Consider the following 57,671-nt stretch of genomic DNA (forward strand, 5'->3'; position numbering starts at 1 on the left):
ATTTCTAGGGGGATTATCATGAAAATAGAGATAAAAACAAGGCCGGCATCAGTAAGTGACTTAGAATCGATATTAAGTATTTATAATCAAGGAATTGAGGACAGGATAGCAACATTAGAGGAAGACCAGAAAGATAGTGAATATATGAGAGAATGGTTTAAAAATCATACTGGACGTTTTGCGGTAATCGTAGTGGAACAAGACGAGGAGGTTATTGGCTGGGCATCGTTAAATCCATATTCAAACCGGTGCGCTTATGCCGGTGTCGCTGATTTATCCATCTATATTAGAAGGGATTACAGGGGAAAAGGGGTTGGTTCCGTATTGCTAAATGAAATTGAACGTGCTGCGATTAACAATGACTTTAACAAAATTGTTTTATTTACATTTCCATTTAATAATCTGGGGCAAGGGCTTTATAGAAAGAATGGTTATAGAGAAGTTGGAGTATTTAAGAATCAGGGAAAATTAGATGGTCGCTTTGTGGATGTAATGATAATGGAAAAGGTTTTTGAGTAAAACTGTAAGTTTATTAAATACCGGAGTATCAGATTAACTGGAAATTCAGCTAGAAGAAGCTCTTACTAAATAATTGATAACTTATAAAAAAAGAATTTAACAGTCAATAGTTTGTTTAATGAGCAACTTGGTATATAGGTTGAGTTTCTGCAAAAAAGTTGAATCGTCTTTTCACTAACCGCATCGTTTAAGTAATTATTTTAGTAAAAGAAAGCTAAATTTTTAATATAATACGGAAAAATAAAGGAATGCCCTCCCGAACATGGCATGAATTCTTATTATCCACTTGATCCACCAAACCACTGAATACATCTAAGTAATTCAACTAAAATGGGCAAGAGTTCAAGATTTAAGCTGTCTGTATGGTAGCTTTTCTTATAGAACAAACGGAGTGCTTTGCTTCAATATTGGAGCAAGGCACTTTTCTTATTGAAGTAACCGTCAGTTTAGTGCAAAAAGGATTTTCAGAAACAAACATTCATTGTTGCCCGTCTGAATATTTTCATCTACTCATTCATTTTCTGTTCCTATATGATAAATATTCTAAAAACTTCTTGGACGCAAGGGAAAGTGATTTTTGTTCTCTCATAGCAACACCAATATTTCTAAAAGCAGGAACTTCAAGCTCTTTCGCTATAATTTTGTGTGGAATACGCTGTAATATCAATTCTGGTAATATACTGATTCCTAGCCCATTTTCCACCATAGACATAATGGCATAGTCATCCCATGTTGTAAAATTTACATGCGGAGAAATTTGGTGCCTCTCAAAAATTTCGGAGATTTCTGCTTTTGCCCCCTTTTCCAACAGCATAAACGGGCTGTTCAGTAAGCCGTTTATGGGAAACTTCTCGCAATTAGCAAGAGGATGATTTTGTGGAATCACTACCAGCAAACGGTCTTGTTCCAAAAAGACTGTTTCAAGTTCTGCTTTTGTCGGTAGCCGCAAAAATCCAAAGTCAACACGCCCATTTAGGATCCAACTCTCAATTTCTGTATAATCACCAAGCAGAAATTCAAAATCTATCATTGGGTAATCCTTCTTAAAAATTTTAATGATGTTAGGGAGCCAATGAGATGCTACGCTGGAAAATGTCCCAATTCGAATCATCCCAGATTCCATATTATTTAGTTCTTCAATCTGCTTCATTAAGATTTCATACTCATTGCAAATTCGCTTTAATTGGGGCAGTACCTTTAAACCATCCGAGGTTAAATTGATACCGGCACGTCCCCTTTCAAAAAGAGAAATCCCCCATTCCTTTTCTAAATCGTTAATCATACGGCTTATCCCAGACTGTGAATAGTCCAATATTTCGGCAGCTTTTGTAAAACTACCAAATTCTACTGCTTTGACAAATGCCATATATTTTTGAATATTCATATCTCTTTCCTCTTTCCATCTGGATTTGTCATGTATATCATGATAAACATTCGTTTTTGTAATGTATGTGATTATGATATATTTTTACTATTAATTATTCAAGTTAGGAAAGGAAAAGGTGTTTAACGATGTTTTTTGTGAGTGATGTTATGGAAAAAGCACCAGCCAGCTACAAGTCTCAGAATCTGCGAATTATGTTTCGTAGGAGTAGATGATGAAATCTAAAATTCAGTTTATATTATCAATGATTATTTTCGGTACAATTGGTTTAGTTGTTCGAAACATTGATCTATCTTCGAGCGAAAGAGCTTTATTAAGCAGTTTCATAGGATGCTTATTTTTACTGTTAATATTCTTCGTGATAAAGAAAAAATTATCATGGAATTTAGTTAAATCTAATGCTTTATTTTTGATTCTTTCAGGTATTTCATTGGGAGGAAATTGGATTTTTCTTTATCAATCGTATGACCATACCACAATTGCCAATGCAACGCTAGGTTATTACTTTGCACCTGTATTTGTGATGCTTCTTTCTCCATTTGTACTTCGGGAACAATTATCCATCAAGAAAAATGTGTGTATTGGTGTAGCGATTATAGGGATGTTAATGATTGTCGGAGAAGGCCTGAGAGCATCCAGCTCAGATGATCTTCTTGGACTTTCCTTTGGATTAATCGCAGCTGCATTTTATGCTGCGTTATTGCTTCTAAATAAATTTATTAAAGATATGGGAAAGTTAGAGCTAACCATCATTCAGCTAGGAACAACCACTTTACTTCTAATGCCATATGTTTTCTGGACTTCCGGATTTGGTATCTTTGAAGTATCAAGCTCTTCCATTCCTTTTATTTTAATTTTAGGGATTATCAATACAGGGATTGGGTTTTGGTTATTTTTCTCTGGTATGGAAGGATTGAAAGGTCAGAGTATAGCTATGCTAAGTTATGTGGATCCATTTGTAGCTATATTGATTTCCGCCATTATTCTGCAAGAACAAATGACAATTATTCAAGTGCTTGGTGGTGTACTCCTATTAGGCTCTACATTTGTTAGTGAAATTAGATCAGTCAACTGTTCAAATCAATTAATGAAAACACCAGCTGAATAAAGTTAAACATTGTGTAGAAGTGCATTTTAAGTAACGTCAACTTTAGTTGTAAAATAAAGAAAATGGCTCGGTTCAACTGGGCCATTTTCTTTTTATTAAAAAATAAGATTCAAACCATAGTGCAAATTCGCATAATTGTGCTTAGCCAAAAACTGCTTCGTCATTGCATTTTGTTTTTTTTGTATGCTAATGGAGTCATGTTCATGGAATCTCTGAATTTATTAATAAAATAACTCGTACTATTAAAACCGACTTGATAAGCAACTTCGGTAATATTCGAATCATCTTGCTGCAGTAGATATAGGCTCTTTTGAATACGATAATCGATAACATAATTTAATGGTGTACATTTTAAAAATCGCTTGAAATATCGACAGCATTCAGAACGGCTCAGCTGACCTGCCCTTGCAATATCCTCTAACATAATTTTTTCTGTATAATGCTGTTGGATCCAGCTTAGCATCTGCTTCATTCTTTGACTCTTTACTATTTCTGTCTGAACAAATTCTAGTTTAAAACCATTATCGATTAAGTTTTTCCAAATGAATGGTAGTCGCATCGATATATCTATTTCATAGTATTGGGACTTTTGCTCAATACATTGATAGATTTCTAAAATTGCATCTAAAATGTTTTTTCCCCAAATCTCATTTGCATCTATATATAAGTAGGGTAAATTAGTCGCTTGAACATAAGGTTTTACATAAGTAGGATAGAGTTCTTGTGATAATACAAAATAGGGTGAAAGATTTAAGCAAATATAGACACAACCCGAGCGATCCTTTTCCTGTGCCATGTGCAGGCATCCACTATTGATAAACAGTCCATCAGCTTCTCGAACCACGATCCAATCTTCATTAACTTGAAAAATTGCTTCCCCTTTTACGATTAACACAAATTGAATTTCGTCATGCCAATGAAGAGGAATATAGCCATGGATATTTTGATTAATGGTGGTTTTATAACATGCAATTGGCATAACAACTGTATGGTGTTTGGTTAGTTCTTTTAGGCTTTCGTCAATCATGAAGTTTTTCATTTGCATAGCTATCACCTCAATATATTTATATTTTTCTATTCGATTTTAGTATTATTTCGTACAAATACTCAATTATTATAACATTATAGTTACATTTTAATAATGTGATTCACCAAAGATCAGCTGATTGCCATTATGTCTTAAGTTGTTTCTGAACTACTTTACATGTTGAAAAGGGGAAATGAACATGATTTCAAAGTTAAATCTATCAATCAATAGTGAACGTTTACTTAACCGCTTACAAGAACTTGGTCGAACTGGTCTGGATGATGATAACAAACGAACAAGATTAGCTGCTTCAGATGCAGATAAGGCTGGACGTGACCAATTAGTCACTTGGATGAAGGATGCTGGATTGGAAGTTGAAATCGACAGAATCGGTAATACCTTTGGGATTTGGTATAGTACTGAAAATAGAAATGAAGCACCAATTATGCTGGGTTCTCACATCGACACAGTCATTAACGCAGGGATGTACGACGGATGTTACGGAGTTCTTTCTGGACTTGAAGTAATAAACACTTTACTGGAGACAGGTTTTGTTCCATCTCGTCCAATTGCAGTCGCGGCATTTACCAATGAAGAGGGAGTGCGCTATCAGCCTGACATGATGGGATCTCTTGTGTATGCTGGCGGGCTCTCTGCCGATGAGGCGCTTGCACAGGTAGGTACGGATGGTACCATTTTGGGCGAGGAACTCAAACGTATTGGATATGCTGGTACGAAGGAGCCTGGCTTTTTAAAGCCACACGCTTACATTGAGCTTCATATTGAACAAGGTCCAATTTTGGATAAAAAGGGTATTTCAATTGGTGCGGTCGAGAACCTTCAAGGCATTTCTTGGCAGCGGATTACGATTGAAGGTGTTGCCAATCACGCTGGTACTACTCCAACTGATATGCGGCGTGATGCAGGACTTGCGGCGGCACGGGTAATCACCTATTTACGTGATTGTGCAAACGCTTCTAATGGGCAAACTGTTGCAACAGTTGGAACCATTGAATTTAAGCCAAATGCTGTTAATGTCATTCCTTCTTTGGCCACATTTACTGTTGATTTGCGTGATCCTAACGAGCAGCGATTGAAAGAGGAAGAGCAATCACTTGCCAGCTATCTCAAAGAACTGGCGGCATCGGAAGAAGTATCCATTACATCTGAACAACTGGTACGTTTTCAACCAGTAACTTTTGATGAAACAATCGTTAAATTGATAGAGCAATCTGCAGGCGGACACGGACTCGGGTCAAGACGAATGACATCCGGCGCGGGACATGATGCTCAAATGATGGCACGTATTTGTCCTACAGCCATGATTTTCGTTCCTAGCATCGACGGTATTAGTCATAATCCTAAGGAGTATACAAAAGATGCCGACTTGGCAGCTGGAACCAATGTATTACTTGACGTAGTTAGCAATCTTGCGGGTAATCAGTAAATTATTTATTGGGACAAATAAAAAAGCATGGCTTACATTTTAAAAGGAGATAAAAAAAGGAGATTTTAACTGAAATGAATACAGATATTAAATATATTGTAAATGAAAATGCGAGAAAAGCAGATGCTGAGAACGCATCTGCGGCATTTATGAACCGTGAAGTAGTGGAAAAGGTAAGAAATTTTCATAAGAGTTTCCCAGAGTATGAAGTAACTCCACTTCACAGCTTAGATAAGTTGTCCAAACAATTAGGTGTAAGCCATATATGGGTGAAGGATGAATCGTATCGATTTGGACTTAATGCTTTTAAAGTATTAGGTGGTTCCTATGCTATCGGCAAATACTTGGCAGAGAAATTAAACGTCGATATTTCAGAGCTCTCTTTTGAAAAACTAAGAAGTAAAGAAGTGAAAGAGAAACTTGGGAGTATTACGTTTATAACAGCAACGGATGGAAATCATGGAAGAGGCATCGCTTGGGCGGCAAACCAGCTAGGACAAAAATCAGTCGTATTAATGCCAAAAGGGTCTTCGGAAATAAGATTAAACAATATACGAAAAGAAGGAGCAGAAGCTTCTATAACAGATCTTAACTATGATGATACAGTTAGGCTGGCGAGTCAGAAGGCTGAAGAAAATGGCTGGGTCTTGGTACAGGATACGGCCTGGGATGGATATGAAAAGATTCCAACCTGGATTATGCAGGGGTATGGAACGATCCTGGATGAAGCAGTGGAGCAGATTACTGAAGCTGGTCAGGACCGCCCGACGCATGTGTTTTTACAAGCTGGAGTGGGTTCTTTTGCAGGCAGTATGCTCGGATATCTAGAAGAGAGATTTGGAGAGGAACGTCCTATTACAGTTATAGTCGAACCAGATAAAGCTGATTGTCTATACCAATCTATTAATGTGGGTGATGGGAAGCCTCATTCCGTGACTGGCGCTTTGGATACGATTATGGCAGGTTTAGCGTGCGGGGAGCCTAGTACCACTTCTTGGGGTGTTTTAAAAGATTATGCAGAAATCTTTGTCTCATGTCCGGATCATGTGGCCGCACGAGGTATGCGAATTCTTGCAAACCCATTGGGCAGGGACCCTCAAATTGTTTCGGGTGAATCTGGTGCAGTTGGTTTGGGATTAGTTTGTCTAGTGGCTGATAATTTGGCGCTCAATGATATGAAAGAAACATTGAACCTGAATCAAGATTCGAAAATTCTTATTATCAGCACAGAAGGTGACACTGATCCGGATCATTACAGAAAAGTAGTATGGGACGGGGCCTATCCATCAGTTTAATAATTGTTAATAGATTATGAGAGGGTGAATGAATTTGAACAGTGATAATTTTGAAAGACAGCTTACTGAGTGGAGGCACTATCTTCATGCGCATCCTGAGAGCGCTTTTGAAGAAAAACATACATCTGAATTTCTAGCTGTAGTCTTAACAGATATGGGATTAGAGGTTCACAGAAATATTGGTGGTACTGGAATCGTTGCTAATCTTACAGTGGGCGATGGGAAAGGCATTATAGGTATTCGATCTGACATAGATGCTATTAATCTTACAGAGGTGGGGAAACATCCATACACCTCCCAAAATCCAGGTAAAATGCATGCGTGTGGTCATGATGGACATATGGCCACTGTATTGGGTGCAGCCAAGTTATTAACAGAGCGGAAAAATTTTAACGGGACAGTTCGATTTATTTTTCAACCTGCAGAGGAAACAGGTAAAGGCGCTTTTGCCATGATGCAGGATGGACTTTTTGAACGATTTCCAGTAGATGAGATTTATGGAATGCACAATATGCCAGGCATGCCTGCTGGTTCCATTTCAACACGGGCGGGCGGAATTATGGCGAGTGAAGATAACTTTGTGATCCGTATTAAGGGACAAGGCTCACATGCTTCAAGTCCTCATATGGGTAAAGATCCAATCGTTATTGCGTCTGAAATTGTTCTTGCTTTGCAAACCATTATTTCCCGTAATATGAACCCAAATGTTCCTGCTGTCATTTCGTGTACTGAGTTTATTACAGACGGGATTCGCAATGCGATTCCTACGAATGTAGAAATTAAAGGGGATACTAGAAGTTATACAACAGAGGTACAAAAGCTGCTGGAAGAACGGATGCGGACTATTAGTGAGGGTATTTGCCAAATAAATGGAGCGGAATGTCAATTTGAATATACCCATGAATTTGCACCAACGGTTAACTGGGCAGATTGTGTTGAAATTGCCGTAAAAGCAGCCCAAAATGTGGTCGGCAAAAATAATGTGGATGGAAATTGTCAACCGTGGATGGCTTCAGAAGACTTTGGTGCGTTTTTACAGAAAACCCCTGGCTGTTTTGTATTTATAGGCAATGGTGACGATTCTGAAGGAATAGGCAATGTTCCACTTCATAACTCAAGCTATGACTTCAATGATAAGATCCTTACAATTGGAGCGGAGTATTTTGCAGAGTTAATTAAAGTCCGTTTGCCAAAATAAATGATTTTATGTTTGGCACTGTATTTAGTTAGGTCTTGGAATTTTGTTTCTGAGACCTAGTTTATAATTGAATGTTGATTTCACTGTGTTTGAAAAATAAACGGCAAAATTCCGCTTAAATTGGGAAATACCCGTATTTCCTTAAAAATAAAGGAAGATTTTCCGTTTATATGATCCAAATCTTTAAATTTTGTCTTATTTAGAGCAGTTAATCGGAATTTCTCCGCTTATATCTGCTTCTTAAGCTTCCTCTATATACATTAGCCGGAATTTCTCCGCCTATGAATTCTCATACCTACACGAAAATCAACAATGAATCATAACAGAGCCAAAAATTATAAGAAAACGATTCCAAAATAGAATAAAAAATGCCGCAATCTTCTGATAAAAACTTTTATATTGAATTGGCCTTGTTTTAAATTAATGTTGAAATTTGATATAATTTCGAGAATATATGAATGGCCAATGTTTGTAAAGGAGACCTGAGGTATGACTGAATTTTGGGAATCAAGTTTTATAGAAAATCAAATGATGTGGGGATTTGAACCTGCAGACTCCGCCATCTTAACAAAGGACTTTTTCCTTGAAAAGAAAGTGAAGGAAATATTGATTCCTGGTATTGGCTATGGCAGAAATGCAAAGGTTTTTATAGATAACGGAATAAATGTAACAGGTATTGAGATTTCAAAAACAGCAATTGATTTGGCAAGGCAAAACGGGCTTAATTTTACTATTTTTCATGGTTCAGTAACCGATATGCCTTTTGAAAACAAACTTTATGATGGTATATTTTGTTATGCGCTTATTCATTTATTGAATCATCGTGAGAGAGAGAAGTTTATTAATGATTGCTATAATCAGTTAAAGCCAAACGGATATATGATTTTTACTACTATTTCTAAAGAAGCCCCAATGTTTGGAAAGGGCAAACAACTGGGTAAAGACTATTTCGAGACAACGAATGGAGTAAATATGTTTTTTTATGATGCTGACTCGATCAAACAAGAATTTGGAAAATATGGACTGATAGAAATTTCGGAAATTGTTGAGCCACATAAGGATAAGGAAAATAAACCTCCATTTAAATTTTTAATGGTCAAATGTCAAAAAGGACTTTAATTAGACAAGATGTTTTATTTTTAAAGGACAAAATGAAAAAAATTACCCTTAGGAAAAATATAAAAGAAGGAAGTCTTGGGCAGAGACTTCCTTCTTAATGGGTAGGTAATTCATATGCTTGTAATGCAATGGCTTACATTAAGATATGCTTGACTGTTTTTTCTGACAAGGCTAAATCCTATTTAAAAAGAAAAAACTAAAGAATAATTGACCGTGTCTGAATTTATCAGCGCGGTCTTTTTTGTTAGGGTATTGGGGGATGGTCACTGAATTAGTCTATGATGAATTGCACTTCATGCTTCCTCAAGATGATGAAACATCTTCTGTTTTCTATGTAAAAGGTGCAAATGTCTATTTGACAAAAATAAAATAGCAAACAAAAGGTCAACTTCTTCGATTCGTCCGAAGAGTTGACCTTTTGTTTTTTTAGAAAACCCTAAATTTATTGGGGTTCTAATCTAATCAATAAAAGCAAGATGCACCAACAATGATTAAAAGAATGAACAATACAACGATTAAAACAAAAGTGCCGCCGCCATAGCCAAAACCGCCATAGCCATAGCCGCCAAATCCGCCACATCCGAACATTATAAAATCCTCCCTTTCATTGAATTTAATAAACGGACTTAGTAATAAAAGCCGCCATAGCCACCGTATCCGCCGACAAAAGAAGCACCGACGATAATTAAAAGGATAAACAATACAACAATCAGCGCAAACCCAGCGCCGTATCCTGCACCATCTGTCATCCAAATCCCTCCCTTACTTTTCGGTAGTAATAAAGTATGTTGAAAGTAAAAAAGCGGGAAAGGCTTTCATCCATTTTTTTGAGATTGTTATTAAGAAAAGGGAAGAATGTTTTAGCTGATCTAAAATATCCAAAAGTTGATTGCTTGGTTATCCGTGTTTTGGCAGTATGTTTTAAATGAATCAAAAGAGGAATTTAGGGATAGAACACTAATTTTTATCATTAAAACAAAGTTAAATATGGGAGTGTTTTCATTGATAAAATTTTTTGAGTATAACTGGAAAGTAAGGGATGAATGGTTTGACTGGTGCAATCAATTAGCTACTGAAGAGTTATTAATAGAACGCAGAGGTGGTGTAGGAAGTATTTTAAAAACCCTTTTTTATATTGCTGATGTGGAATATAGTTGGATTCGTGGTATTCAGGGAAAGGAAGATGTAGTTTTTCAGTTTGAAGATTATCATTCACTTGCAAAGGTTAAATCACTTTCAGATCAATTACGAAATGAAATTGCTGAATTTTTAGAACTACAACCTATATCTGCTAATTTTATTGGAAAAGAGTTAAAATCTGCTCATTCTTATTGAAGTACCGAGGGCAAAGTTATCAAGGACCAAATCCGAGGTCCTTGATTCATTTCCACCTGCTTTATTGGTGCGAAAGTTGAGTTAATATCCTTAACTAATGTGTTTTTTTAAGTCACGAAGCATGTAAGATTTATTTTTTGCTTTTTGTTTTGTGACTTTGTTTTTCGATAATTTCCCATTTGACATTGTTGGTAAACTTATACCAATAAGGATGACTACGATCCCCGCTATCTGTATCGTAGTGACAGTTTCACTTAGTAATATCACGGACACCATCACCGCGATTGGCAATTCAATAGCACTCAAAATGGATGTCATGCCTAATCCAACTTTAGGAACGGCAATAGTAAATAAAAACACCGGAATAATCATGCCAAATAACCCTAATGCCGAACCATAAATCCAAAGTCCTTCGTTAAACAAAGTACCATTCCAAATAATCTCTGGAGATTGAAATGCAGCAGACATCATAAAAGCAAAGAAAGAAACAAACACTAAACGGCCTGAAGTATTCATACTTGCGGTTGCCCGACCGTTTACAAATAAAAATAGTGAATAACAAAAGGCTGCCGCTAACCCCCAAATCCACCCTTGCAAAGGTATTTTTGTTAAATCAACATCAATCAAACCGGCAGCCGGAATGGTTCCCAAAACCAATAATAGTAAAGAAATAAATTCAATTCGAGTGGGCAGCTGACGCTTTGTTATACAGGAAATCAGCATACCGATCCATGTAAATTGAAATAGGAGAACAACTGCCAAAGAAGCTGGTAAATAGTTCAGTGAATGTCCATATACAATATTTGTCAATCCAGTTAAAATGCCTGCAAAGATAAGCATTTTAACTCCTTTAAAGCTTATTTTTGTTCTGCTTGTCATGAAATAAATACTCATAGCAATGCAAAAACCAATAAAGAATTGACTTGTAACAGCTTCCGATGCTGAAAAACCGCTATTCATTGCCAGTTTTATAATCGTTGAAACTACACCATAACTACTCGCGGCCATAATAACCAAGAGAGGATACAGATACTTCTTCATATTCTACCTCCTCCAATATTTTTTTATCTTTTTAAGAAAAAGTCAAAACTACTATTATAAAGCAAAGAGCGACTATTTTTTACAAATCTATAAGATTACTTTTTAAAAGTATAGTATATAATTAAGTAGTTTACAAACGTTTGTTTAATCTGGAAACTATTGTTTAAAAAGGATGAGGTTAACACTTTTTTATAATTCCAAATGGGCTTGTGCAAACATTGCTTGGAAGGCTGGTTGTATTGCTTATATCTTCCATATACCTTACAATTTCGTCATATACCTATTTTTTTCTTTATATTTAAAGGAGGAGTTTGATATGCCAAGAAAGGCTTTTAGTGCATCTGGAGCTGTTGCTGTTGGTCCTTACTCACATGCAATTGAAGCGGGAGATTTAATCTTTCTATCTGGGCAAACCCCAGTAGACTCAAAGACTGGAAAGCTTGTAGAAGGTGATATTGCTGAACAGACAAAGCAATGTTTTAAGAATCTATTCAATGTATTGGAAGCAGCAGGTTTAACTCCTGATCATGTTAAAAAAGTGAATGTATTCTTAACTGATATGAATAATTTCTCAGCAATGAATGAGGTTTATTCTAAACAATTTTCTGAGCCATATCCTGCTCGTACCACTATAGGTGTGGCATCCTTACCTCTTGGTGCACAGGTTGAAATCGAGATGATAGCTAGAAGATAAAATTCAGGTAAAAAGGGCTCTATCAAAATAGCTAGAGCCCCATAAATCTTTCCTTTTTCTTATTGAACACACGAGGCAGGATTGTTTAAGAACATAAAAGAATATGTAATATAGCGTAAAATTAACATATAAGAGGTGTATCAGATGTTTATAAGACAGCCATTTGATGAATTTTTAGGTTTGAAATACAAAAAGATTGATGATGATAATTTGCAAATCATATTGCCAGTTCAGGATCTATTCATTAATAGTGCAGGTGTTATACATGGTGGTATTATTTCTTCATTGGCTGATGTAGCCGTATCAAACTTGTTACCAGCAACTGAAGACGGTATACAACAAGCTGTAACCGTTGATTTAAATGTTTCTTTTTTGAAACCCGCCACTGGTACATACTTGATGGCAAATGCCAAAATTGAAAAACAAGGCAAAACTTTAATACATACGGAGTGTTCGATTTATAACGATAAACAAGATATTGTAGCAAAATCTAAAGCAATCCTATTTCGCACAAACCTAAAATAAGCCCACAAGAAGCCCAAGAGGGCTTTTATTTATGAATCCAATTTGGTTGTTTTAATCGGGTGCTTTCTTTAAAGAAGGCACCCTTTTTATTCATTTTGAACTTAGGATTTTAATTGCAATAAAAGCACCTTTGAAAAGTTAGTACAACAACATTATGAAAGAATCTACCGTACGGCCTATCTTTACGTACATAACGAAGAAGATGTTTGGATGTTGTCCAAGAAGCAACCTATCAGGCCCTGTTTGATTTAGGCCTGCAGGTAAATGATGTTACTCAAAAAGGTGGGAAATTGGTAATAGATTATCAACTTACAGGGCTTCCGAAGAATTTGAGTCAGGGTAAACTTGAAACGATTAACCATAATTTAGAATACCTTTTCTGGTTGGTTGATAAGGAATATTTAACCAAATGGATAGCCAATTAAAATTAACAGTAAGATTTCTCTAATAAGTTTTCATCTCCACAAATTTTTCGATGATGATTAAAAAAATAATAAAAAAATGGTAACATATCATTATCTGAAAATTTAAACAGGTGTTGGATGGGGATGGAGGAAAAAGGAATGGATTTTGACGTAATTGTGGTAGGTGCCGGACTTGCCGGGCTAGTAGCAACGGCGGAAATCGCTGATGCCGGGAAAAAAGTGCTGCTCTTGGATCAAGAGCCCGAAGTTTCTATGGGTGGACAGGCCTGGTGGTCGTTCGGTGGTCTGTTTTTAATAGATTCCCCGGAGCAGCGGCGGATGGGGATTAAGGATTCCAAAGAGCTAGCCTGGCAGGATTGGCTGGGAGCGGCTGGATTTGACCGGGAGGAAGACGAAGATTATTGGGGACGAAAATGGGCGGAAGCCTACATTGATTTTGCGGCGAGGGAAAAGCGCGCGTGGCTGCATGAGCTGGGTGTACGCTTCTTTCCGGTTGTAGGCTGGGCCGAACGCGGCGGCTATCTTGCTGATGGGCATGGAAACTCGGTCCCACGCTTCCATATTGTCTGGGGAACAGGCCCCGGTATTGTGGAGCCATTTGAACGTCGTGTCCGTGAGCACATGAAAAATGGGCTGGTTCAGTTTCTTCCGCGTCATCGGGTGGACAATCTCATAACAAGTAACGGTGCTGTTACAGGCGTAAGTGGTTCTGTTCTTGTCCCTAGTTCCGCCGCCCGCGGGGAGGACAGCAGCAGGGAAGTTGCAGGCAGCTTTGAATACAGTGCCCATGCCGTATTAATTTCAAGCGGAGGAATTGGTGGTAACCACGAATTGATTCGAAAAAATTGGCCATGCAGTCTTGGCGAGCCTCCTAAACAAATGCTTTCAGGCGTACCGGCGCATGTTGACGGCCGGATGCTTGCCATTACCGAGGAAGCTGGCGGCAGAATTGTCAACCGCGACCGCATGTGGCATTACACGGAGGGCATCAAGAATTGGAATCCGATTTGGAGCAAGCATGGTATTCGGATTCTGCCGGGGCCTTCCTCCATTTGGCTGGACGCTCGTGGTCAGCGTTTTCAGGCGCCAAACTTTCCGGGCTTCGACACATTGGGCACCCTTGAAGCCATCAAAAAGACAGGCTATGATTACTCCTGGTTTATTTTAACGAAAAAAATCATTAAAAAGGAATTTGCCCTATCCGGCTCAGAACAAAACCCTGATTTAACGGGAAAAAGCATTCGTAAGGTGTTAGGCAGAGCAATTGGCGATGCACCCGCTCCAGTAAAAGCTTTTATGGACAAAGGGGAGGACTTTGTCATCGCCGATAACTTGGCTGACCTCGTCAAAGGAATGAATAACCTGACAGGGGAAAATTTATTGAATCTCGCGGATATCGAACGCCAGATTCAGGCACGGGATCGGGAAATCGATAATAAATTTACGAAAGACCTGCAGATTACAGCGATGCGCGGGGCGCGTCATTATATCGGAGATAAGCTAATCCGGGTTGCTCCGCCGCATAAAATCCTCGACCCGAAAAACGGCCCGCTGATTGCCGTCAGGCTGAATATCGTCAGCCGGAAAACACTGGGCGGGTTGCAAACGGATTTATCAGGAAGGATTTTGAATGAATCGGGCAATCCGGTTCCAGGTCTTTATGCTGCCGGTGAGGTATCAGGATTTGGCGGCGGTGGTATCCACGGCTATCGTGCTCTCGAAGGGACCTTTTTGGGCGGATGTCTGTTCACTGGCCGTGTTGCGGGAAGGGCCATTGCTGCAGAATTAACATAGATTAATAGATGGATAGGGACGTCTTTACGAAAAGGTAGAGACGTTTTTTTGTATGTACAACGAAATTTTCAATTATTTTTCATAGAAAATAATACTAAAGTAATAGCTGCATAAAAAAATATGTATAAATGACTTATAGTTTCTTCAGTAAAAAAATTATATAACTAATTTAATAAATATTATTGAGGTGAGTCTATTGGAGCAAAATACGCATGTTAGATACAAGGGAAAAGATTATGAAATTATCTACAGGTATACTTCCGGTTATTGCGAAATTAAAGAAATAGACTCTTTATATATTGTCGAATTAGTCCATATTACGGAACTAACGATTGCTAGTTAAATAAAGGTAAGCGTTGACAAATTTTAAGTCCACCTATATATTCTTATTAAGTTAATGAAAGTGACGGAGAATTGGAGACTCACACAATTGCTATAGCTGTAATTGCGTGAGTCTTTTTTTATAAAAATTGTAAGAATGGGAGTGATTGCGGTGGCAATGCAGACAGATTTTGCTTTTCAAACAACTGATGGCGTGGAAATCTATGCTAGCAAGTGGGTGAAGGGGAGCGAGGAAAAGCCTCGTGCCATTGTACAGCTTTCACATGGTATGGCCGAGCATATAATGCGTTACGATAGGTTTGCAAGGGAATTGGTTTTCCACAATATATTTGTCTACGGAAACGATCACCGCGGTCACGGTAGAACCGGTAATCAGACAAACAGTATCGGATATTTTGCCGAAGAGCAAGGATTTGAAAAAGTAGTCCAAGATATGCAAACACTGACAACCATCATCGAAAAAGAAAATCCAGATGTGCCGGTTTTTTTATTCGGGCATAGTATGGGTTCTTTTCTATCAAGACGCTATATTCAATTATTTGGAGACAGGCTAGCTGGGGTGATTCTTTCCGGCACAGGCGGCGACCCAGGTCTTCTTGGGAAAATCGGCAAAATGGTTGCTTCTAGGGAGAAAAAAACGAAAGGAAGCAGGACACCGAGTCCTTTGATGAATAATTTAACCTTCGGAAGCTATAATAAAGCGTTTCGTCCAGCCAGGACAGAGTTTGATTGGTTAAGCAGGGATGAACAAGAGGTTGATTTATATTTGGCCGACCCGTATTGCGGCGGTGTTTTTTCAAGTGGCTTTTTCCATGATCTGCTTCTCGGACTGGAAACCATCAATAAACCTGAAAACATAAGGTCAGTTCCAGCCATGCTGCCCATTTTCATTATTTCCGGAAGTAAGGACCCGGTTGGCGCGAATTCAAAAGGTGTCATCAAAACTTATAATGCCTATAAACAGGCCGGGCTGGCTGATGTAAGCTATAAATTATATGAAGATGCCCGCCATGAACTATTGAATGAGACCAATAGGGACGAAGTTCACGCGGATGTTGTGAACTGGATTCATAAACTTATTTAATAAGTCCATAATTTAGTAACTGGTCCCGTTCCCTATCGCAAAACCCGAAAAAACAGCCGAATATGCAAACCAATTTGTACCGTGTTTTGTACTAAAAGAAATGGCTCAGTTCAACTATACTGAGCCATTTCCCATCCACTAAAACTCAAATTTTACAGGTCTTAAAAATAAATCTTTTAATGTTTCTTCTGCATTTTTATTCTCAAATATGATCTCAAATAACGCATTACAAATTGGGAGTTGAACGTCATACTGATTGGATAATTCCATCAATGCCCTTACAGTTGCAACACCTTCTGCTAATCTTCCAAACTCTTTTCCTTCTACTAATAACTGACCGAATTTTCTATTGTGACTATGTTCAGAGAATAACGTTGCTTCAAAATCTCCCAGATGACTTAATCCATATACAGTTACATCATTTCCTCCCATTGCTCTAACTAGCCGAGAGATTTCCCTTGTTCCCCTTGCCATAAGTGAACCTTTTAAACTGCTATAATTTAACCCATCCAACATTCCTGCTGCTATACCCATTACATTTTTTGCTGCAGCACCAATCTCATTCCCAATAAGGTCTTGCCCATAGTAGAACCTAATTAAATCACTATTTAACTCTTGGACAATTTTTTTGGTTACTTCAATATTGTCAGAACCGATAACCATACAGTTTGGTATATTACTCACGAAATCTTGTACGTGCCCAGGTCCAACCCATACTGCAGTATTTACATTTTTTCCAACCTCTTCTCCAAATACTTGGGAAAGTCTTTTTCCACTACTAGCTTCTAACCCCTTCATACACAAAATAAAGGTTTTACCTTGTATTGTATTTAATGTACTTAATTGATTTGCAAATGAACGTAATTCTTGCGCACTAATGGAAATAATTATTATTTCTGCAGATGATATAGCTTTTTCTAATGAATTAGTTAGTGCTACATCCTCTGGTAAAGATAGATAGTCATTTTTTTGAGTCTCTTTTAATCCAATAAAATTCCTGGAGCTTTCTCTCCCCCATAACATAACATTGTGCCCAACTTTATTAGCATACCAAGCTAAAAAGGTTCCCCAACGCCCACAACCTAAAACTGAAATATTCAATATTTCACCCTCATTTTTTTAAAATTCATCATTTACTCTTTTAAAATTGCCCTTCCATCTCTTGAATCTTTACTCTCCATCATCTCAAAGCCCATGCGAAGGCAAGATTTGAATCGCTTATCTCTGGCTTTGCAGAGTCTCTTTTCATCATCTTTGAAAAAAATTCGACAAAATTCGTGTTTTTCTCTTGACGATAGTTTGTGAAATATGTAATATTATAAAGGTCGGATTTGTTCAAAAATATTTCACACTTTTTAATATGCGGGTGTAGTTTAGTGGTAAAACCACAGCCTTCCAAGCTGTTGTTGTGAGTTCGATTCTCATCACCCGCTCCATTACATAGTAACCAACGCAGTGTACCGTTTCGCAAAGAACGTTGCGCTGCGTTTTATTATTTTTCCTTAGGAATTCCCGAGAATCCGATAGGAAGCTTCCCCGCCATGTATTTGAACAAACATGTTCATTAATGATTCTGTTAGCTTTTTGGCGTTTTCCAAATCAGTTGATGGTCTTAGGTAAATGATTTGCAAAGCATTTTTAGTTGCGGTGGTGACGGCAGATCTTTCAGAATCGACAAATGGACTTCCAAACGGTCCGTTTGCATCAGATGTTAAAATAAGTCGCTCGAGAGAATTGCTTCTGCCGTTTAATCCTATATAATCCTCGCCCGCTCTTCCAATACGGATTTCCACTGGTTCCTCCAATAAATCCCTATCATAAAGGCCAATCGGCACCTGATATTGCAACGAGAAAAAATTATATAAGTCAACCGCACTCTGCCCGGACGCAAAGTAATTTTGCTTTTTTACTCTTCTGAACAAAGCTTCGGCCGAATGGCGATACCGGTTCGGATCCTTCCCAGTCTTCTTAAAAACATTCCGCCATTCCTGGATTCCGGGAAGGTCGGTGACACTTTTTTCTTCCAGGTCAAAGAAAATTGATTCTTGAAAAAGCTGAAGCCGCCCTTTTAGCATCTGCGGCGACTCGCCCACTGTTATATTGCTATATTCGATTACCCCGACTTTAAAATTGGGTATCAGTTCTGTTAACTCTGTTGAAACCTGAATTTCCAACGTTTCCACCTCCAAAATTTCCTTAAAATAGTTTATCATAGATAGATGGCTGATAATAATTTTATTACTTCAAATAGATAAATACAGGGACGAAGGGAGGTACAAATAAATGGACATTCAGACATTAAAACAAGAAATCATAGCTTACAGCAAAGAAATCGGTATCGATAAAATTGGTTTCACGACTGCTGACCCATTTACGGAATTGAAAAACCGTTTAATCCGCCAGCAGGAACTGGGATATCAATCAGGATTTGAAGAGCCGGATATTGAAAAACGGACCACTCCTGCATTAATAATGAATGGTGCTCAGTCGATTATTTCGATCGCGTTAGCATACCCTTCAAAAATGACATACCGTGTGGAGAGCAAAAAGGGGGAAAGGCGGGGGATTTATGCCCGCGCTTCGTGGGGCCAAGATTATCATCATATTATTAAAGACCGTCTGCAGAAGCTTGAGGAGTTTATTTTAATGAAGGTTCCAGAAGCGCAGCTGAAATCGATGGTCGATACAGGCGAGCTCTCGGACCGGGCTGTCGCCGAGCGGGCGGGAATTGGCTGGAGCGGAAAAAATTGTGCCATTATTACCCCGGAGTTCGGTTCGTATGTTTATTTAGGAGAAATGATTACGAGTATTCCATTTGAACCGGATTCTTTAGTCGAAGACCAATGCGGCTCCTGCACGAAATGCCTTGAGGCTTGTCCGACGGGAGCATTGATTCAAGGCGGACAGATTAACGCGCAGCGTTGTGTTTCTTTTTTAACCCAGACGAAGGGATTTATTCCTGACGAGTTCCGCGAGAAAATCGGCAATCGTATCTATGGCTGCGATTCCTGCCAGACCGCGTGCCCGCATAACAAGGGAAAGAACTTTCATTTTCATGCTGAAATGGAGCCGGACCCAGAGGCTGTAAAACCGCTGTTGAAGCCTATTTTAAAATTAAGTAATCGCGAATTTAAAAATCGCTTTGGCTATTTGGCAGGATCCTGGAGAGGGAAGAAGCCGATTCAGCGGAACGCCATGATTGCGCTGGCCCATTTTAAGGATGAGACGGCAGTTGATGATTTAATTGAAGTTCTGGAAAACGAGGCAAGTCCCGTTGCGAGAGGGACAGCGGCCTGGGCGCTTGGCAAAATTGGCGGGGACTCTGCAGAGGCAGCATTAGTAAAAGCGTTGGACCATGAAGCAGATATCGAAGTGCGGAATGAGATTGAAAAAGGGTTGAATTTTATTAAATGAAGGAAGAGCAGATAAATGGTTCTGCTCTTTTTACCATTTCCTCGTAAAGTAGACTGAACTGGTTAAAATAGCGCCTTTATTTTAACCGTCCTCATGAAATTTGAGGTGTCCTGGTCAAAATAGGGCCTGTTATTTTTCCCGTTTCATCAAAATAAGAGGTGGACCCGTCAAAATCGTTCCCGCAATTAGGGAAATTTACCCCATTAATTAAATACCCCTAACGAAAATTGTCAAACTCTTGATTTTATCCCGCTTCCTTTCATATGTATGAAAGTGAAAGGAGTGAAAAGCCAAATGCGTGATGCCCTTCAGAAGCTTTTTGATTTCAGGGTCCAGCAATTCGTTGCTAATCCAAACCAGCGAAATGCCAAAGACTTTTTTTCAAAAGCCGTGCAGAAACGGGATACTCTCTCGAAAAGGTCAGCAGAAATCGTCAAGGTGAAAGCGTCCGGGAAAATTCTTACCACCACCGATGAAGACGATTTCCAGCAGGTGAAATACCTTGCCCATTATCAATATTTAATCAAACAAAAAGGAAGTTTATATCTTGAGGAAGAGACCGAAGAAAGAATGGCAAAGTTTTATCACGGGGCTTTAATTATGGATGAAGAAATCCACCCGCCATTATATCAGGAGTATCAATCCGAAAACCAGCCCCCATCCGAAGCAGTGCCCCCAGAACCCAATGAAGAACGAATCAGCTACCAATACAACCGACTCCAAGCTGTCCAATACGCGGAGCGCTGGTGGAACAGCTACAATCCCGCCTATAAAAAATTTGAAAACGACTGTACCAACTTTATCTCGCAATGCCTTCATGCCGGGGAAGCTCCAATGCGGGGCTATCCAAACCGCGGCACAGGCTGGTGGCTGCGAAGCCATAATTGGAGCTACAGCTGGGCAGTGGCCCACTCGCTCAAAATGTATTTCGCGCAATCCAAGCTTGGGTTAAGAGCACAAGTGGTATCAAGCCCCGACCAGCTAACATTGGGAGATATCATTTGTTATGATTTTGAAGGGGACGGCAGGTTTAATCATAATACGATCGTAACGGGCAGGGATGCATACGGGATGCCGCTCGTCAATGCCCATACGTACAACAGCCGGCAGCGGTACTGGGCATATGAAGATTCCTCCGCCTATACGCCAAATATTAAGTATAGGTTTTATTCCATAATAGACGGCTAAGGCCCCATTCTTGAAAAAGTGGTATAATAGCTTTTAGAGTTTTTTAAGAGGTGAAATTCATGTCAGTGCACGTTGTCCTATACCAGCCAGAAAACCCATCCAACACCGGGAATATTGCGCGCAGCTGTGCTGCCACCAATACTAACTTACACTTAATCGGGCCATTAGGTTTTTCTTTAGAAGACAAAATGCTGAAAAGAGCGGGGCTAGACTATTGGGAATTCGTTAACTTGGTTTACTACGATTCTTTAGATGTATTTTACGAAAAAAATGCAGGCGGCGAATTTTATTATGTAACGAAATTCGGAACGAAGCCGCATACAACCTTTGACTACAGCGACACCACTAAAGATTATTATTTTATTTTCGGTCGCGAAACAACCGGTCTCCCAAAAGCGGTCATTGAAAAAAATAAGGACGCAGCTTTAAGGATTCCGATGAATGACAAGGTTCGTTCATTAAACCTGTCCAATACCGCAGCGATCCTCATTTATGAAGCACTGCGCCAGCAAAACTATCCAAACCTTAAATAAAAAAAGACTGCCGGAGCAGTCTTTTTTTATTTATTCGAACCTGGTTTGTCGTTGAATCCTGCAGTGAAAATAGCTGATAAAAATGCGATCATAACTAAAATGATTAGAAAAGTACCCATTATGTATATCCCCCTTCTTTAATCAAGTTTTCATTTTATACACATATAATTATTATAGCCTAACTTCCAAAAATGAAAAGGGCAAGTTGGTGAAAAAAGAAAAAGAAAAAGAGTAATACGTCTTGGTTACGCATGTTCGATTGTTAAGGTGCATAGAGTATATTAATCGTCTCTGATTAAACTACAGGGGGAGGGCCTTATGGACATTTTAAAAAAAATCGAGAGATTTCGTGAAGAAGAAGAGAAACTTCGCTGGGAAGGAACGTTTGCCGATTATTTGGAGCTGTTAAAGGAAAAGCCATGGGTTGCACAGTCCGCACATTCTCGAGTTTATAATATGATAAAGGATGCCGGAATCGAAGAAGTTAACGGGACGAAGAAATATAATTTCTTTAGTAATCAGTTATACGGTCTGGAGGAAGCATTAGAACGATTAGTAGAGGAGTATTTCCACCCTGCAGCCAAACGTCTTGATGTTAGAAAACGGATCTTGCTGTTAATGGGACCGGTCAGCGGAGGAAAATCCACACTTGTAACCATGCTGAAAAGAGGTTTAGAAAAATACTCACATACGGATCGCGGCTCTGTATTTGCCATTAAAGGGTGCCCAATGCATGAGGATCCGCTCCATTTGATTCCCCATCATCTAAGGCAGGATTTCTTTGACGAATACGGAATCAGGATTGAAGGCAATCTTTCCCCATTGAATATGATGCGTTTAGAGCAGGATTACGGCGGCAGAATTGAAGATGTTCTGGTAGAAAGAATCTTTTTCTCTGAAGATAAGCGAACCGGGATTGGAACCTTCAGTCCATCTGATCCAAAGTCTCAGGATATTGCCGACTTAACAGGAAGCATTGATTTTTCAACAATCGCTGAATTTGGTTCAGAGTCTGACCCGCGTGCTTACCGTTTTGACGGGGAATTAAATAAGGCTAACCGCGGGATGATGGAATTCCAGGAAATGCTGAAATGTGATGAGAAATTCCTCTGGCATTTATTATCGTTAACCCAAGAGGGGAATTTCAAAGCGGGAAGATTTGCGCTCATCAGTGCCGATGAGCTTATTGTCGCCCATACCAACGAAACCGAATACCGCTCCTTCATCTCCAACAAGAAAAACGAGGCCTTGCATTCACGGATTATTGTAATGCCAATTCCGTATAACTTAAAGGCTTCCCAAGAAGAGCGGATTTATGAAAAAATGATCCGTGAAAGTGATGTTTCCGATGTTCATATTGCACCGCATACGTTAAAGGTAGCATCCATGTTTACGATTCTTACCCGATTAAAGGAACCGAAAAAAGGCGATATCGATCTCATTAAGAAAATGCGCCTTTACGATGGCCAAAGTGTCGAAGGCTTTAATTCCGCCGATGTGGATGAACTTAAGAAGGAATATCCGGATGAAGGAATGAGCGGAATTGACCCTCGTTACGTCATCAACCGAATTTCCTCAACCATTATAAGAAAAGAAGTGCCGTCTATTAATGCATTGGATGTATTGAGGTCATTGAAGGATGGTCTTGACCAGCATCCGTCAATTACCGCTGAACTGCGCGAGCGCTATATGAATTATATCTCTTTAGCACGTAAAGAGTATGATAATATTGCGAAGAAGGAAGTTCAAAAAGCATTCGTATATTCTTATGAAGAGTCTGCGAAAACGCTGATGGATAATTATCTCGATAACGTCGAGGCTTATTGCAACAAAGCCAAGCTGCGCGATCCGTTAACCGGGGAAGAAATCAATCCGGATGAAAAGCTGATGCGTTCGATTGAAGAACAAATTGGCATTTCGGAGAATGCAAAGAAGGCCTTCCGTGAGGAAATCTTAATTCGAATTTCTGCTTTTGCAAGGAAGGGTAAACGGTTCGATTATAATTCCCATGACCGTCTTCGTGAAGCGATCCAGAAGAAGCTGTTTGCCGACTTGAAAGATGTAGTGAAGATTACCACTTCAACCAAAACGCCGGATGAGCAGCAGCTGAAGAAAATTAACGAGGTTGTCGCCCGCTTAATTGATGAGCATGGATACAATTCAACATCCGCAAATGAACTATTACGGTATGTCGGCAGTTTATTAAATAGGTAGGGTTAAAAGACTGGTGGATGTTATTCTGCCAGTCTGTTTTTTTCACTTAACTTTGAAAATTGTCCAGTTACAGCGCCTAGGGCTCGAAGGTCTACAGCCAATCCGTCAAGAAGGCTAAAAAACAGCCTTCTCGCCGGCTCGTCTGTAGCCTTGCGCCCCTGGTCAAGGCGCATCCGTTTTTCTTTTCGGCTCGTCCATTTTCATAGGCGAACGAACCAATTGTCAAAATAATTTGTAAATTATTCTCCCTTTCTGCATAGGATAAAGTAATCCATATTTCTCTTCATTTTTCCATTCTCGTTATTGTATGTTTTTTGATAAAAATGTGTGATTAATTGAAAGATTTCATTTTAAGGAGGGGTTTTCAATGTCTGTAAATAACCATCAATTTGTGATTTCGAAAGAAGATTGGTCCCTCCACCGTAAAGGCCACGATGACCAGCAGCGCCATCAGGAAAAAGTCCAAGAGGCTATTCGCAATAATTTACCAGATCTAATTACAGAAGAGAGTATTATCATGTCTAACGGTCGAGATGTGGTAAAAATTCCGATACGTTCTTTGGACGAATATAAAATTCGATATAATTATGATAAAAACAAACACGTGGGCCAAGGTGACGGTGAGAGTCAAGTAGGGGACGTTGTGGCGCGTGATGGATCAAACAGCGGCCAAAAAGGTCCAGGCAAAGGGCAGGGTGCCGGCGACCAGGCGGGAGAGGACTATTTTGAGGCGGAGGTTTCTCTAATGGAGCTTGAAGAAGCCCTTTTCAAGCAATTGGAGCTGCCAAATTTAAAGAAAAAAGAAGACCAGGAACATCTCGTTGAAAACATTGAATTCAACGATATCCGAAAAACAGGGCTGATGGGAAATATCGATAAAAAGCGGACGATGATGACTGCTTTTAAGCGGAATGCGATGAGCGGGAAACCGGCTTTCCATCCTATTTACAAGGAAGATTTGAAATTTAAAACCTGGAATGAAGTGGTGAAGCCGGATTCTAAGGCTGTGGTGCTAGCGATGATGGATACAAGCGGTTCGATGGGAATATGGGAAAAGTATATGGCACGCAGTTTCTTCTTCTGGATGACCCGTTTCTTACGGACAAAATATGAAACGGTCGAAATTGAATTTATTGCCCACCATACCGAGGCGAAGGTCGTATCTGAGGAGGACTTTTTCTCGAAAGGGGAAAGCGGCGGAACGATCTGCTCCTCTGCTTATAGAAAAGCTCTTGAGATTATCGAAACGAAATACAATCCACGCAAGTATAATATTTATCCATTCCACTTTTCAGACGGAGATAATCTCACATCAGATAATGCGCGCTGCGTAAAGCTGGTGGAGGAATTAATGAAAGTATCCAATATGTTTGGCTATGGAGAAGTTAATCAATACAACCGTCATTCTACTCTAATGTCCGCCTACAAAAACATCAAAGATGAGCATTTCCGCCACTATATCCTCAAGCAGAAAGCAGACGTATTCCACGCTATGAAAAGCTTCTTCCAAAAAGAGGAGAACGAAGTATTTGCATAAAAAAAGGCAGGTGCCGACACCTGCCTTTTTTCGTGCAACGAGATGTAGTGGGTTTTTGAATTATCCAAACAATTAAAATTCTCCTTTAAATTTTGACGAATTTGTGATAGTGTAATCTTAAATAAAGGATTTCCTGCAACAAATAATATAAATGAAGGATTACCTTCGTTTTTCTAGTGAGGTGATGGAATGAACTCACAATCATTTAAACAAAGGATTAAAGAAAAATTCCCTGATTTATCAACAGGTCAAAAAAAAGTGGCTAATTACCTGATTGAACATCTTAACCAAGCTGCCTTTAAAACGGCTTTTCAAATTGGCCGTCAAGCAGCAGTGAGTGAAACCACAGTGATCCGCCTTTCGTATGCATTGGGCTTTGAAAGCTTTAGTGAGATGCAGGCTGTCATTCAAGAAGAGCTGCTCCGCGAAAATCAAGCTGCCATTAGCGAACATACCATTATGCAAATTGGTTCTAGCGATCCTTTTAAAAGAGTCATCTTAAACGAGATTCAAATTTTAAAACAATTGATTAATAGAAGAAATGTACAGGAGATTTGGAAAGCGGTTGATGCACTTATAAAGGCAGATCAAGTGTTAATCGCCGGGCATATGCTATCCCACGCTGCTGCCTATTGGTTTTCCTATATGCTTGGATCGATCAGAGACCATGTAGACTTATGCTCTCCAACAGGGGACTTTATAGAGAAATTATCTAATCTGACTAAAGATTCTGTTGCTGTAGTATTTTCCTTTTCAAGGTATTCCACTCAAACTATGAAGATGGCTGAGTATGTTTCGGAAAATGGAATTTGTTTAATTACGGTGACAGACCGGATGCTTTCCCCAGTTGGGAGAATTTCCGATATTGTCCTGACAACAGAAGAAAATGTCCAAACCGGCAGCAATTCTATTGCGTCGGTCATTAGTTTGGTTGATTTAATTATTGAAGGTATTCACGAAAAAGACACGGAGCGGATTCGGGCCCATCAGCAAAAATTAGAAGAAATGTATTCAAGCTTTAATGTTTTTAGTGAATGATTGCGAGCAGAAATTAGAAATGAGATGTCGATCATGAATCCAATTGATTATATTGAGCAAAACAAAGAATTACTATTTCAAACCTATCACGATTTGCATAGAGTGGCGGAGCCCAGCTGGGAAGAGCAAAAAACATCACAATATTTAGTGAACCGCTTGAAAAATGCAGGTCTTCTCATCAAGACGTTTCCCACCCATTACGGAATTGTCGCCGAGATTCCCGGACAATCCGACCAGGTTATCGCTTTAAGAGCAGATCTGGACGCTCTTGTTCAGGAAGTGGATGGTGTGGTAAAGGCCAATCATTCATGCGGACATGATGCCCACAGTACCATGGTTCTTTATTCTGCCTTGGCTTTAGCTGCGAGTGGCATGAACCCGAAGCATACCCTAAGATTTATTTTTCAGCCTGCAGAAGAAAAAGGCGAAGGTGCCCTACAGATGATGGAGGACGGTGCACTAGAACAGGTTAAACTGTTGTTTGGCGTTCATATGCGCCCGCAATTTGAGGTTCCTTATTCGCATGCCTCACCTGTGATTATCCACGGTTCTGCAGGGACAGTGAAAGGGACGATTAAAGGTAGACAAGCCCATGCGGCACGTCCTCAAGACGGGATCAATGCGATAGAAGCTGCGGCGCTGATTGTCCAGAAACTTAAAGGGATTAAGCTTGAAACCAAGCTGCCTTATTCCATCAAAATGACCCAGCTGCACACTGAGAACGAATCATCTAATGTGATTCCGGAAACGGCGGGCTTTACCATCGATGCCAGAGCCCAATCCAATGAAGTAATGGATATACTAACACAACGGACTCATGAAATCATGGAGCAAGTAATGGAGGAATCGGGTGCTTTTGTTCAGTGGAAGATGGAAGAGTACGTTCCTGCAGCAATTAAGAATGAAAAAGCTATAAAGTTTGCTGAAAACGCTATCAAGGATATTCTCGGGGAACATCAGGTTGTTCCAGTCTGTGTTTCTCAAGGGGGTGAGGACTTCCATTTTTACACAGTGAAAAACCCAGGGCTTCCTGCCACAATGATTGGATTGGGCTGTGGCCTTGCTCCCGGCCTGCATCATCCAAAGATGACATTTCAATTAGAAGCACTGCATTATGGCGCTAAAATCTTAACAAAAACCATAATGCTAGCTTTAGAAGAATACTAAAAAAAAAGAGGTGTTTTATGCAAAATACTGCTCGTAAAGCGGATGCTGTCGTTCAAACTTCACCCCAGGGAAAAGAACATTTAGAACGTAAGCTCAAAACTAGACATTTAACGATGATTGCCATCGGCGGGACGATTGGTACCGGTCTGTTCCTTGCAAGTGGTGCTACCATACATGATGCTGGTCCTGGCGGTGCGCTTGCAGCCTATATGATTGCTGGAATTATGGTTTATTTCCTAATGACCAGCTTGGCTGAAATGGCAGCCCTTATTCCGATTTCAGGGTCGTTTTCGACCTATTCGGCAAGGTTTGTGGACCCCGCTCTTGGCTTTGCAGTGGGCTGGAACTATTGGTACAATAACTCAATCATTCTGGCCTTGGAGTTATCTGCGTCTTCATTAATCATGAAATACTGGTTTCCCAATACACCGGGAATCGTATGGAGTGCAAGTTTTCTAGCTATTATTTTTGCATTAAATATTTTATCTGTTAAAGGATATGGAGAAGCAGAATTCTGGTTTTCACTGATCAAGGTTGTCACGATTATTGTTTTCATCGCCATTGGTTTATTAATGATTTTTGGAATCATGAGCGGTCATACTGACGGATTTGAAAACTTCACAAAGGGGGAAGCACCATTTAAAGGCGGCCTGTTTGCCATCTTCAGTGTTTTCATGGTAGTCGGATTTGCCTTCCAAGGAACGGAAATGGTCGGTGTTGCAGCGGGTGAAAGTGAAAATCCAGAAAGGGATATGCCGCGTTCCATCAAACAAATCTTTTGGCGGATTCTTTTGTTCTATGTTCTTGCGATTTTTGTTATTGGTGCTTTAATCAGTTACAAAGATCCAAATTTATTAGGCGGCGATTTGGAAAATATTGCTGTCAGTCCGTTTACACTTGTGTTTAAACACGCAGGATTTGCGTTTGCTGCTGCGGCCATGAATGCTGTTATTCTAACTTCGGTTTTATCGGCAGGAAATTCCTCTTTATATGTAGGCTCTCGTGTCCTTTGGACGCTTGCTGAGGAAGGTAAAGCACCTAGATTTTTGAAAAAAGTGAGTAAAGGCGGCGTACCGGTTAACGCCATTTATTTGACTACGTTAGTCGGAATGTTATGCTTTCTTACGTCCCTGTTTGGCGACGGAACGGTTTATAATTGGTTATTAAACGCTGCCGGGTTGGCAGGATATCTTTCTTGGTTGAGTATTTCCGTCACCCACTACCGGTTTAGAAAAGCTTATAAAGCCCAAGGCAGAGATATGAAAGACCTGCCTTATGTCGCCAAATGGTTCCCATTAGGCCCTATTTTGGCTACAGCATTATGTTTAGTCGCGATGCTCGGCACCAACTATGGAGCCTTTATCGGCGACAAGATAGACTGGTATGGAATTGCTGTTTCCTACATTGGACTGCCATTATTTATTTTGGGTTATTTAAGTTATAAAATCATGAAGAAATCCAAAATGGTTCCACTTCAAGAGTGTGATTTCAGCCGCGAATAAATTTGCTCCCCAAACCGCCAAATACGGCGGTTTGGCTTTTTGAAAAATTATGAAATAATGAATGATATACATATCAATTGAGGAGGGGACACAAGGTGAAAATAAAACAAGTTAACCTGCGTCATTTAAAGATGGATTTGCTTTATCCATTTGTAACTAGTTTCGGTGCAGAGTATGATAAGGATTTTATCCTTGTTGAAATCATGAATGAGGACGGGCTTGTTGGCTGGGCTGAGAATGTGGCTATGCCGACTCCTTATTATAATGAAGAAACGGTCAAAACCAATTGGCACATGCTGGAGGATTTTCTGATTCCGATTTTATTAAATAGTGAAATTCACCATCCGGATGAACTTGCTGAGAAATTTGCTCATATTCGCGGCAACTATATGGCGAAGGCATGCTTGAATATGGCTGTTTGGGATTTATATGCCAGAGAGCAAAATGCATCTCTAGCAAGTGTGCTGGGAGGAACGAAAAAAATAATCGATGTAGGCGTGAGTATCGGCATCAAGGATTCCATTGAGGCAACATTGGATGTAATTGAACAGCGCCGTGCGGAAGGCTACAAACGCTTTAAGTTAAAAATTAAGCCGGGCTGGGATGTTGAATTAATTGATAAGGTTCGTAAAGTTTTCCCAGATATTCCGCTCATGGCGGACGCTAATTCCGCTTACACCTTAGCGGATATGAATTTATTAAAAGCGCTGGATGACTATAATCTAATGATGATTGAACAGCCCTTGGCGTACAATGATATTATTGACCATGCAGAATTGCAGGCTAATTTAAAAACGTCAATTTGCCTTGATGAAAGTATCCATTCACTTGAGGATACAAAGAAGGCTTTGAAATTGGGAAGCTGTAAAATTATTAACGTAAAGGTCGGCCGTGTTGGCGGTTTAACGGAGGCTAAGAAAATCCATGATTACTGCCTAGAGCGGAATGTCCCGCTTTGGTGCGGCGGCATGCTAGAAGCAGGTGTCGGCAGGGCCCACAATATCGCCATGACCGCCATGCCTGGATTTACTCTTCCTGGTGATACAGCCGGTTCATCACTTTACTGGGCAGAAGACATTATCGAGCCGGAGGTCACGGTCGAAAATGGTACCATCACAGTGCCAACCACACCTGGAATGGGATATGAAGTAAGCATGGATAAAGTTAAAAAATATACTTTATATAGCAAGACATATCGCTGATAGAAATCGACAGGTTTGGGCCTGGCGATTCAGATTGTCGAGATTTTTCTCGGCAATTTTTTATTTTGTCTAAACCTAAAGGAGTTAGGGTTTGGCGAGTAAAATCTTGATTTGGGCGAGTAAATTTTGAAATTAGGCGAGTAAAAGTCAAAAGTTGGCGAGTAAATCCTCAAATCAAGCGAGTAAATTTTAAAAAGGTATTTTTTAGATCTCATATGTTACCTGAGCCAGGCTCGCCGCCTGGCTTTTTGGGGTGAATTCCCCCTGAAAAATAAGTTTGGAAAGTAAATCAGGTATTCCGGTAAGTATATGGCAAAAAAGTGTAAATAAAATCATGAATATGGCAAGTATTTCTCCCCATTTGGAAAGTAACCACACCAAATCGGAAAGTATATCCAAATAAATGGTAATGCGAGGACATTTTCCTCTAAGATTGCTTCGATTATGTCCTTCATGTCCTCATGAGGGGCTGGGGCTTAAAAGAATGAGGGGATAAGATGGGCCTCCATCATCCGAACTTTTTAAAAAGAATCGAGAAATCAATATATTGGAAAGCCAAAAATAAAAGGCCATCGAAAGTTTTTCGACAGCCTTTTATTTCTATTCAATTGATAAAATTCCGCTCTTACCTTGTTCCGCTTTTCCAAGCTTCTTCACATTTAATTTTGTTAAATTTGTGAAGATAACTGGTGTTACAACAGATGGTACGGATTTCTTAACAAAATTCAAATCAAACTTCAAAATCTCTTGACCATTAACTACTTGCTGGCCCTCGTGAACAAGTACGTTAAATCCTTCACCTTTTAAATTAACGGTATCCAAACCGATATGGATTAAAATTTCATAACCTTGCTTCGATTTGATGCCAATCGCATGTTTGGTTGGAAAAACATTCATTATTTCCCCGTCTACTGGTGATACAACAACCCCGTTGGCAGGGATAATTCCAAAGCCGTCACCCATCATTTTTTGTGAGAATACCTGATCAGGAACCTCTGAAAGCGGGATGATTTCCCCTTCAATTGGCATCACAAAGTCTTTATCAGTCAACGGCTGGAGACCGTTTGAAACTACTGGTTTATTTTCTTCAACACTTTTATCGAAATTTACCGCCTTCGTATCCATGTTCTTCATGGCATCGGCGACAAATTCAACCTCAGTACCGACAACAACCTGCAGGTTCTTTTTATTCAATTTCATGATCCCTTTAGCACCATGCGTTTTCAAGGCAGAATCGTTAACTTTATCCATATCCACCACATTTAAACGGAGGCGGGTTGTACAGTTATCAATCGTTGTAATGTTATCCCGACCGCCGATATCATTGATAAAATGATAAGCCATCATTTCATATTTGTTGCCTCCAGCAGTTGCAGCAGCTGGGGATTCAGAAATTTCCTCAGCAGATTCGTCCTCACGTCCAGGAGTTTTAATATCAAGTGCCTTTATTAAGAAATAGAAAATAGCGAAATAAACAACAGCATAAACAAGACCTACAACTAATAACAAGATCGGTTTTTCAGCGATATTGAAATTTAACAAATAGTCGATTGCACCCGCTGAAAAAGTAAATCCATCCCTAATTCCCAAAAGGGAGGTAATCCACATGGACAATCCTGTTAAGACAGCGTGAATTCCGTAAAGAATTGGCGCGATAAACATGAAAGAAAATTCAATTGGTTCAGTAATACCTGTTAAGAATGACGTTAACGCCAGACCGATAAACATCCCGGAAGTTGCTTTTCGCTTTTCCGGCTTAGCGGCAGCGATAATGGCAAATGCTGCTGCAGGAAGTCCAAACATCATAATCGGGAAGAATCCGGTCATGTATCCCCCGGCTGTTGGATCGCCTGCGAAGAAGCGGGCAATGTCTCCAGCTTTGCCTTCAAATTCGCCAAACTGGAACCAGAATAAGCTATTTAATACATGGTGCAAACCTAAAGGAATAAGCAGGCGGTTTAAGAATCCGAAAATACCGGAGCCAACTGCGCCTAATCCAATAATCCAGTTGCCAACTCCATTAATCGCATCCTGGATTGGCGGCCAAACAAAGCCGGCAATTCCCGCTAAAACGACCATCGCTAAGGAGGTAATAATCGGAACAAAACGTCTGCCGCTAAAGAATCCTAACCACTCAGGAAGCTTCACATCACGGTAGCGATTGTAAAGAAGTCCCGCGATGATCCCTGTGAGAATCCCTCCGAGAACACCCATGTTGATGTTTTTATCGATTGCTTTTGTTCCTTCTGTTAAAACTAAATAACCAATTGCACCAGCCAATGCTGCCGCACCATTATTATCTTTAGCAAATCCCATTGCTACCCCAATAGCGAAAATCAAAGCGAGGTTAGCAAATATGGCATTCCCCGCATTGGCAATAAACGGAATATCCAATAAATCCGGCTGCCCAAAACGAAGCAGCAATCCTGCTGCTGGCAATACTGCGATAGGAAGCATGAGAGCTTTACCGATTCGTTGTAAAAAGCCTAACATGATGTTTTCTCTCCTTTTATTAAAAGATTATCCTAGTTGAAAGCGCTTTTCGTGTACAAATATACCACCAACCGATTATAGATGTCTATACCAATTTAAAAGTGTTATTTTTTAAAATTATTCAAATACTTGATAAATCAATGTTTATAAAGGTTGAAAACGCTCTAATTTATTTCCTTAATAAAAATTGGTATAGACAACTAGAAAAAAGTAATGCTACTATTAAGTGAGAATCTGAAAGGAAGTAATGAAAATGAACCCAATAGATAATCTTATCTTAATTAAAGATATAAAAATCTATACAGAAGATCGCATTATTGAAAAAGGATATATAAAAATTGAAAATAACCACATCATTGAAGTTGGGAGATTAGAGGATCTTTCTAATGAAGGAAACTTTGAAATAATTGAGGTTCCTTCCAATTATATTGCGGTACCGGGATTCATTGATGTCCATATCCATGGAGTGAACGGTGCCGATACGATGGATGCAACAAAAGAAGCCTTGGACAACATGGCGTCGTCCTTGCCTGGTGAAGGAACAACAAGCTTTTTAGCCACCACCATGACCCATGAACCAGAACAAATTGAAAAAGCCGTTATCAATGCTGGTGATTATATATCTAATCAACCGGATAAAGGCCAGGCAGAAATTCTTGGGATCCATTTGGAAGGGCCGTTTGTCAATGCCAGCCGCGCAGGAGCACAGCCCGCACAATACATCATAGATCCAAATCTCTCATTATTAAAAGAGTGGCAAGAACGATCCAATGGAATGATAAAACTTGTCACCTTAGCTCCCGAGCGGCCAGGCGGTTTAGAGATGGTCCGTTATTTAAGGGAAAACGGTATTATTGCTTCCATCGGACATTCAGATGCCACCTTTGAAGAGGTAGGGGAAGCAGTAAAAGCCGGTGCCAATCATGTTACACATTTATTCAATCAAATGAGAGGCCTTCATCATCGTGAACCCGGCATAGTGGGTGCAGCCTTTTTGCATGATGAGTTAAAGGCAGAGATGATTGTTGATGGCGTGCATGTTCACCCGGAAATGGTCAAACTTGCCTTTAAACAAAAACAGAGTGAAGGAATTATCTTAATTACTGACTCGATGCGGGCTAAATGCTTGAAAAACGGCCATTATGACCTTGGCGGACAAGAGGTAACCGTGAAAGATGGCAAAGCTACACTTGCGGATGGGACTTTGGCCGGCAGTATTTTGAAATTGGGACATGCAGTAAAAAATGTCCTATCATTTACAGGCTGTACCCTTGAAGAGGCTGTTCAAATGGTTTCCGTGAATCCGGCAAAACAGCTAAATATATATGACAAGAAAGGCAGCATTGCGGCTGGAAAAGATGCGGACATCGTCATTCTTGATCACAATATGGAAATCTTCATGACTCTTTGCCGGGGAGCAGTTGCTTTTAAAAAGGAGGCAGAAAAAAAATGAAAATTATTGAAGTTAAAGATTATAACGAAATGAGTCTGAAAGCGGCGGAATATATCATTGAAAAAGTTATAAACAATCCTAGAATAAAACTTGGTTTAGCAACAGGCGGCACTCCTGTTGGAACTTACAAAAATTTAATTGCCGATCATCGGAAGAACGGAACTTCCTATCAACATGTTACAACATTTAATTTGGATGAATATATAGGGCTTTCCGGCGATAATCAAAACAGCTATCGTTATTTCATGAATGAGCAATTGTTCAACCATATCGATGTCCATGAAAGTAAAACCTTTATTCCGAGCGGGATTGTTAAAGATATGCAGGCTGAATGCCTTTATTATGACGATTTAATCGAAAAACATGGCGGGATTGATTTGCAACTACTGGGAATTGGCCAAAACGGTCATATCGGCTTTAATGAACCGGGAACCTCATTTCGTTCTAACACGCATGTCGTTCAGTTGGCGCCGTCAACCATTCAAGCTAACGCCAGATTTTTTAACAATATAGAGGAAGTACCAACCAAAGCCATTACCATGGGGATTGCTTCCATACTAAGAAGCAAGGAAATTTTACTTTTAGTTTCTGGAGAATCCAAGAATGACGCCATGTTTAAGCTGTTGAATGGGGAATTAACAGAAAATTTCCCGGCCTCTGCTCTGAAAAAACATCCTTATGTTACAATAATTGCAGATAAAGCGGCTGTTGCAGATTTAAAGCTGCCTTGTTAAAGGCAGGCATTAGGACATCAAAACGTCCTGAGTAAAGAGAGAAAGGTGTTAATGGCAAAATGATTAATAAGAACTCCCCCATTCCTATTTATTATCAATTGGAAGAGCATATTAAAGAGTTAATTGAAAAAGGGGAACTACTGCCGGGAGATGCCCTTCCTCCAGAACGGGAATACGCTGAAAAGTATAAAATCAGCCGAATGACGGTGAGGCAGGCCTTTACCCAGCTCGTTAATGATGGCTATTTATATCGCTTGCAAGGAAAGGGAACCTTTGTTGCAGAGCGGAAAATCGAGCAGCCCCTGCAAGGATTAACCAGTTTTACCGAGGATATGAAGACACGAGGAATGATTCCGGGGAGTCAGTTAATTCATTTTGAAATGATTCCGGCATCGATACAAGTTGCCAGTCAGCTTTCCATTTCGGAGTTTGCTCCAGTATATGAAATCAAAAGGATTCGTTTGGCAGATGGTGTTCCCATGGCGTATGAAACGAACTACATATCCGCCAATCTTATTAAAGGACTTACAGAACAAATTGTCAATCAATCATTATATGCCTATATTGAAGGGCAGTTACATTTAAAAATCGACAGCGCCTCTCAGATGATTGAGTCTTCAATTGCGAATCAAAATGAAGCAAAATTGCTTAAAATCAACAAGGGAGCGCCCGTCATGCTCATCCAGCGAAACACTTACTTAAAGGACGGGACCCCTGTTGAGTTAGTAAAGTCAGTTTATCGGGCAGACCGTTACAAATTCATGATTCAGATGAAGAGATAAAAATGATGGAGATTTTGCTATGTTCAATCAATACTTTAAAAAACTAAAAGAGCTATTGACCACTGTTGAAGAGGTGGAAGGAAAAAGCATAAAAGCGGCAGCACACGAGATTGCCAAGTGTATTGAAAATGATGGAATTGTTCATGTATTTGGCTGCGGCCACTCGCACATGATTGGGGAGGAGCTTTTTTACCGTGCTGGCGGATTGGTTCCAATAAACCCCATCTTGATCGAAGACCTTATGCTTCATAAAGGAGCAGTACGTTCGTCTCAACTGGAACAGCAAAATGATTTTGCCGATTCATTTATGGGGAACATCAGTATAGCGCCAAATGATGTCGTCATGATTGTTTCTACATCAGGAAGAAATCCGGTCCCCATTGATGTGGCAAAATGGGCTAAGAAACAGAAGGCCTTTGTCATTGCCATTACTTCACTTGCTTATCCAAAAAATGTTTCGTCCCGACATAAAGACGGACATTATCTGTTTCAAGCGGCGGACCTTGTCATCGATAACCACATTCCTATAGGGGATGCCATGATGGAGCTGCCAGATCTGGAAGTATCGTTTGGATCGGGTTCCACTGTTGTGGGCACAGCAATTGCCAATGGAATCATGGCCGAGGCGGTGAATATGATGGTGGAACATCAGTTTACTCCGCCTATCTTTAAAAGCGGCAATGCTGATGGTTCGGCTAAACATAATCGTGAGTTAATCAATAGATATAAAAACAGAATTCCTATGCTGGATAAATAAAGCATTTAATTACTCAAAAAGCTTGTGAAATCGCGGGCTTTTTTTGTGTTTTAAGACGTTAATTTCCATTAATACTTTCCTTAAGAAATTTAGAAAATAAGTAAGCAAGCGAAAATTTTTTCAAAAGGGGGTATTACAATTGATAAAAAAATCGGTTAGCTTAACTTTAACTGCTATCCTTACAATGGGTTTGGCTGCGTGTAACAATGACAGAAATGACATTAACGATCGTAACAGGGTGAGTCTGGATACGAACAACCGAAATAATGGCATCTTCAATGTTCGTAATGGCAGAGATGATGGGATTGACCATAATGGTCCACTGACGGAAGATTATACAAATAATGACAACAACGACCCGGACTTTGATGCAAATCTGTTTAATGATAATCGAAAAATAAGACGAACCAATGATGATACGGTTTCAGCTTATTTCACAAATTTAGACAGCGATCAATATCCTCATACGAGAGCTGTCTTAATCAGGGATGCTAAATATCAATTTGCCCGTCTCGACCCTAGTCAAGGCAATTGGTTCCAAACTGGAGTAATCGAGCAGGCACAGCCGTTCCTACAGGGACCAAACGTAAACGTGCCGACGCCAGCACCAGCACCTGCACCGAAGCAGACCCAGCCTGTCCCGGCTCCTGCGCCAGCACCAACACCAGCACCAACACCAGCACCAAAGCAGACTCAGCCGGCACCAGCACCAGCACCAGCACCTGCTCCTGCACCGAAGCAGACGACACCGGCGCCGCAGCCTAAGGCACCAGCTAAAAGTACTGCACCGACGACTGGCACAGTCGGTCAATATGCGCAGCAGGTGATTGATTTAACGAATGCCCAGCGGAGCAAAAATGGTCTTCCAGCCTTAAAGGCCGATGCACAGTTAAGTAGTGTTGCTCAAAAGAAGGCCCTAGACATGCAGCAAAACCACTATTTCTCTCATACAAGCCCAACGTATGGCTCGCCATTTGACATGATGAGGGACTTTGGTGTCACTTATAAATCAGCAGGAGAAAATATTGCGCAAGGACAGCGGACCCCACAAGAGGTAGTGAATGCCTGGATGAACAGTGAAGGCCACCGCAAAAACATTCTCAGCCCTAACTTTACCCATATTGGTGTAGGGTTTGAAGAAACAGGCAAGCATTGGTCGCAGATGTTTATCGGGAAATAAATGAAAACTCGCCGATTGGCAAGTCCGTTAGGACGAAGACAGAGGCGTAGTTGAATTTATGCGTTAAGTATAAAGCTTTCGATAGAAAGTTTATACTTATTAGCTAAATGAAAACTCGCCGATTGGCAAGTCCGTCAGGACGGTTCATGAGGCGTAGTTGAGTTTATACTTATTAGCTAAAAACACAGCAAAAAACCGACGGCACGAATGTACCGTCGGTTTTCATCATATTTGTTTTTTCAAAATGGATGTAAGAGTGGGGAATTTGAATAAAAAGGTTGTCCCTATGCCTTCTTTGCTTTCTACCGAAATGGTTCCTCCCATGGCCCGGACAATACTGTAGACAACCATCATACCAAGGCCTGTGCCATTTTTTCCTTTTGTCGAGTAAAACGGCTCTCCAAGCCGTTCGATTTGTTTGCCTGTCATGCCCATGCCAGTATCATTGACACAAATCGTTACATAGGTTTGATTAAATTCTGTAGATACACTCAAATATCCGCCATTTGGCATTGCTTCAATGGCATTTTTTAAAACATTCACAAAGCATTGGCGAAATTTCTGCCGATCTCCTTTAATCATCCCAATAACTGAAAAGTCGGTAATAATCTCAACAGAATTCTGTTTGGCTAAAGGCTGGACAATATTTATGATTTGCTTGAGTTCACTTTTAAGATTAAGCTCCTCGTACGTTTCGATGGAAGGCTTGGCAAAAGTCAAATAATCTTGGATGACTCTTTCTGCAGAATTTAGCTCTTCCTTGACGATAGATAAGTATTCTTTTCTTTTTTGCCGCGGGAGATGGTCATCCTCCAAAAGCTGTACAAATCCGCTTGCCGCCGTCAAGGGATTTCTGATTTCATGTGAAATGGCCGCGCCCATTTGTTCCACTGCTTTTAACTTTTCCGCCTTCACTAATTGCTGTCTCATTTCAATATTTTTTTGAATGAATTCAATAGCATAGGCGATAATTCCAATTCCAAGTGCGGGGATTATTAAATAAGCGACCCAAACATCGAGCCAATATGCATGGGTATCCGTTAATACCATGCCCACTACTGTCAAAGCACTCAGAGTCATTCCGAAGCAAATAGATATGAAAATGCGTCTTTCAGGACCTTGCTTCCAAAACCATGGGAAAATCCTCCAAACAACAATGGCATAGGGAATAAATAGCAGGGTCGTTAAAAACAAGCCAGAATTAATTCCAAAAAAGCTTCTCATAATAATGGCGGCCGCTACTAGAATCGGACCAATACCAATATATAATCCGCCGATGACGAGTGGAATGATTCTTAAATCGAACCTAGCGGAAGAAATAGGATTATAGGAAAATTGGATGCAAATCCAAAGCATCACAATAAAAAATACGATATAAGAGGACTTAGAAAGGGTAATCTTTTTACTTTTGTCGACTAAAATAAAACTGAAAAAGAGAAAGATGATTAAAATGGATAGATTTAAGAAAAGATGTTTTGTTACTTCCATTAACTTCACCATCCAAAAGACCTGTTAGGAAAATTTTACAGGTAAATTCCGCAGGTTTCAACAAATTTTACCTTTTTTTCTCAAAATTACGACAAATATGTGGAAAAAGTATATCGGAGGGATTCAAATGGTTCATTTACTCTATTATGCTACACCCATCTTAGCCGCTTTTATCGTTTTCGGACCCGTCTTTTTATTTAAATCATCAACCATTTCGGAGAATAAATCCAAGTATTATGAAGCATTGACAGAATTGGAAAAGGACCCTAAAAATGAGAAATTAAAATTAAGTGCCATCGAATTGGGACGCAAATTTTACGGTTCTGCAAGAATCACTGGTACCGCAACGACCTTTGATGAAGCCATCATAAATTGTGAAATTTACGCATGCGAAATGAATGAAACGGAAGCGTAGTGCTAAAGAAAAATAAAAATAATCGAGAACGGGGCTAAAGTCTGCGATGCCCCGTTCTTCTTTTTTTAGAATTTAGTCCATTTTTTGTCGAATTTTTGCGCTGACCTAAAAAAAGTATAAAAAAATCTAAAATCAGCAGGGTTAACGATAGGAATGAAAACATTTACAATAATTTTAGAAAGCACTTACAAAATCATGAAGAATTAAAAAAATCAAAAAAAGGAGGAGGATTTGCTAGTGAAAGCGCTGAAACGATTTTGTCTGCTCATAGATAGTCTTTTTGAAAAAGTGGCGTTAGGCTCACTGGTTGCCATGATTATCATCGTAACGCTGCAGGTTTTTACTCGAAAATTGTTTAATTTCGTATTGTTTTGGTCAGAGGAGGTTACTCTTCTGATGTTATGCTGGTTTTCGTTTATGGGAATTGCCATTGGCGTTCGTGAGAAACTGCATTTAGCCATTGAATCCTTTACCACAAAACTGCCACCAGCAGCGATTAACGTCATCGACAAAGTGGTATCTCTTGCTACAATGGCATTCGGTTATTATTTGTTGAAATATGGCTGGGATTTTACCGTTCTAATGAGTGAATCGACTCTGCCAGCAACAAAACTATCCAATGCTTGGGAATATGGTGTTATGCCGATTACAGGATTTATGATGATCATTTACGCTTTCTTGCAATTAATTGGTATTGACACAAGGAGACATAATGTTCAAGGTGGTGGCCACTAACGATGGATCAAACAACGATAGCCATAATTATTTTGCTTTCTAGCTTTGTTATCATGCTGGTGCTGCGTTTTCCGGTGGCACTTACATTGGCAGGTTCAACTGTTCTTACAATGATATATTTGAACATTCCGCTTGAGGTTGTTGGACAACGGATGATTCAAGGTGTAAATTCATTTGCATTATTAACAATCCCGTTCTTTATCCTGGCTGGACAATTAATGAATGAGGGTGGTTTGGCCGCTCGCTTAATTAATTTTGCCATGCTTATAGTCGGCCGTGTACGCGGCGGTTTGGCGATGGTAAACGTTCTTGCCTGTCTATTGTTTGGTAATATTTCGGGTTCTGCTGCTGCGGACGTATCATCTATCGGTTCAGTTATGATCCCGATGATGAAGAAAAAAGGGTACAGTAAGGAATTTGCAACTGGTTTAACTTCCGCTGCTGCGATTCAGGGTGTAGTTGTTCCGCCAAGCCATAACTTAATTTTGTACTCTCTTGCTTCCGGCGGTGTATCCATTGCAACCTTATTTATGGCTGGTGTAGTGCCAGGAATCCTGCTTTGTGTAACGCTTATGGTTGTAGCCCGCATTTTGGCTATCCGCCAAGGCTTCACTCAAACTACTATCATTGAGAAAAAAGATAGACCTAAGGTCATTAAAGATGGAATCATTTCGGTTATGCCAATTGTGATCATCCTGGGCGGAATATTCTCGGGTTGGTTTACCGCATCGGAATCAGGCGCTATCGCTGTTCTGTATGCAGTCATTGTTACTTTCTTTGTCTTCAAGGAAATTCCGTTCAGCCGGATGGGGGCCATCCTGATTCGTACCTTCAGGACAGTTTCGATGGTATTGTTTCTGATTGCAGCATCCAATGCTTTAGGTTATGTACTTTCGTTCCTGCAAATACCTAACATGGTGACAAATGGACTATTAAGTATCTCTGATAATCCGATTATTATCCTATTGATTATAAACGTGTTGCTGCTCATCCTCGGATGTGGCATGGATATGGCACCGCTTATCCTGATTATGACACCAATCTTGCTTCCTGTTGTTACTGCAATGGGCATGGATCCGGTTCATTTCGGTATCATTCTAATGTTGAACTTAGGAATTGGGCTTTTGACACCTCCGGTTGGTACGGTTCTTTTCATCGGCTCTGCAATCGGCGAAATCCCTATCATGAGAGCCGCCAAGGCAATGGCACCGTTTGGATTGGTACTCTTGGCAGCATTGATGCTGTTAACCTATGTACCAAGTCTTTCATTATGGCTGCCTAAAGTGTTAGGTCATTAATAATGGTTTCAGAGATTTAACTAGATAAAAATCAAATTTAAAATTGGGAAAGGGGATTTAAAATGAAGAAGTCAACGAAACGTGTATCTGTAACGCTTAGTGCAATTCTTGGAGCAAGTTTGATTCTATCCGCATGTGGAGGAGCCGCAGAAAAGTCAAACTCTTCCGATGGGTCAAAATCAGCCTCTGATGAAAAAACGTATTCTTTCCGTATTGCTGATAACCAGCCGGATAATTACCCAACTGTATTGGGTGATAAGAAATTTGCCGAGCTTGTTAATCAAAAATCAAATGGTCGCATTAAAGTTAGTGTTTTCGCAAATGGACAGCTTGGGGATGAGAAATCTGTCATTGAACAGGTACAGCTGGGAGCGGTTGAATTTGCTCGTGTAAGTACTGGGCCGCTTGCTGAGTTCAGTAAACAGCTGGGTGTTTTCAGTCTTCCTTACATCTTTGACAATTCCGAACACCAATGGAATTTCTTAAACGGTGAAAAAGGGCAGGAATTATTAAAGAGCCTAGAAGGAGCCAAAATGTTGGGCCTTGCTTATTATGATTCCGGTTCCCGTAACTTCTACACCAATAAACCTGTCAAGAGTGTTGATGAACTGAAGGGGCACAAAATCCGTGTTCAACAGAGCCAGATTAATATTGATATGATTTCAGCCCTAGGCGGCAGCGCGACTCCAATGCCTTATGGAGAAGTGTTCAGCTCACTGCAGACTGGCGTTATCGATGGAGCAGAAAATAACCTGCCAAGCTATGTTTCAGCTAACCACTATCAAGTTGCGAAGAATATCATTCTTGACGGCCACCAGCGGGTACCTGAAGTTGTGATCATGAGCAAATCTGTTTGGGATAAATTAAGCGACAAAGATAAAAAGATTATCCAGGAAGCTGCCCAAGAATCTGTTAAAACAGAAAGAGAAGAATGGGCTAAGATGGAGAAAGAGTCAGAAGCAAAAATGAAAGAATCTGGCGTAAACATTGTTAAGGTTGAAGATGTTAAGCCTTGGCAGCAAAAGGTTAAACCTGTAATCGATAAGTATCGTGCTGAATATAGCGACGTCCTAGATGCAATCGATAAGGCAAGAAAATAATCTATATTTTCTTAAGATACTGGGAAAGACTATGCTACTATTTATGCATAGTCTTTCTTTTTTCATTTTATAGAGAAACAAGGTGTGATATGCAACGTTATGGAAGATACGCATTCCGGCGGCTAAGAAATGCACTGCTTTTGAAGGATCAGTCCCTTATACGTAAGTTGTTTGTATTTTCTGCGCTGCTTGTTGTGGTCCCAATTGGTTTTATTGGTTTTTTTACATACGAGAAATCAGTGGAAGTGCTTGAGAATGAAGCAACTTCATACAGCTGGCAAATCATTAGACAGGTAAATACACATATTGAGTATTATGTGGGCGATTTTGAAATTGAGGTTTTAAAAATTTTGAACAACCAGACGGTTAAACGTTTTATGCAAATGGATACCAATGAGGAATTTAACTCAAGCGGGATGGAAAATGAACTAAAGCACGTGTTAGAAAATGCTGCCTACTCTAGGTCGGACATTTCGAATATTACGATATACGTGAACAATGTGGCAGCGGTAGATGCACTGAATATCCGCTATAATCGTTTCCATCCAATCGAGTCTTTTCAGTCAGAGTTCTTTCAAAAAATACTTCCGAACACAGGTGAACCTGTCATTTTCACACGGACACTTGAGGATGACGAGAACCAGGAGTATGTCATATCCATCGCGAGAAGGCTGTTTAGCTCGAAGACCTTGAAACCAATCGGATTTATTGTTATGGATGTAAATTTTAAGCGCTTTAAAGAAATTGCTAGTCAGGTTAACATAGGGAATTCGGGGTTTATGTATATCGTTGATTCGCAAGGGAATTATGTGTATAATCCAAACTTCTCCGAGCTAGGGAAAAAAGCTTCTTTTCCGCATATGAAAGAAATTCTACTTGGAGGAACAGGGGCGTTTGTCACAAGCGGAAAGGAGAAAAAATTACTCACATACAGCCATTCTGGGTTTCTTGGCTGGACAGTCATTACCGCTATTCCCTATAAGGAACTAATTAAAAGTTCTGTATATATCAGGAATACGATTTTTATGTATGCTCTTTTCACCGTGCTTGTTGCCGCCGTCCTCGGAATTGGTTTAGCCATTAGTATCATTAAGCCGATAAGAGGTCTGCAAAAGACCATGAAGAAAGTGGAAGAAGGTGATTTCAGCGGACAGGTCCAAGTCTTGTCAAAAGATGAAATTGGTGATTTGACGCACGGGTTCAATAAAATGCTAATCCGATTAAATGAGCTTGTAGATGAAGTATATCTTTCTAAAATCAGGGAAACGGAAATGCTGCTGCGTCAAAAAGAAATTGAACTAAAAGCACTTCAGGCCCAAATTAATCCGCATTTTTTGTTTAACTCTCTAGAAACCATTCGCGGAATGGCCTTGGAACATGGGATGGAGGAAATATCGGATATTTCCGCAGCATTGGCCAAATTATTGCGTTATAATATAAATAATAAATCGCAAACCGTATTGTTGGACGAAGAAATTCTCCATACAAAGGTATACCTGCGCATTCAGAAGCATCGTTTTGCTGATAAATTCGAGTATGAATTTGCGATTCCTGACTGGGCGAAAAAACAAACGATTGCTAAATTTTCAATTCAGCCGATCGTTGAAAATTCCTTTAAGCATGGGCTTGAACCGTCCGGTGGCATCTCAAAAATCACCATCACGGCGTTACAAGAATCGGAAGATGCCTATGTCATTAGAATTCAGGACAATGGAATAGGGATTGCTCTGCCAAGGTTGGAAGAAATCCGTCAAAATCTAAGACAAAAAGATGTCACAGAAGGCGGGCCCGGAATAGGTATGGTGAATGTGCATCGAAGAATCGTTCACCTTTTTGGCGACGAGTATGGTATCAGCGTTGAAAGCTGCGAAGGCAATGGTGCAGTCATAAGCATTCGCTTGCCGATGAACAGGCCTAGGGGTTAGCTGAATGAAGGATCTGAAGTCAAAAACATAAATTTTTTTGCTTTATTGGGAAGTGATGGCATGTACACAATACTCTTGGTTGATGATGAGAAATGGGTTCGTACTGCACTGAGGCATACAATCGCCAAGGCGGAACTGCCTTTTGAGGTCATTGGGGAATGCACCAATGGTCTAGAGGCGCTGGATTTTTTAAAGGAAAAACCTGCTGATTTGGTTATGACAGACGTAAGGATGGCCGTGATGGACGGGTTAGCCTTCGTAACGGCATTGGCAAATGGCGAGTCTCGTACTGACTGTATTATGATCAGCGGTTACGATGATTTTAAGTATGTACAGCATGCTCTAAGGTCAGGGGTATTTGACTACCTGCTTAAGCCGGTAGAGCTTGAAGAATTAAAAGAATGTCTGGATAAATGGGTAAAGCATCGCCAGGAAAGTGAAGAAGCGGCAGCTGCCCCCCAAAAAGAAGCCGATCCATCAGAATTATCCACTGTTGAGAAGGTCATTCAATACGTCAAAAGCAAAGTTCCAGGAGAGGTAACATTATCCGAAGCGGCCAACTACGTGCATTTAAATCCAAGTTATTTAAGTAAGCTTTTTAAAGATAAAACAGAACAGAACTTTGTTGACTTTGTGCTTGAAATCCGAATGAATGAAGCAAAAAAACTACTTGAGAGGACCTCCTTAAGGATTTCAGAAATAGCTGATCGGCTGGGTTATTCAGATATTACGTATTTTAGTAACTTATTTAAGCGAAAAACAGGAGTGACTCCATCTGAATATCGGAAGCGTGTCCAGACAAGCTAAAAATTTCCTCCATCGTAAAACCTGTGTAGATTTTTTTCTATCCAGGTTTTACTTGGCATTTCTTTGAAACCGATTGCAATCTATTCGGATCTAAGGTAAAATAAAACTATAAATGTTAACGTTAACATTTAGTTGAACTAACGGAAAAGGTTGCTATTAACAACAAATTTTTTTCAATCAATTTGTTAACGTTAACAATACTTTACTTACTAGGAAGATGGTGGACATATGCAAAACTTTATGGATGAGAATTTTCTTTTGAAAAATGAAACTGCTGTCCGTTTATATCATGATTATGCAAAGCAAATGCCAATAATCGATTATCATTGCCATTTAAGTCCAAAGGAAATTTATGAAAATAAAACATTTAAAAATATTACCGAAGCTTGGTTATATGGTGACCATTATAAATGGCGTTTAATGCGGGCAAATGGGGTTCAAGAGGAATTCATTACCGGCAGCGCAAATGACTATGACAAATTCATGGCGTGGGCGAAAACCGTTCCAATGACGATTGGAAACCCGCTTTATAATTGGACTCATTTAGAATTACAAAGATTTTTCGGGATTTATGATTTACTTGATGAGGAAAGTGCACCAGAAATTTGGGAGAAGGTCAATGCACAATTGAATAGCGAGGGTTTTGGCGCTCGGGATTTCATTACAAAATCAAATGTAAAAGTAGTTTGCACAACCGATGATCCTGTGGACAGCCTGGAATACCACCTCAAGCTTAAAGAAGATTCAAGTTTTGCTGTCAAGGTTTTACCAAGCTTCAGACCTGACAAAGGATTAGAAATTAACCGTGATACATTCCTGCCGTGGGTTAAAAAGCTGCAAGAGGTTTCAGGGGTGTCTATTAACTCTTATGACGACTATTTAACAGCAATTGAGTCAAGAATCATGTTCTTCCATTCTGTTGGCTGTCTGGTTTCTGACCATGCCATTGATCAAATGTTGTATGCTGACACTACTAAAGAAGAAGCAGCAGTCATTTTCAGCGAAGCCTTGAAGGGGAAAAAAATCTCCTTAGAGGATGAAAAGAAATTCAAAACCTATACCTTCAAGTTTTTAGGTAAACATTATACGGAATTAGGCTGGGCAATGCAGCTTCACATTAATGCATTACGTAATACGAATTCAAAAATGTTTAAGGTATTGGGGCCGGATACGGGCTGGGATTCGATTAATGATGAGAACATCGCCAAGCCATTAGCTAAACTTCTGGATTTGATCGAACAGGAAAGCGGACTTCCGAAGACAATTATATATTCATTAAATCCAAACGATAATAATATCATTGCTCCGATGATTGGCAATTTCCAAGGCGGAGGTGTCCCAGGGAAAATCCAATTCGGAACAGCCTGGTGGTTTAATGACAATAAAGATGGCATGATTGAGCAAATGAAATCACTATCTAATATGGGTCTATTCAGCCGCTTCATTGGCATGCTGACTGACTCAAGAAGCTTCTTATCGTATACAAGACATGAATATTTCAGAAGAATTGTGTGCGCCCTAATTGCTGAATGGGTTGAAAATGGTGAAGTACCAAATAACATCGAATTTTTAGGTAAAATTGTTCAAGGCATCAGCTATCAAAACGCAAACGAATACTTTGGCTTTGAACTATAATTTTCATGTAAAAGACGAGAGCGCAAATATAGTCTCTCGTCTTTTCAAAAAGCGTTATTCCAAGTAAAATGAAAAGCGGAAGGTAAATAAAGGGTGAAACAAAATGGTTACAATAAAAGATATCGCGAAATTAGCAAATGTATCCCATACGACTGTATCCAGAGCCTTGAATGACAGTCCGCTAATCAAGCCAAATACGAAAAAAAAGATCCTTGAAATAGCCGCTCAGCTTAACTATACACCAAACTTTAATGCCAAAAGCCTTGTCACGCAAAAGTCATATACCATCGGCCTTTTCTTTACGAGCATATCCAATGGAACATCTTCCAGTTTCTTTGCTGATGCGGTAACAGGCGTAAATGCCGTCATCAATGAGGATTACAACTTGTTTGTGAGAGGGATTGACGATTATGAAGACTTTTCCACGATTCATAGCAAAAGGTTCGACGGCATTATTTTAATGAGCCAAAGTGACGCTGATAATTCCTTTATTTATCATGTGTTAAATCAAAAAATTCCGCTTGTGGTAATGAATCGGGAAATCAACGATCAGTCTATCATTAACATTCTATCGAATGAACATGAAGGTTCCTGCAATGCTGTAAACTATTTGATTGAAAATGGCCATTCGAATATTGCGATTATCGAAGGGATTACAGGCTTCCAATCAACACTGGAACGCAGGGAAGGCTACCTGCAGGCATTGATGGAAAATGATATCCCAATCCGTAAGGAGTATATGGTAAAAGGAAATTATGACTTGCAAAGCGGATATGAAGCAATGGAAAACCTGCTTGCCTTAGAAAATCCGCCTACTGCCGTCTTTTGCTCAAATGATGATATGGCAGTCGGTGCTCTCCATGCGGCATTTGCTAAAGGGTTAAATGTTCCGAAGGATATTTCGATCACAGGCTTTGATGATATAGCCTCGGCACAGTATACCAACCCGCCTTTGACAACTGTCAAGAAACCAGTTGAAAAAATCTGTAAACTTGGCGCTGAAAAACTGTTTGAAGTGATTGAAAATAATGAACACAATGCTGATAAGATTTTTGTTGAAACGGAATTAGTGATTAGAAAGTCTGTATCCTTAGTGAAGTAAACTTATACCGTTTAAAGGGCGGGAAGCTTTTAAACGGTTATATAAATTGCAAAAATGTTCACGTGTGCATAAAAGGAGAGATAACTTTGCAGAAACTTAATCGAAAGACCATCCAAGGCATTGAATCTTATCCGGAAAAGGTCCTGCAATTTGGCGAAGGGAACTTTTTACGGGCATTTGTTGATTGGCAAATCGATGTTATGAATAAAGCTAACCTTTTTAACGGCAGTATCGTGGTTGTTCAGCCACGCGGGTATGAAAAGGTAGAAAGATTAAACGCCCAGGATGGCTTATATACGCTTTATTTGCAAGGGATGAAGGATGGTAAGCCGGTGAAGGAGCATACCTTAATCCAATCCATCAATAGAGGCATAAACCTTTATTCTGATTATGAAAAATATCTTGAACTCGCACAAAATCCAGAGCTGCGCTTTGTTTTTTCAAATACAACAGAAGCTGGGATTGCCTATCAGGAAACGGACCGTTTGGAAGACCGTCCGCAAAAGAGTTTTCCAGGGAAGCTGACTGCCTTTCTTTATCATCGTTTCCAGGCCTTTAACGGGGATAACAGCAAAGGGTTAATCATCATTCCTTGTGAACTTATTGAAAAAAATGGCGAGAAACTAAAAGAAATTATTCTCCAATATGCCGCTGCTTGGAATCTTGGTGCGGAATTTGTTCAATGGATCAATGATGCCAATACATTTTGCAATAGCCTCGTTGACCGGATCGTTCCAGGCTTTCCGGTTGATAAGATCACAGAAATGACGGAAGAGCTTGGCTACCAGGATGATTTTGTCGTTGCCAGCGAACAATTCTACAACTTCGTCATTGAAGGGCCACAGTGGATAAAAGAAGAATTTCCAACCCATTTGGCTGGATTAGACACCATGTTTGTTGATGACTTGACACCGTATCGGACAAGAAAGGTGAGGATTTTAAACGGCGCTCATACGGCGATGACACCAGTTTCCTATCTTTACGGTTTAGAAACAGTCGCAGAAGCGGTCGAGCATCCGGTGATTGGCAGCTTTATTAAAGAGCTGATTTTTGATGAAATTATTCCGACATTAGATCTTCCAGCCGAAGAATTATCCTCTTTTGCGAATGATGTTCTGGATCGATTTAGAAACCCATATATCAAGCATTTTCTGATGAGTATTTCATTGAATTCCATCTCTAAATATACTACTAGAGACCTGCCAACATTATTAGAGTATATGAACCGTAAAAAGGAATTACCGGGAAAACTGGTCTTCTCCCTTGCGGCATTGATTGCTTTTTATAAGGGAAAAAGAGGGGCGGAAGATATTAATCTTAGTGATGACGAAGACATTCTTGAGTTGTTCAAAGCGCAATGGGGTACTTTTGACGGATCCATTGAAAGTCTGAGGGAAATCGTTTGTGCGGTCTTAGGTTACAAGAAGAATTGGGGAATGGACTTAAATTCTGTTCAAGGATTAGCGGACGCCGTAACGAATTATCTGCATGAAATCGAAACAAAGGGAATGAAGCAGGCTACCCGGGCAGTTTTAAAGGAGAAAACGGCAAGATAAGGGGGATTTAAGCAATGTTGGAATTTATCCAGATTAACGAAAATGATAATGTTGTTGTGGCATTGCAGGATTTACAAAAAGGTCAATTCATTTCGGTCAATGGGCGTGAGGTTGAGCTAAAAGATGACCTAAAACGTGGTCATAAGATCGCTGTTAAGGACATTCAAGAAAATGAATTTATAGTAAAATATGGCTATCCAATCGGTCATGCCACAAAAGTAATTTCTGCCGGTGAGCATGTTCATACACAAAATACGAAAACAAATCTTGATGGAATAAAAGACTATCAATTTAACCAGAAGCTAGCCGCCAATCCTTATAAAAATGAAAACCTGACCTTTAAGGGCCATCGACGGAAAAACGGTACCGTCGGAATCCGCAATGAATTGTGGATCGTACCGACTGTTGGCTGCGTCAACGGTGTAGCGGAAACGATTATTAAACGTTTTCAAAAGGAAGTGGGCGATATCAGCCCGTTTGAAAATGTCCTTGTATTAAAGCACAATTATGGCTGCTCCCAGCTTGGCGACGACCATCACAACACAAGGACAATTTTGCAGGATGCAGCCCTTCATCCTAATGCTGGCGGCGTCCTCGTGTTAGCACTTGGCTGCGAGAATAATAATCTATATGAATTTAAGGAAAGCCTTGGCGAATTTGATGAAGGCAGAGTGAAGTTCCTTGCTTCCCAAGAGGTCGGCAACGAAATCGAGGAAGGGGTTAAGCTATTAAAGGAAATCTATGAAAATGCCAAAAACGATAAGCGCGAAGAGGTCCCATTATCCGAACTGAAACTTGGATTGAAATGCGGCGGTTCAGACGGCTTATCAGGAATCACGGCCAATCCATTGCTTGGCAGATTGTCGGATTTCCTTGCTGCCCAGGGAGGAACCACGGTGTTAACTGAAGTACCTGAAATGTTCGGAGCGGAAACGATCCTCATGGAACGAGCAGAAAATAAAGAGGTTTTTGAAAAAACGGTAGAATTAATCAATGACTTTAAACAATACTTTATCGCCAACAATCAGCCTGTATATGAAAACCCGTCGCCAGGGAATAAAGCGGGCGGGATCACAACGCTTGAAGATAAATCGCTCGGTTGTACACAAAAAGCGGGGACTTCCACCGTTACAGATGTGTTAAAATATGGTGAAAGATTAAAGAAAAAAGGACTAAACCTGTTGAGCGCCCCAGGAAATGACCTTGTTGCCGCATCTGCGCTGGCATCAGCAGGCTGTCAGCTAGTCCTGTTTACAACGGGAAGAGGAACACCATTTGGCACCTTCGTTCCAACCATGAAAATTTCAACCAATACCCCGCTATTTGAAGCAAAACCCCATTGGATTGACTTCGACGCAGGAGTATTGCTGGAGCAATCAGCAGATGTTGTCTTGAGACAATTTATTGACTATGTGATTAAAGTGGCGAGCGGTGAGTTGGTGAACAACGAGAAAAACGACTTTAGAGAGATTGCTATTTTTAAAACGGGTGTAACTTTATAGGTTTGGCTCTTTTCTAAAAGGTTGTTGCTAATAAGGATTCGCAAATAAGACTTGCAAAATTGCAAATATTAGGGTTGAATTCGCAAAAAAAACTCGTAAAATCGCAAATAAAAGTGCTCGATTCACAAATAAAACCTGAAAAAAGAACTCAGTAATGGAGGCAGTTTTCAATGGAGCAAAACTTAGTTTCTTTATTAAAGCAAGAAAAAATTGTGGCGATTATTCGCGGCATTCCAAACAGCAGCGGTGAAGAGACAGCCAAAGCCCTGGCAGCAGGCGGAATTTCATTTTTAGAAGTGACATTAAACACTGATGGTGCCCTTAACATGATTCATGATCTGAAAGGGAAATTTGGAAGTCAATTACGAATTGGTGCGGGAACTGTATTAGACCTTGAAATGGCAAAGGAAGCGGTTCAGGCAGGTGCGGAATATCTTGTGTCGCCAAATCTGGATGAAGAGGTATTGGCTTACGGGCTTGAACAAGGTGTGGAAGTTTGGCCAGGAACCTTGACACCTACAGAGATTGTCCGGGCGTATCGCCTCGGGGCAAGCGCTGTTAAGGTTTTCCCAGTCGGCTCAATGGGAGTGAAATATATTAAAGATATCAGAGGACCGCTTAACCATATTCCAATGATGGTAACCGGCGGAGTGAATCTGGACAATATCAAAGAGGTTTTGGGCTACGGAGCCATTGCTGTTGGGCTCGGTGGAAATCTAGTAAACAATGAGTTAATTAAAAAAGGTGATTTTGAGCAAATTACACAATTAGCTGCAGCGTATACTAGACTAGCTAAAGAGGTGCAGGTACATGCAGCCAAATAACCGTACGGATGTACTGACAATTGGAGAAAGTATGGTCCTTTTTCAAACAATCGGAGAAAAAGGGATTAAATATGAGCCGCTGTTTACAAAGTCCTTGGCAGGTGCCGAATCAAATGTTGCCATCACCCTGACGCGTTTAGGCAAGAAGGTTAGATGGGTCAGTAAACTAGGTAAAGATCCGTTTGGTGACTATATTTTGTCAACACTTGGCGGAGAGGGAGTAGATGTATCCTATGCCCTTCGTGATGTGGAAAAACCTACGGCGGTTTATTTTAAAGAAAGTAAAAGCTATGGGGATCCAACCGTTTATTATTATCGGAAAAACTCAGCCGCTAGCAATCTTCAGCCAGAAGATGTGCAAAAAGAGTGGTTTGATGGTGTCAAGCATTTGCATGTTACAGGAATAACACCGGCCTTAAGTGAAAATGCTGCCGAAGCTATCCGAAAAGCAATGAAAATGGCCAAGGATATGGGACTGACCATTTCTTTTGACCCCAATTTACGGAGAAAGCTCTGGAGTGAGGAGAAGGCGCGGAGTGTTTTACTTTCGCTTATCCCGTTATGTGATGTGTTTCTGCCAGGCGTGGAGGAAGCAGAGTTCCTTTTAGGTCAACAATCCATTGAAGAATATGGCGAGAGTTTTCTGCAAATGGGGCCGAAAGTAGTTGTCTTGAAGCTTGGTGCCGAAGGTTCGATTGGCTTTATCAACGGCGATTCTGTTAAAGCAGCCCCACATGTAGTCACACAGGTCATTGATACGGTCGGGGCTGGAGATGCGTTTGCAGCAGGGTTCCTCTCTGTGTATTTAGATAATGAGGCTGCTTTGACTCATGTATCCCTAGAAATTGCCTTAACCAGGGCCAATATTTTGGGTGCACTGGCAACTCAATTTAAGGGTGATTGGGAAGGGAACCCTTCACTTGAGGAGATCAATTCTATTATCGCAGGCAGGGTAGAAGCTACAAGATAAACATGTAATAAGTGAGGTGATTGACTTGTTTTACTTTGGAAATAAGGAAAATTCTGTGGAAGCAGGAGAAGGTGCCAAAAGGAAGCTTTTGGGAAGGGGCGGAAGCCTGATGATGACAGAAGTAAGTTTCCAAAAGGATGCAATTGGTGCAATCCACTCCCACCCGCACGAGCAGGTAAGTTATATTGTTCAAGGAAGTTTTGAGTTCAATTTGGATGGAAAAGTCCAGCGAGTGGTGAAAGGGGATAGCATCTACATCCCTTCAAATACTTTACATGGTGTTAAAGCGCTTGAAGATGACTCGATTATATTGGATGTTTTTACACCTCAGCGTGAAGATTTTCTATGATTTAAATCAAAAAACCGGGCTTCTGCTGCCCGGTTTTTTTTATAAAACGGAAATCGTGTTCCTGCCTTTTGTTTTTGAAGTATAAAGGGCCTCATCTGCCAACCGAATCAAATCCTCCGGTTTGGCTGCCGGACCAGGTATAAATGAGGCGCTCCCGATGCTTAAGGTGACGGTTTCTGCTATTTCTGAATTAATATGAGGAATATTTAGTTCCTTAACTGTTTTCTTGATTTGTGCGGCAAATTGTTCGGCATTTTCCTGGTTTGCTGCAGGCATGATGAGGCTGAATTCCTCACCTCCATAACGGCAGAGTGTATAGCCTGAATCTTCCGTTACGAGATTTTTAATAGCTTGGGCAATGGTTTGCAAGCAATAATCACCAGTAAGATGGCCATAGGTATCATTATATTTTTTAAAGAAATCAATATCAAACATTAGTAAAGAAATCGGGACTTGATTCGATTGAGCATGAAGCCACGCCTTTTCCAGTTTCGTATCAAAATATCTGCGATTCCCCACACCGGTTAATCCGTCTACATAAGAGAGTTGATTTAATCTTTCATTGGATTTTTCCAATTTATGCTGTGTTTCTTTCAGTTCGATAAGACTATTCTTTAATTTTCTTTGGTTTTCATTTGAATGGGCGATAAAGACAGAAAAATGATAGGCGATAAATCCGCCCGTTAACGAAAAAATATAATGCATGATTAATAATTTTTTTAAAACAATCGGATCTTCAATATTGATGGTAAAAACAATTGTTAGGATAAATAATCCTATCAGGTTCATGAAAAAAGCTTTAATTGTTAAATTATAATTCAATCTTGCGATTCCGCTGCTTATGATTCCTATGAACAGCATTCCAATAGAAGCAAAAAGGGCTGCATCACTATAACCGAAATGCAGAAATCTCCCTATTACAATTAGGGCAGAAGCGACCATCGCGGGAATGAATCCGCCGAATGCTGCGGCAAGAACAATCACTAGATGGCGGAGGTCTGCAATGGTTGTAGTTGAAATTTTAATACTGAAAATCATTAGTATGTTTCCCAGGATACCATAAGAAATTCCCCAATATAGTTTAGTGGATAATGGTGAAGTAGCCAGTAATGGTCTATTTTTAAATAATTGCCCCATTACATAAAAGGAGGATACTAACATGGCTGTATTTGAAACAAAATCTTTAAACATTCATATATCTCCGGTGTGTTCTTTTGGTCAGGAGTGGTTCGTTCCTATAATCCGATTATACTACAATAAGGGAAATTTCGACAAAAAACAAAGAAATAAGCAATAAGCCTCCGACATTTTCCGGGAAATTTTTATACAAAAATAGCTTCCCAATAGAAGGGAAGCCATTTTTTTTATAGGATGACAGGCAGGGGAATACCAGCTAGTTCCTTCGAGGCTATACGAGCTTTTTCTTTGGCAGCGGCAACAATTTCCGGGACTTTTTGCGGATAAAGGTCCAAGCCCTCAACAATGACACTATCCATGACTTCAATCCCTAGGAAATTAAGAGCAATTTTTAAATAACGATCTCCAGATTCTAATTCCTGAATAGGGGAACCTGTATATTGGCCGCCACGGGTTTGAATGTGAATCGCCTTTTTCCCTGATAATAATCCTTTTGGTCCGTTAGGAGTATGGGTGAAGGTTTTTCCCGCAATAAACAGATTATCGAGGAATGCTTTTAAGACCGCCGGTGAATTTAAATTCCATAATGGCGAAACAAAGACATAGTAGTCAAATCCAATAAATTCATCTGCAAGAGCGTGCATTTTGAGGATTTTTTCCCTTTCGGTCTCTGAAAGCTGGTCCATTGTATAGCCATATCCTGCTAATTTCCCGCGTGCAAACACTAAATCAGCATCCATTTGGACAAAATCTAATTGGAACAAATCCATTCTCTTAATTTCTACATCCGGCCTTTCCTTCAAAAAGGATTCGAGAAAGGCCTCTCCAATTTGCAACCCTTTTGATTTTTCAAGACCCTTTGGATTTGCGGTAATATAAAGTAATTTCTCCATCAACACACAACCCATCTGTTTAAATGATTTCATTACTTCTATTATAAGGAATTTACTTTGCTCAATTTTGAACAATAGGTGAAGTTCTTGAACATTAGGTGTCTATTATAGTTTTCAGCAGTTATGAATTGGAAACATTTTTTTGTTATAACGCTTACATAAAGTTATTGACGAAAAAAGTCGAGGGTGATATTCTACTTATACAGAAATTAATTTGTTAGTTCATTAAACAAATTAATGGAAGGATAAACCAATCTCGAGATGAACTAAATATTTTTAAACATTTATGAAAAGGATTACAAATAAAGGACTATGGAGGGAAGAAACATGGCTCAAAGTGCCAAAGTGAAAGCACCAGAATTTGTAGAAAAAGCAGCAGTTCGTCCTTTTGGAATGAGAGATAAATTAGGTTATTTGTTTGGTGATTTTGGAAACGATTTCTTCTTTATTTTAGTAGCATCTTTCTTAATGGTCTATTACACAGATGTTTATGGTCTTAATCCTGCATTCGTAGGAACCCTTTTCTTAGTTGCGCGCCTATGGGATGCCGTAGCCGATGTTTCTTGGGGACGTTTTATTGACACAAGAAAAGCAGGGAAAAACGGCAAATTCAGACCATGGATTTTCAGAATGTCATTTCCGCTTGTCATCACTGGTGTGTTAATGTTTGTACACATTCCGGGAATGTCAACAGGATTTTATGAAGCATATGCCTTTGTAACATATATTTTATGGGGAACATTATATAGTACGGTTAATATTCCATATGGTTCAATGGCTTCCGTTGTTACAAGTGATCCGGTTGAACGTACATCTTTATCAAGTTGGAGAACATTAGGAGCAAACTTGGCTGGTTTAATCATTAACGTAGTTGGCCCAATGATTCTGTTTGTCAATAATAAGGCTGATGCCAATCACTTTTTATTAGGGGCCATTATTTTTGGTGTGCTTGCCATTGCTTGTTATATGGCCTGCTACAAAATGTCAGTAGAACGTATTACAATGACTGAAACAAAACAGGAAAAAATGAATTTAGGGCAGACATTAAAAGGTCTTGCGAAAAATAAACCATTGTTATGGATCCTTATCGCATCCTTGGCATTTATGATTACCTTTATGTTAATTGGTACAGTAAACGTATATTTATTTAAAGATTACTTTGGCAATGCAAAAGCATTGAGTATGGTTGGGCTTCTTCAATCCGTTGCAGTATTTGTTGGAATGCCAATGGTTAAGCCATTAGTATCTAAATTCGGGAAAAAAGAAGTTGCCGCTGCTGGCTTGTTACTTGCTGCAGTTGTATATGGAGTTTTATACCTGCTTCCAAACCTAAATGCAAACCAATTTATTGGAATTTTAGCGATTGCCATGTTTGGGTATGGATTGTTTAACTTAGTTGTTTGGGCGTTTGTGACTGACGTTATCGATTATCATGAATACCTGACAGGATTGCGTGAAGATGGAACTGTTTACTCGATCTATTCCTTTGCCCGTAAGGTCGGTCAGGCGATTGCCGGTGGTATTGGCGGATTTGCGATTGCATCAGTTGGATATAACGCTACTCTTAAGGCGCAAACACAGGAAACATTGAGTGGAATTCATACACTTGGTACATTGGTTCCGGCAGTTATCCTAATCGTGATTTTTTTAATTCTTGTATTCCTTTATCCATTAAATAAGAAAAAGACACAACAGCTTGCTATTGATTTAGCTGAAAAGAGAAAAGCTTCTTAATATGAATGATGGAAGATAGTTAAGGGAACTTAGCTATCTTCTTTTTTTTGTGCAAAAAACAATACCCTTTTTTAACGTGAAAGGCTTTTAAACAGGAGACCTATTAGCAGAAACAAAAATTGCCGAGAAAAATACTTTCTCGACAATCATCTCATTTTTAGGAAACGGTTTCATTATCCTGCTGTTCAAATGGTAAATTCAACATCGGAACACTAAGGAAATGTTTAATCGCAAGGGCACATGCACCTAATACGCAAGACTTTTTCCCAATTGAAGATATGGATAACTCACGGTAATGACTAATGGACGAATGTAAATTTTGCTTAATTTTATCAAGAGCATCCGGATACATCCTTAGAAGTTCACTGTCTAGCACAAGGACATCAGGATTGTAAATATTAATCATATTATTTAAGCCGATGGAGAGATAGTAGAGTAACTGTTCCAGCAGCTCGTGTACTTCCTGGTCACCTTCATCAAGCCATTTTTGAATATCCTCATAGGTAAGGTTTTTCATTTGTCTTTTTTCAGACAGATACTCGAATACACTTGATTCAGAAGAGTATTTCTCCCAGCATCCTTTATTGCCGCAGTTGCATGGCCTGCCTTCTGGGACAACAATCATATGGCCAATCTCACCAGCATAGCCGTCATGCCCGCGGAAAAAGTC

52 protein-coding genes and 1 tRNA gene (1 of these 53 running past the window's edge) are annotated in these 57,671 nt (G+C 39.9%); 41 read left to right on the forward strand and 12 right to left on the reverse strand.

The window, feature by feature from the left end:
* Positions 1 to 18: 18 nt before the first annotated feature.
* Positions 19 to 519: an arsinothricin resistance N-acetyltransferase ArsN1 family A gene (locus QNN06_RS07955; protein WP_284037367.1), complete on the forward strand. Its 501-nt coding sequence runs from the start codon at positions 19 to 21 to the stop codon at positions 517 to 519.
* Between the two features lie 514 nt (positions 520 to 1,033).
* On the opposite strand, the gene QNN06_RS07960 is transcribed toward QNN06_RS07955, so the two are convergent.
* Positions 1,034 to 1,903 carry a LysR family transcriptional regulator gene (locus QNN06_RS07960; RefSeq protein WP_213116819.1) on the reverse strand — a complete coding sequence of 290 codons (870 nt, stop codon included), beginning with the start codon at positions 1,901 to 1,903 and terminating at the stop codon, positions 1,034 to 1,036.
* Positions 1,904 to 2,117: 214 nt separating this feature from the next.
* Here QNN06_RS07960 and QNN06_RS07965 point away from each other — a divergent pair, with 214 nt between their 5' ends.
* Positions 2,118 to 3,011 carry a DMT family transporter gene (locus QNN06_RS07965; RefSeq protein ID WP_213116818.1) on the forward strand — a complete coding sequence of 298 codons (894 nt, stop codon included), beginning with the start codon at positions 2,118 to 2,120 and terminating at the stop codon, positions 3,009 to 3,011.
* 160 nt (positions 3,012 to 3,171) lie between these two features.
* Here QNN06_RS07965 and QNN06_RS07970 read toward each other — a convergent pair whose 3' ends face one another.
* Entirely contained in the window at positions 3,172 to 4,056 is an 885-nt protein-coding gene (locus QNN06_RS07970) for an AraC family transcriptional regulator (protein ID WP_284037368.1), read from the reverse strand.
* A gap of 181 nt (positions 4,057 to 4,237) precedes the next feature.
* Between QNN06_RS07970 and QNN06_RS07975 the strand changes: the two genes are divergently transcribed.
* From QNN06_RS07975 to QNN06_RS07990, 4 genes are all read left to right on the forward strand, one after another.
* Positions 4,238 to 5,485, forward strand: a complete 1,248-nt coding sequence (locus QNN06_RS07975; RefSeq protein ID WP_284037369.1) for a Zn-dependent hydrolase — start codon at positions 4,238 to 4,240, stop codon at positions 5,483 to 5,485.
* 74 nt (positions 5,486 to 5,559) lie between these two features.
* On the forward strand, positions 5,560 to 6,780 hold the full coding sequence (gene dpaL, locus QNN06_RS07980; protein ID WP_284037370.1) for a diaminopropionate ammonia-lyase: 1,221 nt from the start codon (positions 5,560 to 5,562) through the stop codon (positions 6,778 to 6,780).
* 28 nt (positions 6,781 to 6,808) lie between these two features.
* A complete protein-coding gene (locus QNN06_RS07985; protein WP_284037371.1) occupies positions 6,809 to 7,978 on the forward strand; it encodes a M20 aminoacylase family protein in 1,170 nt (389 codons plus the stop codon).
* 489 nt (positions 7,979 to 8,467) lie between these two features.
* Complete coding sequence (locus tag QNN06_RS07990) at positions 8,468 to 9,097, forward strand: class I SAM-dependent methyltransferase (protein ID WP_213116814.1); 630 nt, start codon at positions 8,468 to 8,470, stop codon at positions 9,095 to 9,097.
* A 462-nt stretch (positions 9,098 to 9,559) separates the two neighbouring features.
* Here the strand turns inward: QNN06_RS07990 and QNN06_RS07995 are convergent, their stop codons facing one another.
* Positions 9,560 to 9,685, reverse strand: a complete 126-nt coding sequence (locus QNN06_RS07995) for a YjcZ family sporulation protein (protein ID WP_213116813.1) — start codon at positions 9,683 to 9,685, stop codon at positions 9,560 to 9,562.
* Between the two features lie 38 nt (positions 9,686 to 9,723).
* The gene (locus QNN06_RS08000; RefSeq protein WP_213116812.1) at positions 9,724 to 9,846 is read right to left on the reverse strand and encodes a YjcZ family sporulation protein; all 123 of its coding nucleotides are present in this window, start codon (positions 9,844 to 9,846) and stop codon (positions 9,724 to 9,726) included.
* Between the two features lie 253 nt (positions 9,847 to 10,099).
* Here QNN06_RS08000 and QNN06_RS08005 point away from each other — a divergent pair, with 253 nt between their 5' ends.
* Positions 10,100 to 10,432, forward strand: a complete 333-nt coding sequence (locus QNN06_RS08005; protein WP_217033101.1) for a DinB family protein — start codon at positions 10,100 to 10,102, stop codon at positions 10,430 to 10,432.
* Between the two features lie 90 nt (positions 10,433 to 10,522).
* Here QNN06_RS08005 and QNN06_RS08010 read toward each other — a convergent pair whose 3' ends face one another.
* Positions 10,523 to 11,473, reverse strand: coding sequence for an EamA family transporter (locus QNN06_RS08010; RefSeq protein WP_284037372.1), 951 nt, complete (start codon positions 11,471 to 11,473; stop codon positions 10,523 to 10,525).
* Between the two features lie 316 nt (positions 11,474 to 11,789).
* On the opposite strand from QNN06_RS08010, the gene QNN06_RS08015 reads away from it, so the two are divergent.
* From QNN06_RS08015 to QNN06_RS08035, 5 genes are all read left to right on the forward strand, one after another.
* A complete protein-coding gene (locus QNN06_RS08015; protein ID WP_217033097.1) occupies positions 11,790 to 12,167 on the forward strand; it encodes a RidA family protein in 378 nt (125 codons plus the stop codon).
* Between the two features lie 144 nt (positions 12,168 to 12,311).
* Positions 12,312 to 12,692 carry a PaaI family thioesterase gene (locus QNN06_RS08020; protein ID WP_284037373.1) on the forward strand — a complete coding sequence of 127 codons (381 nt, stop codon included), beginning with the start codon at positions 12,312 to 12,314 and terminating at the stop codon, positions 12,690 to 12,692.
* A 206-nt stretch (positions 12,693 to 12,898) separates the two neighbouring features.
* Complete coding sequence (locus tag QNN06_RS08025; RefSeq protein WP_284037374.1) at positions 12,899 to 13,117, forward strand: hypothetical protein; 219 nt, start codon at positions 12,899 to 12,901, stop codon at positions 13,115 to 13,117.
* A gap of 123 nt (positions 13,118 to 13,240) precedes the next feature.
* Complete coding sequence (locus tag QNN06_RS08030; RefSeq protein WP_217033091.1) at positions 13,241 to 14,911, forward strand: FAD-binding dehydrogenase; 1,671 nt, start codon at positions 13,241 to 13,243, stop codon at positions 14,909 to 14,911.
* 499 nt (positions 14,912 to 15,410) lie between these two features.
* Positions 15,411 to 16,337 carry an alpha/beta hydrolase gene (locus tag QNN06_RS08035; protein WP_217033144.1) on the forward strand — a complete coding sequence of 309 codons (927 nt, stop codon included), beginning with the start codon at positions 15,411 to 15,413 and terminating at the stop codon, positions 16,335 to 16,337.
* 138 nt (positions 16,338 to 16,475) lie between these two features.
* On the opposite strand, the gene QNN06_RS08040 is transcribed toward QNN06_RS08035, so the two are convergent.
* Positions 16,476 to 17,438: an NAD(P)H-dependent glycerol-3-phosphate dehydrogenase gene (locus QNN06_RS08040; RefSeq protein WP_217033089.1), complete on the reverse strand. Its 963-nt coding sequence runs from the start codon at positions 17,436 to 17,438 to the stop codon at positions 16,476 to 16,478.
* A 261-nt stretch (positions 17,439 to 17,699) separates the two neighbouring features.
* Here QNN06_RS08040 and QNN06_RS08045 point away from each other — a divergent pair.
* Positions 17,700 to 17,773: transfer RNA gene (locus QNN06_RS08045), tRNA-Gly, on the forward strand.
* A gap of 66 nt (positions 17,774 to 17,839) precedes the next feature.
* Here QNN06_RS08045 and QNN06_RS08050 read toward each other — a convergent pair.
* Entirely contained in the window at positions 17,840 to 18,511 is a 672-nt protein-coding gene (locus QNN06_RS08050; protein WP_217033087.1) for a B3/B4 domain-containing protein, read from the reverse strand.
* A 109-nt stretch (positions 18,512 to 18,620) separates the two neighbouring features.
* Between QNN06_RS08050 and queG the strand changes: the two genes are divergently transcribed.
* The 9 genes from queG to menC all read left to right on the forward strand — a co-directional run bounded on the left by queG (position 18,621) and on the right by menC (position 30,132).
* Entirely contained in the window at positions 18,621 to 19,751 is a 1,131-nt protein-coding gene (gene queG, locus QNN06_RS08055; RefSeq protein ID WP_217033085.1) for a tRNA epoxyqueuosine(34) reductase QueG, read from the forward strand.
* Positions 19,752 to 20,045: 294 nt separating this feature from the next.
* Entirely contained in the window at positions 20,046 to 20,939 is an 894-nt protein-coding gene (locus QNN06_RS08060; protein ID WP_284037375.1) for an amidase domain-containing protein, read from the forward strand.
* Positions 20,940 to 20,998: 59 nt separating this feature from the next.
* On the forward strand, positions 20,999 to 21,472 hold the full coding sequence (gene trmL / locus QNN06_RS08065; RefSeq protein ID WP_284037376.1) for a tRNA (uridine(34)/cytosine(34)/5-carboxymethylaminomethyluridine(34)-2'-O)-methyltransferase TrmL: 474 nt from the start codon (positions 20,999 to 21,001) through the stop codon (positions 21,470 to 21,472).
* Between the two features lie 318 nt (positions 21,473 to 21,790).
* The gene (locus QNN06_RS08070; RefSeq protein ID WP_213116800.1) at positions 21,791 to 23,686 is read left to right on the forward strand and encodes a PrkA family serine protein kinase; all 1,896 of its coding nucleotides are present in this window, start codon (positions 21,791 to 21,793) and stop codon (positions 23,684 to 23,686) included.
* A gap of 367 nt (positions 23,687 to 24,053) precedes the next feature.
* Positions 24,054 to 25,223 carry a sporulation protein YhbH gene (yhbH, locus tag QNN06_RS08075; RefSeq protein ID WP_213116799.1) on the forward strand — a complete coding sequence of 390 codons (1,170 nt, stop codon included), beginning with the start codon at positions 24,054 to 24,056 and terminating at the stop codon, positions 25,221 to 25,223.
* A 189-nt stretch (positions 25,224 to 25,412) separates the two neighbouring features.
* Complete coding sequence (locus tag QNN06_RS08080) at positions 25,413 to 26,261, forward strand: MurR/RpiR family transcriptional regulator (protein WP_284037377.1); 849 nt, start codon at positions 25,413 to 25,415, stop codon at positions 26,259 to 26,261.
* A gap of 33 nt (positions 26,262 to 26,294) precedes the next feature.
* Positions 26,295 to 27,428, forward strand: a complete 1,134-nt coding sequence (locus tag QNN06_RS08085; protein ID WP_284037378.1) for an amidohydrolase — start codon at positions 26,295 to 26,297, stop codon at positions 27,426 to 27,428.
* Between the two features lie 17 nt (positions 27,429 to 27,445).
* Positions 27,446 to 28,930 (forward strand): amino acid permease, encoded by a 1,485-nt coding sequence (locus QNN06_RS08090; protein ID WP_284037379.1) that lies wholly within the window; start codon positions 27,446 to 27,448, stop codon positions 28,928 to 28,930.
* A 95-nt stretch (positions 28,931 to 29,025) separates the two neighbouring features.
* Complete coding sequence (gene menC / locus QNN06_RS08095; protein ID WP_217033078.1) at positions 29,026 to 30,132, forward strand: o-succinylbenzoate synthase; 1,107 nt, start codon at positions 29,026 to 29,028, stop codon at positions 30,130 to 30,132.
* Positions 30,133 to 30,732: 600 nt separating this feature from the next.
* On the opposite strand, the gene nagE is transcribed toward menC, so the two are convergent.
* A complete protein-coding gene (nagE, locus tag QNN06_RS08100) occupies positions 30,733 to 32,625 on the reverse strand; it encodes an N-acetylglucosamine-specific PTS transporter subunit IIBC (protein WP_213116794.1) in 1,893 nt (630 codons plus the stop codon).
* Between the two features lie 253 nt (positions 32,626 to 32,878).
* Between nagE and nagA the strand changes: the two genes are divergently transcribed.
* From nagA to QNN06_RS08125, 5 genes are all read left to right on the forward strand, one after another.
* Positions 32,879 to 34,078 carry an N-acetylglucosamine-6-phosphate deacetylase gene (gene nagA / locus QNN06_RS08105; RefSeq protein WP_284037380.1) on the forward strand — a complete coding sequence of 400 codons (1,200 nt, stop codon included), beginning with the start codon at positions 32,879 to 32,881 and terminating at the stop codon, positions 34,076 to 34,078.
* Positions 34,075 to 34,812: a glucosamine-6-phosphate deaminase gene (nagB, locus tag QNN06_RS08110; protein ID WP_213116792.1), complete on the forward strand. Its 738-nt coding sequence runs from the start codon at positions 34,075 to 34,077 to the stop codon at positions 34,810 to 34,812. Before nagA ends, nagB begins: the two co-directional genes overlap by 4 nt.
* A gap of 59 nt (positions 34,813 to 34,871) precedes the next feature.
* Positions 34,872 to 35,594 carry a GntR family transcriptional regulator gene (locus QNN06_RS08115; RefSeq protein WP_213116791.1) on the forward strand — a complete coding sequence of 241 codons (723 nt, stop codon included), beginning with the start codon at positions 34,872 to 34,874 and terminating at the stop codon, positions 35,592 to 35,594.
* 19 nt (positions 35,595 to 35,613) lie between these two features.
* Entirely contained in the window at positions 35,614 to 36,351 is a 738-nt protein-coding gene (locus QNN06_RS08120; RefSeq protein WP_213116790.1) for an SIS domain-containing protein, read from the forward strand.
* 139 nt (positions 36,352 to 36,490) lie between these two features.
* Entirely contained in the window at positions 36,491 to 37,531 is a 1,041-nt protein-coding gene (locus QNN06_RS08125; RefSeq protein ID WP_481819245.1) for a CAP domain-containing protein, read from the forward strand.
* Positions 37,532 to 37,756: 225 nt separating this feature from the next.
* Here QNN06_RS08125 and QNN06_RS08130 read toward each other — a convergent pair whose 3' ends face one another.
* Positions 37,757 to 39,019, reverse strand: coding sequence for a HAMP domain-containing sensor histidine kinase (locus QNN06_RS08130; RefSeq protein ID WP_284037381.1), 1,263 nt, complete (start codon positions 39,017 to 39,019; stop codon positions 37,757 to 37,759).
* A gap of 127 nt (positions 39,020 to 39,146) precedes the next feature.
* On the opposite strand from QNN06_RS08130, the gene QNN06_RS08135 reads away from it, so the two are divergent.
* From QNN06_RS08135 to QNN06_RS08195, 13 genes are all read left to right on the forward strand, one after another.
* Positions 39,147 to 39,434, forward strand: coding sequence for a hypothetical protein (locus QNN06_RS08135; RefSeq protein WP_213116788.1), 288 nt, complete (start codon positions 39,147 to 39,149; stop codon positions 39,432 to 39,434).
* Between the two features lie 237 nt (positions 39,435 to 39,671).
* Positions 39,672 to 40,169, forward strand: coding sequence for a TRAP transporter small permease (locus QNN06_RS08140; protein WP_284037382.1), 498 nt, complete (start codon positions 39,672 to 39,674; stop codon positions 40,167 to 40,169).
* A 2-nt stretch (positions 40,170 to 40,171) separates the two neighbouring features.
* Positions 40,172 to 41,467: a TRAP transporter large permease gene (locus QNN06_RS08145; protein ID WP_284037383.1), complete on the forward strand. Its 1,296-nt coding sequence runs from the start codon at positions 40,172 to 40,174 to the stop codon at positions 41,465 to 41,467.
* A 62-nt stretch (positions 41,468 to 41,529) separates the two neighbouring features.
* On the forward strand, positions 41,530 to 42,567 hold the full coding sequence (locus QNN06_RS08150; RefSeq protein WP_284037384.1) for a TRAP transporter substrate-binding protein: 1,038 nt from the start codon (positions 41,530 to 41,532) through the stop codon (positions 42,565 to 42,567).
* An 89-nt stretch (positions 42,568 to 42,656) separates the two neighbouring features.
* Positions 42,657 to 44,492: a sensor histidine kinase gene (locus QNN06_RS08155; protein ID WP_284037385.1), complete on the forward strand. Its 1,836-nt coding sequence runs from the start codon at positions 42,657 to 42,659 to the stop codon at positions 44,490 to 44,492.
* A gap of 60 nt (positions 44,493 to 44,552) precedes the next feature.
* Entirely contained in the window at positions 44,553 to 45,299 is a 747-nt protein-coding gene (locus QNN06_RS08160) for a response regulator transcription factor (RefSeq protein WP_213116783.1), read from the forward strand.
* Between the two features lie 228 nt (positions 45,300 to 45,527).
* Positions 45,528 to 46,934 (forward strand): glucuronate isomerase, encoded by a 1,407-nt coding sequence (gene uxaC / locus QNN06_RS08165; protein WP_284037386.1) that lies wholly within the window; start codon positions 45,528 to 45,530, stop codon positions 46,932 to 46,934.
* Positions 46,935 to 47,037: 103 nt separating this feature from the next.
* Positions 47,038 to 48,036 carry a LacI family DNA-binding transcriptional regulator gene (locus QNN06_RS08170; protein WP_284037387.1) on the forward strand — a complete coding sequence of 333 codons (999 nt, stop codon included), beginning with the start codon at positions 47,038 to 47,040 and terminating at the stop codon, positions 48,034 to 48,036.
* Between the two features lie 86 nt (positions 48,037 to 48,122).
* Entirely contained in the window at positions 48,123 to 49,592 is a 1,470-nt protein-coding gene (locus QNN06_RS08175; RefSeq protein WP_284037388.1) for a tagaturonate reductase, read from the forward strand.
* A 14-nt stretch (positions 49,593 to 49,606) separates the two neighbouring features.
* Positions 49,607 to 51,094, forward strand: coding sequence for a UxaA family hydrolase (locus QNN06_RS08180; RefSeq protein ID WP_284037389.1), 1,488 nt, complete (start codon positions 49,607 to 49,609; stop codon positions 51,092 to 51,094).
* Positions 51,095 to 51,264: 170 nt separating this feature from the next.
* A complete protein-coding gene (locus QNN06_RS08185) occupies positions 51,265 to 51,918 on the forward strand; it encodes a bifunctional 4-hydroxy-2-oxoglutarate aldolase/2-dehydro-3-deoxy-phosphogluconate aldolase (protein WP_284037390.1) in 654 nt (217 codons plus the stop codon).
* Positions 51,905 to 52,888: a sugar kinase gene (locus tag QNN06_RS08190; RefSeq protein ID WP_284037391.1), complete on the forward strand. Its 984-nt coding sequence runs from the start codon at positions 51,905 to 51,907 to the stop codon at positions 52,886 to 52,888. Before QNN06_RS08185 ends, QNN06_RS08190 begins: the two co-directional genes overlap by 14 nt.
* 25 nt (positions 52,889 to 52,913) lie before the next feature.
* Positions 52,914 to 53,237, forward strand: coding sequence for a cupin domain-containing protein (locus QNN06_RS08195; RefSeq protein WP_249366449.1), 324 nt, complete (start codon positions 52,914 to 52,916; stop codon positions 53,235 to 53,237).
* A gap of 39 nt (positions 53,238 to 53,276) precedes the next feature.
* Here QNN06_RS08195 and QNN06_RS08200 read toward each other — a convergent pair whose 3' ends face one another.
* Both QNN06_RS08200 and QNN06_RS08205 read right to left on the reverse strand, forming a co-directional pair.
* Positions 53,277 to 54,428 (reverse strand): GGDEF domain-containing protein, encoded by a 1,152-nt coding sequence (locus tag QNN06_RS08200; RefSeq protein WP_213116777.1) that lies wholly within the window; start codon positions 54,426 to 54,428, stop codon positions 53,277 to 53,279.
* Positions 54,429 to 54,601: 173 nt separating this feature from the next.
* A complete protein-coding gene (locus QNN06_RS08205) occupies positions 54,602 to 55,267 on the reverse strand; it encodes an FMN-dependent NADH-azoreductase (RefSeq protein ID WP_213116776.1) in 666 nt (221 codons plus the stop codon).
* Between the two features lie 327 nt (positions 55,268 to 55,594).
* On the opposite strand from QNN06_RS08205, the gene QNN06_RS08210 reads away from it, so the two are divergent.
* The gene (locus QNN06_RS08210; RefSeq protein ID WP_284037392.1) at positions 55,595 to 57,001 is read left to right on the forward strand and encodes an MFS transporter; all 1,407 of its coding nucleotides are present in this window, start codon (positions 55,595 to 55,597) and stop codon (positions 56,999 to 57,001) included.
* 157 nt (positions 57,002 to 57,158) lie between these two features.
* Here the strand turns inward: QNN06_RS08210 and QNN06_RS08215 are convergent, their stop codons facing one another.
* A protein-coding gene (locus QNN06_RS08215; RefSeq protein ID WP_284037393.1) for an ROK family transcriptional regulator crosses the window boundary here: on the reverse strand, positions 57,159 to 57,671 show its 3' end. It continues 672 nt past the right edge of the window; only the last 513 of its 1,185 coding nucleotides appear in the window; its start codon lies off the right edge, out of view — the gene reads right to left on this strand; its stop codon occupies positions 57,159 to 57,161.

The sequence above is a fragment of the Neobacillus sp. 114 genome, assembly GCF_030127045.1.
Lineage (GTDB): Bacteria > Bacillota > Bacilli > Bacillales > Cytobacillaceae > Neobacillus > Neobacillus rhizophilus.

Excerpts from the sequence above, each read along its gene's own strand:
- QNN06_RS07955 (WP_284037367.1), top strand. The coding sequence starts at position 19 with ATGAAAATAGAGATAAAAACAAGGCCGGCATCAGTAAGTGACTTAGAA.
- QNN06_RS07960 (WP_213116819.1), bottom strand. The coding sequence starts at position 1,903 with ATGAATATTCAAAAATATATGGCATTTGTCAAAGCAGTAGAATTTGGT.
- QNN06_RS07965 (WP_213116818.1), top strand. The coding sequence starts at position 2,118 with ATGAAATCTAAAATTCAGTTTATATTATCAATGATTATTTTCGGTACA.
- QNN06_RS07970 (WP_284037368.1), bottom strand. The coding sequence starts at position 4,056 with ATGCAAATGAAAAACTTCATGATTGACGAAAGCCTAAAAGAACTAACC.
- QNN06_RS07975 (WP_284037369.1), top strand. The coding sequence starts at position 4,238 with ATGATTTCAAAGTTAAATCTATCAATCAATAGTGAACGTTTACTTAAC.
- dpaL (WP_284037370.1), top strand. The coding sequence starts at position 5,560 with ATGAATACAGATATTAAATATATTGTAAATGAAAATGCGAGAAAAGCA.
- QNN06_RS07985 (WP_284037371.1), top strand. The coding sequence starts at position 6,809 with ATGAATTTGAACAGTGATAATTTTGAAAGACAGCTTACTGAGTGGAGG.
- QNN06_RS07990 (WP_213116814.1), top strand. The coding sequence starts at position 8,468 with ATGACTGAATTTTGGGAATCAAGTTTTATAGAAAATCAAATGATGTGG.
- QNN06_RS07995 (WP_213116813.1), bottom strand. The coding sequence starts at position 9,685 with ATGTTCGGATGTGGCGGATTTGGCGGCTATGGCTATGGCGGTTTTGGC.
- QNN06_RS08000 (WP_213116812.1), bottom strand. The coding sequence starts at position 9,846 with ATGACAGATGGTGCAGGATACGGCGCTGGGTTTGCGCTGATTGTTGTA.
- QNN06_RS08010 (WP_284037372.1), bottom strand. The coding sequence starts at position 11,473 with ATGAAGAAGTATCTGTATCCTCTCTTGGTTATTATGGCCGCGAGTAGT.
- QNN06_RS08015 (WP_217033097.1), top strand. The coding sequence starts at position 11,790 with ATGCCAAGAAAGGCTTTTAGTGCATCTGGAGCTGTTGCTGTTGGTCCT.
- QNN06_RS08020 (WP_284037373.1), top strand. The coding sequence starts at position 12,312 with ATGTTTATAAGACAGCCATTTGATGAATTTTTAGGTTTGAAATACAAA.
- QNN06_RS08030 (WP_217033091.1), top strand. The coding sequence starts at position 13,241 with ATGGAGGAAAAAGGAATGGATTTTGACGTAATTGTGGTAGGTGCCGGA.
- QNN06_RS08035 (WP_217033144.1), top strand. The coding sequence starts at position 15,411 with ATGCAGACAGATTTTGCTTTTCAAACAACTGATGGCGTGGAAATCTAT.
- queG (WP_217033085.1), top strand. The coding sequence starts at position 18,621 with ATGGACATTCAGACATTAAAACAAGAAATCATAGCTTACAGCAAAGAA.
- QNN06_RS08060 (WP_284037375.1), top strand. The coding sequence starts at position 20,046 with ATGCGTGATGCCCTTCAGAAGCTTTTTGATTTCAGGGTCCAGCAATTC.
- trmL (WP_284037376.1), top strand. The coding sequence starts at position 20,999 with ATGTCAGTGCACGTTGTCCTATACCAGCCAGAAAACCCATCCAACACC.
- QNN06_RS08070 (WP_213116800.1), top strand. The coding sequence starts at position 21,791 with ATGGACATTTTAAAAAAAATCGAGAGATTTCGTGAAGAAGAAGAGAAA.
- yhbH (WP_213116799.1), top strand. The coding sequence starts at position 24,054 with ATGTCTGTAAATAACCATCAATTTGTGATTTCGAAAGAAGATTGGTCC.
- QNN06_RS08080 (WP_284037377.1), top strand. The coding sequence starts at position 25,413 with ATGAACTCACAATCATTTAAACAAAGGATTAAAGAAAAATTCCCTGAT.
- QNN06_RS08085 (WP_284037378.1), top strand. The coding sequence starts at position 26,295 with ATGAATCCAATTGATTATATTGAGCAAAACAAAGAATTACTATTTCAA.
- QNN06_RS08090 (WP_284037379.1), top strand. The coding sequence starts at position 27,446 with ATGCAAAATACTGCTCGTAAAGCGGATGCTGTCGTTCAAACTTCACCC.
- nagE (WP_213116794.1), bottom strand. The coding sequence starts at position 32,625 with ATGTTAGGCTTTTTACAACGAATCGGTAAAGCTCTCATGCTTCCTATC.
- nagA (WP_284037380.1), top strand. The coding sequence starts at position 32,879 with ATGAACCCAATAGATAATCTTATCTTAATTAAAGATATAAAAATCTAT.
- nagB (WP_213116792.1), top strand. The coding sequence starts at position 34,075 with ATGAAAATTATTGAAGTTAAAGATTATAACGAAATGAGTCTGAAAGCG.
- QNN06_RS08115 (WP_213116791.1), top strand. The coding sequence starts at position 34,872 with ATGATTAATAAGAACTCCCCCATTCCTATTTATTATCAATTGGAAGAG.
- QNN06_RS08120 (WP_213116790.1), top strand. The coding sequence starts at position 35,614 with ATGTTCAATCAATACTTTAAAAAACTAAAAGAGCTATTGACCACTGTT.
- QNN06_RS08130 (WP_284037381.1), bottom strand. The coding sequence starts at position 39,019 with ATGGAAGTAACAAAACATCTTTTCTTAAATCTATCCATTTTAATCATC.
- QNN06_RS08135 (WP_213116788.1), top strand. The coding sequence starts at position 39,147 with ATGGTTCATTTACTCTATTATGCTACACCCATCTTAGCCGCTTTTATC.
- QNN06_RS08145 (WP_284037383.1), top strand. The coding sequence starts at position 40,172 with ATGGATCAAACAACGATAGCCATAATTATTTTGCTTTCTAGCTTTGTT.
- QNN06_RS08150 (WP_284037384.1), top strand. The coding sequence starts at position 41,530 with ATGAAGAAGTCAACGAAACGTGTATCTGTAACGCTTAGTGCAATTCTT.
- QNN06_RS08155 (WP_284037385.1), top strand. The coding sequence starts at position 42,657 with ATGCAACGTTATGGAAGATACGCATTCCGGCGGCTAAGAAATGCACTG.
- QNN06_RS08160 (WP_213116783.1), top strand. The coding sequence starts at position 44,553 with ATGTACACAATACTCTTGGTTGATGATGAGAAATGGGTTCGTACTGCA.
- uxaC (WP_284037386.1), top strand. The coding sequence starts at position 45,528 with ATGCAAAACTTTATGGATGAGAATTTTCTTTTGAAAAATGAAACTGCT.
- QNN06_RS08170 (WP_284037387.1), top strand. The coding sequence starts at position 47,038 with ATGGTTACAATAAAAGATATCGCGAAATTAGCAAATGTATCCCATACG.
- QNN06_RS08180 (WP_284037389.1), top strand. The coding sequence starts at position 49,607 with ATGTTGGAATTTATCCAGATTAACGAAAATGATAATGTTGTTGTGGCA.
- QNN06_RS08185 (WP_284037390.1), top strand. The coding sequence starts at position 51,265 with ATGGAGCAAAACTTAGTTTCTTTATTAAAGCAAGAAAAAATTGTGGCG.
- QNN06_RS08190 (WP_284037391.1), top strand. The coding sequence starts at position 51,905 with ATGCAGCCAAATAACCGTACGGATGTACTGACAATTGGAGAAAGTATG.
- QNN06_RS08200 (WP_213116777.1), bottom strand. The coding sequence starts at position 54,428 with ATGTTTAAAGATTTTGTTTCAAATACAGCCATGTTAGTATCCTCCTTT.
- QNN06_RS08205 (WP_213116776.1), bottom strand. The coding sequence starts at position 55,267 with ATGGAGAAATTACTTTATATTACCGCAAATCCAAAGGGTCTTGAAAAA.
- QNN06_RS08210 (WP_284037392.1), top strand. The coding sequence starts at position 55,595 with ATGGCTCAAAGTGCCAAAGTGAAAGCACCAGAATTTGTAGAAAAAGCA.